The sequence below is a fragment of the Marinirhabdus gelatinilytica genome (assembly GCF_003353425.1).
GTDB classification, from domain to species: domain Bacteria; phylum Bacteroidota; class Bacteroidia; order Flavobacteriales; family Flavobacteriaceae; genus Marinirhabdus; species Marinirhabdus gelatinilytica.
In genome coordinates, this window is sequence record NZ_QRAO01000001.1 from 1,199,984 (window position 1) to 1,256,108 (window position 56,125).

The 56,125-nt window shown below is 41.3% G+C and carries 67 protein-coding genes and 1 riboswitch (1 of these 68 only partly in view); of the genes, 58 read left to right on the top strand and 9 right to left on the bottom strand.

Features of this window, described 5'->3' with window-relative positions:
• From C8D94_RS15270 to C8D94_RS05540, 3 genes are all read left to right on the top strand, one after another.
• Positions 1-613: sensor histidine kinase (locus tag C8D94_RS15270; RefSeq protein ID WP_170134724.1), on the top strand; the 613-nt coding region annotated here is incomplete at its 5' end.
• 412 nt (positions 614-1,025) lie between these two features.
• Entirely contained in the window at positions 1,026-1,676 is a 651-nt protein-coding gene (locus C8D94_RS05535) for a response regulator (protein WP_115122867.1), read from the top strand.
• A 106-nt stretch (positions 1,677-1,782) separates the two neighbouring features.
• On the top strand, positions 1,783-2,694 hold the full coding sequence (locus C8D94_RS05540) for a DUF302 domain-containing protein (protein WP_245946187.1): 912 nt from the start codon (positions 1,783-1,785) through the stop codon (positions 2,692-2,694).
• Positions 2,695-2,755: 61 nt separating this feature from the next.
• On the opposite strand, the gene metK is transcribed toward C8D94_RS05540, so the two are convergent.
• Positions 2,756-4,012: a methionine adenosyltransferase gene (gene metK / locus C8D94_RS05545; RefSeq protein ID WP_115122869.1), complete on the bottom strand. Its 1,257-nt coding sequence runs from the start codon at positions 4,010-4,012 to the stop codon at positions 2,756-2,758.
• A 205-nt stretch (positions 4,013-4,217) separates the two neighbouring features.
• Positions 4,218-4,754: a hypothetical protein gene (locus tag C8D94_RS05550; protein ID WP_147278499.1), complete on the bottom strand. Its 537-nt coding sequence runs from the start codon at positions 4,752-4,754 to the stop codon at positions 4,218-4,220.
• 58 nt (positions 4,755-4,812) lie between these two features.
• Between C8D94_RS05550 and C8D94_RS05555 the strand changes: the two genes are divergently transcribed.
• The 10 genes from C8D94_RS05555 to C8D94_RS05600 all read left to right on the top strand — a co-directional run bounded on the left by C8D94_RS05555 (position 4,813) and on the right by C8D94_RS05600 (position 15,637).
• On the top strand, positions 4,813-5,220 hold the full coding sequence (locus C8D94_RS05555) for an OsmC family protein (RefSeq protein ID WP_115122871.1): 408 nt from the start codon (positions 4,813-4,815) through the stop codon (positions 5,218-5,220).
• Between the two features lie 6 nt (positions 5,221-5,226).
• Positions 5,227-5,652, top strand: a complete 426-nt coding sequence (locus C8D94_RS05560) for an RrF2 family transcriptional regulator (protein WP_115122872.1) — start codon at positions 5,227-5,229, stop codon at positions 5,650-5,652.
• Between the two features lie 63 nt (positions 5,653-5,715).
• Positions 5,716-5,822: riboswitch (SAM riboswitch) on the top strand.
• Between the two features lie 190 nt (positions 5,823-6,012).
• Entirely contained in the window at positions 6,013-7,026 is a 1,014-nt protein-coding gene (locus C8D94_RS05565) for a homocysteine S-methyltransferase family protein (protein WP_115122873.1), read from the top strand.
• Positions 7,023-7,964, top strand: coding sequence for a threonine ammonia-lyase (locus tag C8D94_RS05570; protein WP_115122874.1), 942 nt, complete (start codon positions 7,023-7,025; stop codon positions 7,962-7,964). Before C8D94_RS05565 ends, C8D94_RS05570 begins: the two co-directional genes overlap by 4 nt.
• 29 nt (positions 7,965-7,993) lie before the next feature.
• Positions 7,994-10,684: a methionine synthase gene (gene metH / locus C8D94_RS05575; protein WP_115122875.1), complete on the top strand. Its 2,691-nt coding sequence runs from the start codon at positions 7,994-7,996 to the stop codon at positions 10,682-10,684.
• A 225-nt stretch (positions 10,685-10,909) separates the two neighbouring features.
• Positions 10,910-11,866, top strand: a complete 957-nt coding sequence (gene metF, locus C8D94_RS05580) for a methylenetetrahydrofolate reductase [NAD(P)H] (RefSeq protein WP_115122876.1) — start codon at positions 10,910-10,912, stop codon at positions 11,864-11,866.
• Complete coding sequence (locus tag C8D94_RS05585; protein WP_115122877.1) at positions 11,867-12,982, top strand: acyloxyacyl hydrolase; 1,116 nt, start codon at positions 11,867-11,869, stop codon at positions 12,980-12,982. It abuts the gene before it with no gap.
• A 1-nt stretch (position 12,983) separates the two neighbouring features.
• Positions 12,984-13,745 carry a head GIN domain-containing protein gene (locus tag C8D94_RS05590; RefSeq protein ID WP_245946188.1) on the top strand — a complete coding sequence of 254 codons (762 nt, stop codon included), beginning with the start codon at positions 12,984-12,986 and terminating at the stop codon, positions 13,743-13,745.
• 29 nt (positions 13,746-13,774) lie between these two features.
• Positions 13,775-14,881: an acyloxyacyl hydrolase gene (locus C8D94_RS05595; RefSeq protein ID WP_115123050.1), complete on the top strand. Its 1,107-nt coding sequence runs from the start codon at positions 13,775-13,777 to the stop codon at positions 14,879-14,881.
• Positions 14,882-14,884: 3 nt separating this feature from the next.
• The gene (locus C8D94_RS05600; protein ID WP_115122878.1) at positions 14,885-15,637 is read left to right on the top strand and encodes a head GIN domain-containing protein; all 753 of its coding nucleotides are present in this window, start codon (positions 14,885-14,887) and stop codon (positions 15,635-15,637) included.
• Positions 15,638-15,650: 13 nt separating this feature from the next.
• Here C8D94_RS05600 and C8D94_RS05605 read toward each other — a convergent pair whose 3' ends face one another.
• A complete protein-coding gene (locus C8D94_RS05605) occupies positions 15,651-16,094 on the bottom strand; it encodes a DUF1569 domain-containing protein (protein ID WP_115122879.1) in 444 nt (147 codons plus the stop codon).
• Between the two features lie 73 nt (positions 16,095-16,167).
• Between C8D94_RS05605 and radC the strand changes: the two genes are divergently transcribed.
• The 6 genes from radC (at position 16,168) to C8D94_RS05635 (ending at position 21,722) form a co-directional block, all read left to right on the top strand.
• Positions 16,168-16,866, top strand: coding sequence for a RadC family protein (radC, locus tag C8D94_RS05610; protein ID WP_115122880.1), 699 nt, complete (start codon positions 16,168-16,170; stop codon positions 16,864-16,866).
• A gap of 61 nt (positions 16,867-16,927) precedes the next feature.
• Positions 16,928-18,220, top strand: coding sequence for a polysaccharide deacetylase family protein (locus C8D94_RS05615; RefSeq protein WP_115122881.1), 1,293 nt, complete (start codon positions 16,928-16,930; stop codon positions 18,218-18,220).
• Entirely contained in the window at positions 18,213-18,896 is a 684-nt protein-coding gene (locus C8D94_RS05620; protein WP_115122882.1) for a YjjG family noncanonical pyrimidine nucleotidase, read from the top strand. The genes C8D94_RS05615 and C8D94_RS05620 overlap by 8 nt, the downstream gene beginning before the upstream one ends.
• A 50-nt stretch (positions 18,897-18,946) precedes the next feature.
• Entirely contained in the window at positions 18,947-19,498 is a 552-nt protein-coding gene (locus C8D94_RS05625; RefSeq protein WP_115122883.1) for a hypothetical protein, read from the top strand.
• A gap of 12 nt (positions 19,499-19,510) precedes the next feature.
• Entirely contained in the window at positions 19,511-20,920 is a 1,410-nt protein-coding gene (locus C8D94_RS05630) for a DUF5723 family protein (RefSeq protein WP_147278500.1), read from the top strand.
• Positions 20,913-21,722, top strand: coding sequence for a hypothetical protein (locus C8D94_RS05635; RefSeq protein WP_115122885.1), 810 nt, complete (start codon positions 20,913-20,915; stop codon positions 21,720-21,722). The genes C8D94_RS05630 and C8D94_RS05635 overlap by 8 nt, the downstream gene beginning before the upstream one ends.
• Here the strand turns inward: C8D94_RS05635 and C8D94_RS05640 are convergent.
• On the bottom strand, positions 21,719-22,996 hold the full coding sequence (locus C8D94_RS05640; RefSeq protein WP_115122886.1) for a replication-associated recombination protein A: 1,278 nt from the start codon (positions 22,994-22,996) through the stop codon (positions 21,719-21,721). The genes C8D94_RS05635 and C8D94_RS05640 overlap by 4 nt on opposite strands.
• A gap of 85 nt (positions 22,997-23,081) precedes the next feature.
• On the opposite strand from C8D94_RS05640, the gene C8D94_RS05645 reads away from it, so the two are divergent.
• Entirely contained in the window at positions 23,082-23,858 is a 777-nt protein-coding gene (locus C8D94_RS05645; protein ID WP_115122887.1) for a rhomboid family intramembrane serine protease, read from the top strand.
• A gap of 18 nt (positions 23,859-23,876) precedes the next feature.
• Here the strand turns inward: C8D94_RS05645 and rlmB are convergent, their stop codons facing one another.
• The 5 genes from rlmB to C8D94_RS05670 form a co-directional block, all read right to left on the bottom strand.
• Positions 23,877-24,614: a 23S rRNA (guanosine(2251)-2'-O)-methyltransferase RlmB gene (gene rlmB, locus C8D94_RS05650; RefSeq protein WP_115122888.1), complete on the bottom strand. Its 738-nt coding sequence runs from the start codon at positions 24,612-24,614 to the stop codon at positions 23,877-23,879.
• Between the two features lie 65 nt (positions 24,615-24,679).
• Positions 24,680-25,282 (bottom strand): hypothetical protein, encoded by a 603-nt coding sequence (locus C8D94_RS05655; protein WP_115122889.1) that lies wholly within the window; start codon positions 25,280-25,282, stop codon positions 24,680-24,682.
• A 25-nt stretch (positions 25,283-25,307) separates the two neighbouring features.
• Complete coding sequence (locus C8D94_RS05660; protein WP_115122890.1) at positions 25,308-26,930, bottom strand: SusD/RagB family nutrient-binding outer membrane lipoprotein; 1,623 nt, start codon at positions 26,928-26,930, stop codon at positions 25,308-25,310.
• 78 nt (positions 26,931-27,008) lie between these two features.
• The gene (locus C8D94_RS05665; protein WP_115122891.1) at positions 27,009-30,335 is read right to left on the bottom strand and encodes a SusC/RagA family TonB-linked outer membrane protein; all 3,327 of its coding nucleotides are present in this window, start codon (positions 30,333-30,335) and stop codon (positions 27,009-27,011) included.
• A 120-nt stretch (positions 30,336-30,455) separates the two neighbouring features.
• On the bottom strand, positions 30,456-32,150 hold the full coding sequence (locus tag C8D94_RS05670) for a BamA/TamA family outer membrane protein (protein ID WP_115122892.1): 1,695 nt from the start codon (positions 32,148-32,150) through the stop codon (positions 30,456-30,458).
• A 183-nt stretch (positions 32,151-32,333) separates the two neighbouring features.
• Here C8D94_RS05670 and rpsL point away from each other — a divergent pair, with 183 nt between their 5' ends.
• From rpsL to ctlX, 38 genes are all read left to right on the top strand, one after another.
• The gene (gene rpsL / locus C8D94_RS05675; RefSeq protein ID WP_010181934.1) at positions 32,334-32,708 is read left to right on the top strand and encodes a 30S ribosomal protein S12; all 375 of its coding nucleotides are present in this window, start codon (positions 32,334-32,336) and stop codon (positions 32,706-32,708) included.
• 25 nt (positions 32,709-32,733) lie between these two features.
• Positions 32,734-33,210, top strand: a complete 477-nt coding sequence (gene rpsG, locus C8D94_RS05680; protein ID WP_115122893.1) for a 30S ribosomal protein S7 — start codon at positions 32,734-32,736, stop codon at positions 33,208-33,210.
• Positions 33,211-33,213: 3 nt separating this feature from the next.
• The gene (gene fusA / locus C8D94_RS05685) at positions 33,214-35,346 is read left to right on the top strand and encodes an elongation factor G (RefSeq protein WP_115122894.1); all 2,133 of its coding nucleotides are present in this window, start codon (positions 33,214-33,216) and stop codon (positions 35,344-35,346) included.
• A 10-nt stretch (positions 35,347-35,356) separates the two neighbouring features.
• Positions 35,357-35,662, top strand: coding sequence for a 30S ribosomal protein S10 (rpsJ, locus tag C8D94_RS05690; RefSeq protein WP_115122895.1), 306 nt, complete (start codon positions 35,357-35,359; stop codon positions 35,660-35,662).
• Between the two features lie 209 nt (positions 35,663-35,871).
• Positions 35,872-36,483: a 50S ribosomal protein L3 gene (gene rplC, locus C8D94_RS05695; RefSeq protein ID WP_115122896.1), complete on the top strand. Its 612-nt coding sequence runs from the start codon at positions 35,872-35,874 to the stop codon at positions 36,481-36,483.
• Positions 36,483-37,112, top strand: coding sequence for a 50S ribosomal protein L4 (gene rplD / locus C8D94_RS05700; protein ID WP_115122897.1), 630 nt, complete (start codon positions 36,483-36,485; stop codon positions 37,110-37,112). Before rplC ends, rplD begins: the two co-directional genes overlap by 1 nt.
• Positions 37,113-37,119: 7 nt before the next feature.
• Positions 37,120-37,410, top strand: coding sequence for a 50S ribosomal protein L23 (gene rplW, locus C8D94_RS05705; protein WP_115122898.1), 291 nt, complete (start codon positions 37,120-37,122; stop codon positions 37,408-37,410).
• A 28-nt stretch (positions 37,411-37,438) separates the two neighbouring features.
• Positions 37,439-38,263, top strand: a complete 825-nt coding sequence (gene rplB, locus C8D94_RS05710; protein ID WP_115122899.1) for a 50S ribosomal protein L2 — start codon at positions 37,439-37,441, stop codon at positions 38,261-38,263.
• 3 nt (positions 38,264-38,266) lie between these two features.
• The gene (rpsS, locus tag C8D94_RS05715; protein WP_115122900.1) at positions 38,267-38,545 is read left to right on the top strand and encodes a 30S ribosomal protein S19; all 279 of its coding nucleotides are present in this window, start codon (positions 38,267-38,269) and stop codon (positions 38,543-38,545) included.
• A gap of 6 nt (positions 38,546-38,551) precedes the next feature.
• Positions 38,552-38,959, top strand: coding sequence for a 50S ribosomal protein L22 (gene rplV, locus C8D94_RS05720; RefSeq protein WP_115122901.1), 408 nt, complete (start codon positions 38,552-38,554; stop codon positions 38,957-38,959).
• A 6-nt stretch (positions 38,960-38,965) separates the two neighbouring features.
• Positions 38,966-39,682: a 30S ribosomal protein S3 gene (gene rpsC / locus C8D94_RS05725; RefSeq protein WP_115122902.1), complete on the top strand. Its 717-nt coding sequence runs from the start codon at positions 38,966-38,968 to the stop codon at positions 39,680-39,682.
• Between the two features lie 20 nt (positions 39,683-39,702).
• On the top strand, positions 39,703-40,122 hold the full coding sequence (gene rplP / locus C8D94_RS05730) for a 50S ribosomal protein L16 (protein WP_115122903.1): 420 nt from the start codon (positions 39,703-39,705) through the stop codon (positions 40,120-40,122).
• Positions 40,123-40,132: 10 nt separating this feature from the next.
• The gene (gene rpmC / locus C8D94_RS05735) at positions 40,133-40,324 is read left to right on the top strand and encodes a 50S ribosomal protein L29 (RefSeq protein ID WP_115122904.1); all 192 of its coding nucleotides are present in this window, start codon (positions 40,133-40,135) and stop codon (positions 40,322-40,324) included.
• A gap of 14 nt (positions 40,325-40,338) precedes the next feature.
• Positions 40,339-40,599, top strand: a complete 261-nt coding sequence (rpsQ, locus tag C8D94_RS05740) for a 30S ribosomal protein S17 (protein WP_115122905.1) — start codon at positions 40,339-40,341, stop codon at positions 40,597-40,599.
• A gap of 2 nt (positions 40,600-40,601) precedes the next feature.
• Positions 40,602-40,970, top strand: coding sequence for a 50S ribosomal protein L14 (gene rplN, locus C8D94_RS05745; RefSeq protein ID WP_115122906.1), 369 nt, complete (start codon positions 40,602-40,604; stop codon positions 40,968-40,970).
• Positions 40,971-40,982: 12 nt separating this feature from the next.
• Positions 40,983-41,297 (top strand): 50S ribosomal protein L24, encoded by a 315-nt coding sequence (rplX, locus tag C8D94_RS05750; protein ID WP_115122907.1) that lies wholly within the window; start codon positions 40,983-40,985, stop codon positions 41,295-41,297.
• Positions 41,298-41,299: 2 nt separating this feature from the next.
• Positions 41,300-41,851 carry a 50S ribosomal protein L5 gene (gene rplE, locus C8D94_RS05755; RefSeq protein ID WP_115122908.1) on the top strand — a complete coding sequence of 184 codons (552 nt, stop codon included), beginning with the start codon at positions 41,300-41,302 and terminating at the stop codon, positions 41,849-41,851.
• A 3-nt stretch (positions 41,852-41,854) separates the two neighbouring features.
• Positions 41,855-42,124 (top strand): 30S ribosomal protein S14, encoded by a 270-nt coding sequence (gene rpsN, locus C8D94_RS05760; protein ID WP_115122909.1) that lies wholly within the window; start codon positions 41,855-41,857, stop codon positions 42,122-42,124.
• 73 nt (positions 42,125-42,197) lie between these two features.
• A complete protein-coding gene (gene rpsH, locus C8D94_RS05765; RefSeq protein WP_115122910.1) occupies positions 42,198-42,599 on the top strand; it encodes a 30S ribosomal protein S8 in 402 nt (133 codons plus the stop codon).
• Between the two features lie 22 nt (positions 42,600-42,621).
• Entirely contained in the window at positions 42,622-43,164 is a 543-nt protein-coding gene (gene rplF, locus C8D94_RS05770; protein ID WP_115122911.1) for a 50S ribosomal protein L6, read from the top strand.
• Between the two features lie 11 nt (positions 43,165-43,175).
• A complete protein-coding gene (rplR, locus tag C8D94_RS05775) occupies positions 43,176-43,532 on the top strand; it encodes a 50S ribosomal protein L18 (protein ID WP_115122912.1) in 357 nt (118 codons plus the stop codon).
• Positions 43,533-43,537: 5 nt separating this feature from the next.
• A complete protein-coding gene (gene rpsE, locus C8D94_RS05780; RefSeq protein WP_115122913.1) occupies positions 43,538-44,062 on the top strand; it encodes a 30S ribosomal protein S5 in 525 nt (174 codons plus the stop codon).
• An 11-nt stretch (positions 44,063-44,073) separates the two neighbouring features.
• Complete coding sequence (rpmD, locus tag C8D94_RS05785) at positions 44,074-44,253, top strand: 50S ribosomal protein L30 (RefSeq protein ID WP_115122914.1); 180 nt, start codon at positions 44,074-44,076, stop codon at positions 44,251-44,253.
• Between the two features lie 10 nt (positions 44,254-44,263).
• Positions 44,264-44,716, top strand: a complete 453-nt coding sequence (gene rplO / locus C8D94_RS05790; protein ID WP_115122915.1) for a 50S ribosomal protein L15 — start codon at positions 44,264-44,266, stop codon at positions 44,714-44,716.
• A 13-nt stretch (positions 44,717-44,729) separates the two neighbouring features.
• Positions 44,730-46,064, top strand: a complete 1,335-nt coding sequence (gene secY, locus C8D94_RS05795; protein ID WP_115122916.1) for a preprotein translocase subunit SecY — start codon at positions 44,730-44,732, stop codon at positions 46,062-46,064.
• Between the two features lie 89 nt (positions 46,065-46,153).
• A complete protein-coding gene (gene infA / locus C8D94_RS05800) occupies positions 46,154-46,369 on the top strand; it encodes a translation initiation factor IF-1 (protein ID WP_014031991.1) in 216 nt (71 codons plus the stop codon).
• Positions 46,370-46,374: 5 nt separating this feature from the next.
• Positions 46,375-46,491 carry a type B 50S ribosomal protein L36 gene (gene ykgO / locus C8D94_RS05805; protein WP_013305171.1) on the top strand — a complete coding sequence of 39 codons (117 nt, stop codon included), beginning with the start codon at positions 46,375-46,377 and terminating at the stop codon, positions 46,489-46,491.
• Positions 46,492-46,494: 3 nt separating this feature from the next.
• Positions 46,495-46,869: a 30S ribosomal protein S13 gene (gene rpsM / locus C8D94_RS05810; protein WP_115122917.1), complete on the top strand. Its 375-nt coding sequence runs from the start codon at positions 46,495-46,497 to the stop codon at positions 46,867-46,869.
• An 11-nt stretch (positions 46,870-46,880) separates the two neighbouring features.
• A complete protein-coding gene (gene rpsK, locus C8D94_RS05815; RefSeq protein WP_115122918.1) occupies positions 46,881-47,279 on the top strand; it encodes a 30S ribosomal protein S11 in 399 nt (132 codons plus the stop codon).
• A 163-nt stretch (positions 47,280-47,442) separates the two neighbouring features.
• Entirely contained in the window at positions 47,443-48,048 is a 606-nt protein-coding gene (gene rpsD / locus C8D94_RS05820; protein ID WP_115122919.1) for a 30S ribosomal protein S4, read from the top strand.
• Between the two features lie 20 nt (positions 48,049-48,068).
• Positions 48,069-49,061, top strand: coding sequence for a DNA-directed RNA polymerase subunit alpha (locus tag C8D94_RS05825; RefSeq protein ID WP_115122920.1), 993 nt, complete (start codon positions 48,069-48,071; stop codon positions 49,059-49,061).
• Between the two features lie 63 nt (positions 49,062-49,124).
• Complete coding sequence (gene rplQ / locus C8D94_RS05830) at positions 49,125-49,601, top strand: 50S ribosomal protein L17 (protein ID WP_115122921.1); 477 nt, start codon at positions 49,125-49,127, stop codon at positions 49,599-49,601.
• Positions 49,602-49,783: 182 nt separating this feature from the next.
• A complete protein-coding gene (gene carA / locus C8D94_RS05835; RefSeq protein WP_115122922.1) occupies positions 49,784-50,893 on the top strand; it encodes a glutamine-hydrolyzing carbamoyl-phosphate synthase small subunit in 1,110 nt (369 codons plus the stop codon).
• Positions 50,894-51,014: 121 nt separating this feature from the next.
• Complete coding sequence (eno, locus tag C8D94_RS05840; protein ID WP_115122923.1) at positions 51,015-52,301, top strand: phosphopyruvate hydratase; 1,287 nt, start codon at positions 51,015-51,017, stop codon at positions 52,299-52,301.
• Positions 52,302-52,521: 220 nt separating this feature from the next.
• Positions 52,522-53,808, top strand: a complete 1,287-nt coding sequence (locus C8D94_RS05845) for a citrate synthase (RefSeq protein ID WP_115122924.1) — start codon at positions 52,522-52,524, stop codon at positions 53,806-53,808.
• Positions 53,809-53,872: 64 nt separating this feature from the next.
• Entirely contained in the window at positions 53,873-54,787 is a 915-nt protein-coding gene (locus tag C8D94_RS05850; protein WP_115123051.1) for a dimethylarginine dimethylaminohydrolase family protein, read from the top strand.
• A gap of 32 nt (positions 54,788-54,819) precedes the next feature.
• Positions 54,820-55,620 (top strand): hypothetical protein, encoded by an 801-nt coding sequence (locus C8D94_RS05855; protein WP_115122925.1) that lies wholly within the window; start codon positions 54,820-54,822, stop codon positions 55,618-55,620.
• Between the two features lie 87 nt (positions 55,621-55,707).
• On the top strand, positions 55,708-56,125 hold the start of the coding sequence (gene ctlX, locus C8D94_RS05860; protein WP_115122926.1) for a citrulline utilization hydrolase CtlX. It continues 518 nt past the right edge of the window; only the first 418 of its 936 coding nucleotides appear in the window; the start codon lies at positions 55,708-55,710; its stop codon lies off the right edge, out of view.

Sequence of the window (56,125 nt, forward strand, 5' to 3'; positions counted from 1 at the left end):
ACAGAACAAACTGCAGGAACAACGCCTGCGCATCTCCCGCGACCTGCACGACAACATTGGCTCACAGCTTACCTTCGTGACCTCTTCCATAGACAATCTGCAATACGCGCTGGAAATAGGCAACGAGAAGGTTACCCAAAAACTGGGCGACATAAGCGAGTTCACCACACAGACCATCTATGAGCTTAGGGACACCATCTGGGCGATGAACAAGACACAGGTCACAGCAGAAGACCTTCAGGTTCGCATTGCCAATTTTATAGACAAAGCTGGAAAGGCCGCTGAAGGGGTAACCTTCAATTTTGAGGTGGATGAAGGGGTTTCAGAAAAAACGTTCACTTCGGTCGAGGGGATGAATGTGTACCGTATCATTCAGGAAAGTGTCAACAATGCGTTGAAACATGCTCAAGCCAGTAAAATTTCAGTAGTGATGAAACAATCTGAAAAAGGAACCCTTGTTGAAATTACCGATAATGGTGTTGGTTTTAACGAAGCTGAAATTGAAGCAGGGAATGGTCTGGCGAACATTAGGAAAAGAGCAAGGGACATAGGTGGTAAAGCACAGATAGTCTCAGAAAACGGAAACGGAGCCAAAATAACCATACATTTTTAAAACTACGGCAATTGCCCTATATTTTTAAGACGGGTTTCTGCCTAAATTTACGGTAACAAGATGTATGATGAGTGTTTTCCAGATAGCTGTATTAGGGGTTGTTTTTTTCTTGTGTGCTGTGAGTGTCATTATATTCCGAATTCAAAGGAAAAGGTTGCACCACTTGCATTTGGGTAGCGTTCGTTCGCTGGAAGGAGCTATTTCCAAAAACCAAGGGCAAATACGGTTAAGAAGCGATACGTTGAAAAACTACGATTTTTTGAGGCAGAACATTTCAGAAGTACTTATGGTGCAAAAGGAAATAGAGGTTGCTTGCTGAAGTTATATCAAAATGGCCACAACTGAAAACCACCGTCTAACTTCCTAAAGCTATTTTACGTAACTTTAGGCAACTGACCAACCCATAACCATTATGAACACACGAGTAGCCATAGTAGATGATAATACATTTCTTATCCACGCCATAAAGGAGAAACTGTCGTTTTTTGATGATATTTCCATAAAGTACACGGCTACCAACGGCAGTGAACTGCTCACAAAACTGGAAGAAAGCCACAACCTGGACATTATCCTAATGGATATTGAAATGCCCGTCCTCAACGGCATTGAAACTACACAAATAGTAAAACAGAAATTCCCACAGATAAAGATTGTCATGCTCACCGCCTTCGATAATGACGAAAACATCTTTAACGCCATAAAAGCCGGAGCAGACGGTTACTTGCTCAAAGAAATAAACCCAAAAGATCTCTACAAGGGAATTGTGGAAACCCTGAACGGAGGCGCAGCAATGAATCCCTCTATTGCATTAAAGACCTTAAAACTGCTCCGAAACCCAAGTAGCATCCAAAACCCGAAGGACCAAGAGGAGATCTCGCTGTCCAAGCGTGAGGTTGAGGTGCTGGAACAATTGAGCAAGGGATTGAGCTACACTGCCATTGCAGATAACCTATTCCTCTCCCCAAGTACGGTGCGAAAGCATATTGAGAATATTTACAAAAAGCTTCAGGTGCACAGCAAGATAGAAGCTGTGCAAAAGGCCAAGAACCACAATATAATATAGTAGTTTTCCTTATTTTGGAATTAACAGAAATTTTTAAAGTTTCTGTTAATGGTTGCTAAAGTTAGTAGCTTGGAGTTCGTAAGTATTTATTTTTCTGAAAAACATAATGATGAAAAAGATACTTTTATTTTCAGGGATGTTCTTGTTGCTGGCATGTAATGATGGTAGTCAAGTAGAAGCAGAGGTGCAAATTCCTGAGACACCAGGTGCAGCCTTCTCGGTTAGTGACTCAAATTTTAATACAACGTACAATACAATCCTCGATGCGTTGGAGGATAACCCAAATAGTACTGTTGTGGCGCAGGTTAACCACACCAGTAACGCCCAAAACGCAGGACTAACCCTCAGAAACACACGGTTAATTTTATTTGGAAACCCAAATTTGGGAACTCCTGTAATGCAGGACAAACCACTGGCAGGGATAGACCTTCCCCAGAAAATGTTGGTATATGAAGATGTAGATGGGAATATTCTGGTGAGCTACAATGCAACAGACTACCTAGTTGCACGTCACGGGGTGGACGCTGTTGAAACACTCCCACAGATTGACAATGCACTAGAAAACTTAGCCACACTTGGTACGAATGCTGAAGTAACCATAAATGATTCGGCAGATGTTTCACTGTTTCAAGGAATCATATCTACACCCAGTGCCAATACTTTTGAAGAAACCTATACCAACTTAAAAACAGCAATTCAGGACAATCCAAATTTGACCATTATTGCAGAGGTAGACCATAAGGATAACGCGCAGTCCGTTGGATTAGATCTAGCACCTATGCGGGTTATTATTTTTGGAAACCCGAGCCTTGGTACACCCTTGATGCAAAGTGCGCAAACCACAGCATTGGACCTGCCCCAAAAAATGATGGTTTGGGAAGATGCCGATGGATCGGTATTGGTGACATTTAACTTGCCATTCTATCTAAAGGAACGTCACGATATAACAGACAGCGACGCCACACTGACCCAGATTCAAACTGCCTTAGAAAATTTGGCCACGGGCGCTGCACAATAATTGCAAGACTCCAAAAAAAACCTCCCGTTTTAAACGGGAGGTTTTTTTAATCAATCAACTCTTATAGATTAAAAGCTTTTTTTACCTTATCCACATAGTCCAATTTCTCCCAAGTGAACAATTCCACGTCCATTGTTTTGCTTTCCGCATTCGGAATGTCAAAAGTCTTGGAAACTACTTCATTTTTACGGCCCATATGCCCATAGGCAGCAGTTTCAGAATACATAGGTTGGCGTAGTTTCAGTCTTTCTTCAATAGCAGCTGGTCGCATATCGAAGATTTCCGAAACCTTTTCGGCTATTTCGCCATCGGTTAAGTTAACGTTTCTGGTTCCGTAGGTTTCAACGAAAATTGCCATAGGCTCTACCACACCAATTGCGTAACTCACTTGTACCAATAGCTCATTGGCCACACCAGCTGCTACCATATTTTTGGCGATGTGCCTGGTAGCATACGCAGCAGAGCGGTCCACCTTGCTAGGGTCTTTCCCGCTAAAGGCACCACCACCGTGTGCTCCTTTTCCACCGTAGGTGTCCACAATTATTTTTCTTCCCGTGAGCCCTGTATCACCGTGGGGTCCTCCAATCACAAATTTCCCGGTTGGATTGATGTGGTAGGTGATATCGTTGGTAAACAACGCAGCAATCTCAGGTTTTAGCTGGGTCTTTAACCGTGGGATTAAAACTTCAATAATATCTTTTTTGATCTTGGCGAGCATAATGTCGTCGTCACTGTCAAACTCGTCATGCTGTGTGGAGACCACAATTGTATCTATACGTACGGGAGTGTTATCGTCATTATATTCTATGGTCACCTGACTTTTTGAATCTGGACGCAAATAGGTGATTTCTTTACTTTCTCTACGTAGGGTCGCAAGTTCTTTTAAGATACGGTGTGATAGGTCCAATGCCAGCGGCATATAATCTTCGGTCTCTCTTGTAGCGTAACCGAACATCATCCCTTGGTCCCCGGCACCTTGTTCTTCCTTTGTGTCACGGTCTACACCACGGTTAATGTCGTCACTCTGTTCGTGGATTGCAGAAAGCACCCCACAAGAGTTTCCATCAAATTGGTACTCGCCCTTTGTGTAGCCTATCTTGTTAATGGTGTCACGGGCAATTTTCTGTACATCCAGATATACATTGCTCTTTACCTCACCGGCCAGCACTACCTGTCCCGTGGTCACGAGGGTCTCACAAGCCACTTTACTTTGTGGATCGAACGCGAGGAAATTATCTATAAGGGCATCGCTTATCTGGTCTGCTACTTTGTCTGGGTGTCCTTCAGAAACACTTTCTGAAGTAAATAAATACGCCATTGCTAACTTTTTAGGTTTAAAAATAAAGTAGAGGCGATTTGACGAATACGTCGAAGGAAGTTTACACTGCCTTTAGCATTTTTTAATCCTACATTTGCTGCGGGATCTCATCCTCGGTAATCCGATTTTGAAGAGGTTGCAATCAGTCAAATCTTTCCTCTTAATGGGTGCAAAGGTACAACAAGAATTACAATTAGAAAACTTTCTACTGTTTCTTTAACACGGCTCGCTGTACAGTGGTGATGGGGTAGGAAATAACCTCTGTATTGGCTTCATCATTGCCATGGGTCACATTTTTTTTTGAGGTTGGCGCAAAGACTATCTCAAATATCAAATGGTCTTTTTCGAAAGTAATAAAAGTTGTGAGGAGATTTCCGCTTACTTCAAAAAGCGTGTAAAGTTTATTGCTAAGAATTTTTGTGTCCAGTAGTATTCCATTGTTTTCATCTACTTGAAACAATCCTTTTTCGGCATCAATTTCAACCAGAGAATAATCGCGAACCTGTTTCGAAGTTCCCTCGCCATAGACTAAGGTATATGTATAGGCTCCTATCGTATCTGTAGCGAAAAGATGAAGCTCCATGGGCACTTCCTGTTTTCCTTTTTCAGAAGAAATATGGAGCGTCCCTTTATAAATTCCAAAGAAATCTTCAGGGAAATATACCATACTATTATCTTGAGCGATTGAAGAAGTTGCAAACAGCAATAAAACAAACAGAAAAGCAATAAAATAAGTTTTCAATATATTTATACTTTTACGACCGAGCAGGTATTGTGTGCTGTATAAATGTACAAAATATATGAAAGTAATCCTCCAGAGAAAAAACAACGCCTATCATTTTCAGGGAACAGGAAAAAACCCAGTACCGATACACATAGACAATGGCGAGAACGGTGCCAGTCCCATGGAACTGCTCCTCATGAGCGTGGGGGGCTGCAGTGCCGTAGATATTGTTTCCATCTTGAAAAAACAGCGACAGGAAATCACTACTTATACAATTGAAGTAGAAGGAGAAAGACATGAGGTGGCCCAAGCAAAACCATTCAAGGCAGTACATGTGGCCATATTTCTGGAGGGTAGCATAGTACCCGCAAAAGCAAAAAAAGCGGCACAGCTTAGTTTTCAAAAATATTGTTCAGTATCTTTAACCTTGGAACCACAAGTCCCCGTTACCTATACCGTGTACGTGAACGGCGAAAAAATTTGATTGAAAATGCTCTCCAGAAAAACAAAATATGGTCTAAAGGCACTCTCCTATCTCGCTCGCGAAAACAGCGACGATCCCGTACAGATTGTTATAATTTCCGAAGCAGAGAACATTTCCCAAAAATTCTTGGAAAGTATCCTGCTCATCTTAAAAAAAGCCGAGATATTGCAATCCAAAAAAGGAAAGGGTGGTGGTTACTTTTTGGCAAAACCAGCCAGCGAGATCACCATAGCAAGCGTGCTGCGAGTCTTAGAAGGCCCCATAGCCCTGGTCCCCTATGTGAGCCTCAACTTTTACCAAACATGTGACGATTGCCCGGACGAGGAGGCCTGCAGCGTACACAAGCTCATGGTAAAGGTGCGCGACACCAACCTCAATATTTTCGAGAACACCACTCTGGCCGATCTGGTGGACAGGAAACCAAAAGATTAACGCACAAACCATTGGCATTTTAAAAATTATCCCGTTACTTTGCGGTAGTTCATTACGTACTGAGAGTTATCAAGAAAGGCGGAGGGAATAGACCCTGCGAAGCCTTAGCAACCCTCCCATCCCTGGGTGAAGGTGCTACATTCTATCGGTCACGGCCGTATAGATAACAACAATCCAAGGACCTTTTTTCCTTTTCCACATTTTCTTGATTTAATTTTTTTAGGGCGAGCCCCTTTACAAATGCTTTGAGGGCATTTGCAAAGCGTCGGGCTATCCGCTATATCTCCCTTTGGCTCTTGTTGCCAAAGCGAGGATGCCGCTTCTATCCCTCTCGCAACATGACCACAATAAAATCTGAAAATGAAAAAAAACATTCATCAAGCATTGCAAGACCGCATCCTCATCTTGGATGGGGCCATGGGTACCATGTTGCAACGCTACAATTTTTCCGAAGAAGACTTTAGGGGTGAAAAATTTAAAGACTGGGAAGTTTCAGTAAAAGGAAACAACGATTTACTCTCCCTTACCCAACCCAGGGCCATTGCAACCGTACACGCCAAGTATTTCGAAGCAGGCGCAGATATCGTAGAGACCAATACCTTCTCCAGCACTACAATAGCCATGGCAGACTATGGTATGGAAGAACTGGTTTACGATCTCAATTTCGAGAGTGCTAAGATTGCCAAACAGGTAGCCGAGAAATTCACCAAAAAACAACCCCATAAACCCAGATTTGTAGCAGGAGCCATAGGACCTACCAACAAAACCGCCAGTATGTCGCCAGATGTGAACGATCCTGGTTATAGGGCTATTTCTTTCGAAGAACTACGGAAGGCCTACAAACAACAAGCAGAAGCGTTGGTGGATGGGGGAGCAGACCTGCTACTGGTAGAAACTGTTTTTGATACCCTTAATGCAAAAGCTGCACTATTCGCCATAGAAGAAATAAGGACCGAAAGAAATATGGAGATACCTATTATGGTAAGCGGCACCATTACCGATGCCTCTGGCAGAACGCTCTCTGGCCAAACCGCCGAAGCATTCTTAATCTCCATTTCGCACATTCCATTGTTGAGTGTGGGGTTCAATTGTGCTTTGGGAGCCAAACAGCTTACCCCGCATTTAGAGATCATAGCAAACCGTACCAACCTTGCCGTGTCTGCCTATCCCAATGCTGGCCTGCCCAATGCCTTTGGCGAATATGACGAGACCCCAGAACACATGGCCGCACAGATTACCGAATATTTGGACAAACAGCTCGTAAATATTATTGGCGGTTGTTGTGGTACCACGCCAGAGCATATTGCGGCCATTGCCAAAATAGCGTCAAACTACAAACCGAGACCTTTGGTTTCAGAAAAAGTAACCCTATGATTCCCTCAAAAAACGACTTGGAAAATGCTGTAAATACGGTTTCGGGAGTGGTCCACAGAACTCCTGTCCTCACTTCTTCAACTTTAAATGAGATGGCAGGGGCGCAATTGTATTTTAAATGTGAGAACTTTCAGAAAATGGGCGCTTTTAAAATGCGGGGAGCAGTGAACGCTATTCAAAATTTGAGCGATGCCCAAAAGAAGGCCGGTGTCGTAACCCATTCATCCGGGAATTTTGGGCAGGCAGTTGCTTTGGCAGCTAAAAACCTTGGGGTTACTGCCTATGTGGTGATGCCACAAAATGCACCTTCGGTAAAAAAAGAAGCCGTTAAGGGATACGGGGCACAAGTATTAGAGTGTGAAAGCACCTTAGGGGCACGAGAGGAAAACTCAGCAACAATACAGCAACAAACAGGAGCTACTTTTTTGCACCCTTCCAACAATCTGGATGTAATCTTGGGAAATGCGACCGCTAACGTGGAACTACTCCAAAAACATCCCGACCTTGACCTTATCTTGACTCCTGTGGGTGGTGGCGGGCTGATTGCCGGTACTGCCTTGGCAGCAAAATACTTTGGTGAAAACTGTAAAGTGATAGGAGGGGAACCCTTTGCGGTAGACGATGCATATCGCTCTTTACGATCCGGGAAGATTGAAACAAATACATCCGCTAAAACCGTGGCCGATGGTTTACGAACCCATCTTGGAGATATCAATTTTCCAATCATACAAGAATTGGTTTCATCAATCATTCGGGTGGAAGAAGATGAGATCATCCATGCCATGAGACATATATGGCAGCGTATGAAGATAATTGTAGAGCCAAGTTCTGCAGTAGCTTTTGCGGCAGTTTTAAGGGAAAAGGAAAAATTTCAGAACAAAAAAATAGGGATCATCCTTTCAGGCGGGAATGTAGACTTGGAAAACCTTCCGTTTTAAGTATAAGAAAAAAAGTCGATGGGATTTTTATGAAAACACAAAAAAACAGATACTTGAAGCTGTCGGGATTGGAGCCGTTGATCATTACACCAGAAAGCAATTTCATAAATGTGGGTGAGCGTACCAATGTAGCGGGTTCCCGTAAGTTTTTACGACTGATAAACGAAGGGAAGTACGATGAGGCGCTGGATATTGCAAGGCATCAAGTAGAAGGTGGCGCACAGATTATCGACATCAACATGGACGATGGCTTGATAGACGGTAAGGCCGCTATGGTAAAATTCCTGAACCTCGTTATGGCAGAGCCAGATATTGCCCGTGTTCCTATCATGATAGACAGTTCTAAATGGGAGATCATCGAAGCCGGGTTACAGGTAGTCCAGGGAAAATGTGTGGTTAATTCCATAAGCCTTAAGGAAGGTGAGGCTGCATTTATCCACCAAGCTACCTTGGTTAAACGCTATGGTGCGGCTGTGATCATCATGGCATTCGATGAGGTGGGGCAGGCAGATACTTATGAGCGCAGGATCGAGATTGCAAAACGGTCCTACGATATTTTGGTGCAACAAGTAAATTTTGCTCCAGAGGACATTATTTTCGATCTTAATATTTTCCCCGTTGCCACTGGAATGGAGGAGCACCGTAAGAACGCTGTGCATTTTATTGAGGCTACACGATGGGTGCGTGCTAATCTCCCAAATTGTAGTGTAAGTGGGGGGGTGAGTAATGTTTCCTTCAGTTTTAGGGGGAACAATACGGTTCGGGAAGCGATGCACTCTGTCTTTTTATACTATGCCATCCAGGCTGGGATGAATATGGGTATCGTGAATCCAACGATGCTGGAAGTGTATGATGATATCCCAAAAGATCTGCTCGAACACGTTGAGAACGTAATGCTGGATAGGAGGGACGATGCCACCGAGCGCCTATTGGAGTTTGCAGAAACAGTAAAAGGAACCAAAAAAGAAAAAATAGCAGACCTTTCTTGGCGCGAGGAGCCTTTGCAGGATAGGATAACCAGAGCTCTCGTAAAGGGCATTGACCAATTTATAATTGACGATATAGAGGAAGCCCGCCAAAGCGTCACAAAGCCCATTGAAGTGATCGAGGGTCACTTGATGATAGGAATGAACGTGGTGGGCGATCTGTTTGGTAGTGGCAAAATGTTTTTACCGCAAGTGGTAAAGAGTGCGCGGGTCATGAAAAAAGCGGTGGCATATCTGCTTCCTTTTATTGAAGAGGAAAAAGATGAAGTCACTAAAAAAAATGGTGTGATACTCATGGCTACGGTTAAGGGAGACGTTCACGACATAGGTAAAAACATTGTTTCCGTTGTCCTGGCCTGCAACAATTATGAGATTGTGGACTTGGGCGTAATGGTAGCACCAGAAAAAATAATCGCCGAGGCCAAGGCCCGTAACGTAGATGTAATAGGCTTGAGCGGTCTCATAACCCCATCGTTGGACGAAATGGTTTTTTTGGCAAAGGAAATGCAACGTCAGGATTTTGAAGTACCACTATTAATTGGAGGTGCCACTACCAGCAAGGCACATACGGCCGTGAAGATAGACCCGCAGTACAAAAGCGCCGTGGTACACGTAAATGATGCATCGAGGGCTGTGACCGTGGTGGGTGATCTGCTTCAGAAAGATAAAAAGGAAGGGTATATAAAAAATATAAAAGAAGAATATGCCAAGTTCCGCGAGGGGTTCTTGAACAGGCAAGAAGCAAAAACCTATATTGCAATAGATGATGCACGCGCCAATAAATTCAAAATAGATTGGAACAGTGCTGAAATTGTAAAACCTAAGGAGCTTGGGATTCAAGCCCTCCAAGATTTCAACCTTTCAAAACTGAAGGATTTTATAGACTGGACACCCTTTTTTAGAAGTTGGGACCTGCATGGGCGCTATCCCAATATTTTAACCGATGAAATTGTTGGAGAACAAGCCGTCGAGCTTTTTGAAGATGCCAAGAAAATGCTTGAAAAAATAATTTCAGAAAAACTACTGAAAGCAAAAGCTATCTTCGGTTTGTTTGAGGCAACTACCATTAAACATGATGATATTGAAGTTAAATTTTCCTCTTTACCTATGGGGGAGACCGAGAGGGCGATGTTCCGCACCCTCCGCCAACAATCAAAAAAAGCAAAAGGCCGTCCCAATATTGCTTTAGCCGATTTTATCGCGCCCCAAGAAACAGGCAAGCGGGATTATATTGGCTGTTTTTGTGTGACCACAGGTTTCGGTACCGAAACTTTGGCAAAACAATACGAAGCCCAGCATGACGATTACAATAGTATTATGGTAAAAGCACTGGCAGATCGTCTTGCGGAAGCCTTTGCCGAATACCTGCATAAGGAAGTCCGTACCAAGCATTGGGGCTACGCCAAAAACGAAAATCTGGACAATGAAGAACTTATAAAAGAAAGCTACAAGGGCATTCGTCCCGCCCCGGGCTATCCTGCCTGTCCGGACCACTTGGAAAAAAAGACCATCTGGGAATTGCTTCAGGTGGAAGAAGCCATTGGTGTTACCCTAACCGATAGTTTGGCCATGTGGCCAGCAGCTTCGGTATCTGGGTACTATTTTGGCAATGAACAAGCAAGGTATTTCGGTTTAGGAAAAATAAAACAAGACCAAGTAGAGGATTATGCCAAACGCAAGAATATTTCAGTAGAAAAAGCAATAAAATGGTTGCAGCCCAATATTGCAGAATAACTATGTGCTTCGATACATTTTTAATATTGCTATCGCAAATTAAAAACACCTGCCTGCAGGCTCAGCAACCGAAGAAAACATAGAATATGAATTAAAATTGAAATTGAGTTTTGTTGAAAATTATGTCAATTAGAAAAGATTCCCGCCTACGGGTTTTCTAAAATAAAAACACAAAACGCGCATATTGAGCCCTTTGACAAGCTCAGGATAAACCAAGCCCAATATATGAAAGTAACAGAACACATAGAAAAAGCGAACGGAAAGACGATGTTCTCCTTTGAGATCCTGCCACCATTGAAGGGACAGAACATCAATTCTATTTTCGAGAATATAGATCCGTTAATGGAGTTTAACCCGCCATTTATCGATGTTACCTATCACCGTGAGGAATATGTGTACAAAGAATTGGGAAATGGCCTGCTTGAAAAAAAAGTAGTGCGCAAACGGCCGGGAACGGTTGGTATTTGTGCAGCTATCCAAAACCGATACAATGTAGATGCTATCCCCCATATCCTGTGTGGTGGTTTCAGCAAAGAGGATACTGAGAATTTCTTGATAGATCTTGGTTTCTTGGGGATTGATAATGTTATGGCACTTCGGGGCGATGCCGTGAAAAGTGAAACCTATTTCACCCCAGAAAAAGAGGGGCATGCGTATGCAAGTAAATTGGTCGAACAAATTTCTGCATTGAATAAGGGCATCTATCTAGACGAAGAGCTACAGAACAAGACCCCCACAGATTTCTGCATAGGCGTAGCGGGCTATCCTGAAAAACATATGGAGGCGCCTAGTCTGGACAGCGATATACACTTTGTAAAGAAGAAAATTGAAAAGGGGGCTTCATATATAGTGACCCAAATGTTTTTCGATAACTCAAAATATTTCAAATTTGTGGATAAGTGCCGTACTGCAGGTATTAACGTACCCATTATTCCGGGTCTCAAACCTATAGCGACCAAAAAACAACTTAATTTGATTCCGCATAGGTTCAGCTTGGAACTTCCCGATGCACTCATTATGGAAATAGTAAGGTGCAAGGACAATAAACAAGTACGACAGGTGGGTGTCGATTGGTGTGTGGCACAAAGCAAGGAATTGATTGCCGCAGGGGTTCCTTTTGTTCATTATTATTCCATGGGAAAGAGCGATAACATTAGGGCCATTGCCTCCCAAATATTTTAAATGGTTACATTTGCCCCCGTGGAAAAAAAAATTATTTTTCTTGGTGTAATGTTGCTGTCTTTCCTTTTTCTGAAAGGACAGGAAAAAGGTGGCTCATCCTATTTTTTGGAAGCTAGCTACCACTATGGATCTTTGTTGGTAACCAACAAGAACATAGCACATTTGCAGCGTAACCAGCCGGAGGGGGTGTTGCTTTCCTTTAGCAAAAAGACGAATGGGGGAAAATATTGGCAAACGGTGTACGGCTATCCAGATTGGGGGGTGTCCTTAGGGATCCAGGATTATAAAAGTGAAGTGCTGGACAAGAGCATTATAGCCTACGGGCATGTAAATTTTTATTTTTTCAACAGAAATCTTCAGTTTAAAGTGGCGCAAGGTATTGGGGTTACCACGGCACCTTTCAGTTATGAGGAAAACTTTAAGAACAATGCCTACGGAAGCAGGGTGATTGCCTCCACTTTTCTAGGTTTGTATTACCAAAAAAAGAATTTGTACAAAGGTTTTGGACTGCAAGCGGGCGTATCTGTCATCCACCATAGCAACGGAGCTTTAAAGGCTCCAAACTCTGGCACAAATGTACTGGCAGCATCTCTGGGACTAAACTATAATTTTGATACTGAAGAACCAGAGTACAAAACCCTCCCGCCACCAAGAACGTTTATCGAACCCATAAAATTGAATCTCTTTTTTAGGACGGGTATCAATGAGGGCGAGACCGTGGGCCTGGGACAGGAACCGTTTTTGGTTCTTGGAGCCTTTGCTGATAAGAGATTGTCCTTTACCTCCAGTGTGCAATTGGGTACGGAGATTTTCTTTTCAAAATTTTTAAAGAATGAAATTGAATACCAAGCAGTATCTTTTTTCGATCCAGAGGTTGCCGGAACCGATTATAAACGTGTGGCTGTGTTTGGGGGGTATGAGCTTCACATTTCGAAATTTTCGATACCTGTACAAATAGGCTATTATGTGTATAGACCCTTTGAGTACGAACTACCTTTTTATGAAAGGATTGGACTGAAATATTATGTAAAAAATAACCTGTACGCCACATTTGCCATAAAGGCGCACGCTGTAAATGCAGAAGCAATAGAATTTGGTGCAGGAATACGATTGTAATATGAACTATTTTCTGAAATATAGATTGGGAGCGCTCTTGTTTTTGGGGTTGTTTTCCTGTAATAGTGAGGATGCCAATGATTGTCTTCAAACCCAGGGCGACTTGGTACAAAAGGTTTATGATGTTCCAAATTTCAGTAAAATACGTACAGAACATAATATGTCCTTGGTGGTAAAAGTAGGGAACACACAAGAAGTAATTGTAGAAACAGGAGAAAACCTTTTTAACGATGTGCTGGTATACGTAGATGGAGATGTATTGGTGCTTAGGGACAACAATGGTTGTAACTTGGTAAGGGATTTTGGGATCACGAAGGCCATCGTAACAAGCCCCAATATTACAGAGATAAGAAATGGCAGCTCTTATGATGTAGTGGGAGAGGGCGTGCTCAATTATCCAGATCTAAGGCTTATAAGCAATACTACCGGAGGCTTCGAAGATATTAGGAAAAGTGGCGATTTTACAATGACGGTTGCAGCACAAAATCTCTTGGTCGAGGCCAATGGGTTTAGTGGTTTTTATATAGACGGCACCGCAGAAAATGCCACAGTTTCATTCGAGGATGAAGTTCCTCGGTTTGAAGGTGCAAATCTAAAAGTGAACCATTTACGTATCTTTCAGAGAAGTGCAAATGTGATGGTCGTGAATCCCCAGATGAGTATACGTGGAAGAATCGTAGGAGTTGGTGATGTAATCGCAGTTAACCGTCCCGAAATTATTGAGGTTGAAGAATTGTATTCTGGCCGCCTTTTGTTTCAATAAACATGTATATTTGGCGTTTGTTTTTTGGTATGAAATTGTTCACGTTTATTGTTCTAGTAGGTGTTTGTCTCCAAGGCGCTATAGCACAGCAAAATGAACTTAAATTCCATGAGGTAAAAGCAGAATATTTCTATGGAACCATCATAGAGCACAATCCGGATATTGCCCACCTTATTACCGGACACCCCACGGGACTTATCTTAAGTTATAACCGAAAACCTTATGGCTATAACGAGTGGGAAGGCCGGTATAACTATCCAGATTGGGGTTTTACTTACATTTATCAGGACCTTGACAACCAATTCTTGGGAGAGAACCATTCCCTGTACGGGCATTTCAATTTTTATTTCTGGAAAAGACGTCTTTCCATTGGTGTAGGGCAGGGTATTGCGTATGCATCAAACCCTTACGACAAGGAGACCAATTTCGAAAATAACGCCTATGGAAGTAGATTTTTAAGCTCTACACTTCTCAAGTTCAATTTTGTTCAGGAGAATATCGTAGATGGTTTGGGGGTCAATCTCGGGATGGGCGTAATACATTACTCCAATGCAAACTTTAAAGCTCCCAATAACAGTACCAATACCTTCTATTTAAGTGCGGGGGTAAGTTATCTCTTCAACCACATAAACTATCCCGAAGCATTGGTGCCTGTAGCTTGGGGTAGTGAATACTACGCAGAACGGTTCCATTTAAATTTTGTAGTTCGCTCTGGGGTGAACGAAGCAGATGTAAATGGTCTTGGGCAATATCCTTTTGTAACGCTTTCTGCTTTTGTGGACAAGCGTATCAACTACAAGAGTACTTTTCAGCTAGGGGCAGATCTGTTCATTTCGAGAATGATTGAAGAGCTCATAAAGTATAGAAGAGTTGCCTTTCCTGGCGATAATCTAAAAGAAGGTCTCGACGCAAGAAGGATCGGGGTTTTTATAGGGCACGAGTTAAGGTTCAACAAAGTTGCTTTTGTCTCGCAAGTAGGATATTATACCTACTGGCCTTACGAATTTGAGAACCGAATCTATAACAGGCTGGGACTAAAACGATATATTACCGAAAACTTATTCGCATCGGTTACTGTAAAGGCCCACTATGCTAAGGCCGAAGCAGTGGAATTTAGTCTCGGGCTTAGATTATAAATTATGGAAAAACTACTTTACATAGCATTTTTACTACTGTTGCTTAGTTGCAATACAGATAACCTTGGAGATTGTTTCCAGAACGACAATGGAGATGTAGTGAGGCTGGAATATGATGTAGATGAATTTAAGAGAATTATTGTTTTTGACCGTGTGAAATTATACATTTCCCAGGGCCCACAAAAAGTAGTTGTTGAATCTCCCGAAAACTTATTGAACGAAGTAAAAGTTGTAGTAGAAGATAGTATTCTGAAACTGAAGGACAACAACAGTTGTAATCTCTTCAGGGATTTTGAAACCACTAAGGTGTATGTCACTGCTCCAGAAATTGATGCAATACGAAACAGTTCTGGAAGTACCGTAGAGGATATAGGCACCATTGGTTTTGAGAGGCTAGAGCTAGTGTCCGAGGATAGGCTCTTGGAGGATGAGTTTCATATCGACGGTGATTTCGATCTGGACGAGCTGGATACCGAAGGAATTGTTATTAATGCCAATGGAGTTTCTACATTTAGGTTAAAAGGTAGAACCCGAGGGTTCCAAATAGGACTTTTCGATGGTGATGCCCGTGTCGAGGCAGCAGAGCTTGAAGCAAGAAACATAAATATATTCCACAGGAGTACCAATAAGATAATATGTTTCCCCACCGATACTATTAGAGGGTCCATTGTAGGAATAGGAGATGTAATTGCAAAAAACCGTCCCCCTTTTGTAGAGGTTGAAGAATTATTTAGGGGAAAGCTTATTTTTGAATAACTTTCTACAATACTTAAGCATTGAACTGTCGTAAGTGATGATCCAGATGCTTATACTGCATCTTTCCCCACTGTTCCTTCGTGAATTTTCCGAAAGACGGATGGTCTGGCCAAGAATCTTGGTTTCGTTTTTTGTCAAATTCATTTAATAGGGACTGCAGTTTCTCTTTTTCCCCATTAAAATCACGTGGCTCCTTTTCCTTGAACTGGGGCATAGTGGGCAGGTTTTTTTTCCAAGGTTTGTCGCTGTACATCGCTTTTTTAAAAAACACCTTCGCAAACCAATTTGGCTTCAGGTTATAATCCCTTTTCTCCATGAGTACATTTAAAGGCAATTGGCAGTGGTGCAACATTTGGGCGTGGGACATTTTGCCCCATTGTTTTTCGTTATCCTGAGTTAGAGCGTTGAGCCTGCTTTTTATCTCTTCAAAAGCATTGTTTTCAAAAAGTGATTTCATGAGTTTGATATTGAAGATTTTAAATTTTGCCGAAGTTTAAATATACATCATTATATTTATCGAAACTATTATTCTGTTGAAACAAAAAACGTCTTTTTCAATAAAAAACTGGAACGAGGACGACCGCCCAAGGGAAAAATTGCTCTCCAAGGGCAGGGCGGCGCTATCAGACTCGGAGCTTATAGCAATATTGATTGGTAGCGGTAGCAGGGAAGAGAGTGCAGTGGCTCTTAGCAAACGTATGCTAGGCTCTGTAGGTAATAAACTGGATAAACTTGGCAAACTGTCAATTAAGGAACTCATGGCGTTTAAGGGAATTGGCGAAGCAAAGGCCGTGAGTATCGCTGCTGCTATGGAACTAGGAAAAAGGCGTGGTGCAGAAGAAGGGGTAAAGCTCAATAAAATCACTTCCAGCAAATCTGTGTTCAAGTTATTACAACCGCTCTTGGGCGAATTGACCCACGAGGAATTCTGGATTTTGTACCTTAATAATTCCAATAAAATACTTCAGAAACTACAACTTAGCAAGGGAGGTATCACAGGTACTTTGGTAGATGTTCGTATCGTTTACAAAACGGCTTTGCAATTGGGGGCAGTGGGAATTATCTTGGTGCACAACCATCCCAGTGGAACATTAGTACCCAGTGGTTCCGATAAAAACGTAACAAGAAAACTTAAGGTAGCAGGCGAGAGTCTGGACATAAAAGTACTTGACCATGTTATCATTACAGAAAAAGCTTATTTCAGTTTTGCAGATGCGGGTATTTTATAACTACCATTTTCCATACTTTGACAACCAATAGGTTTGTTATTTTATTAGCTTTACACAACCTATGCTGTTAGTACACACTCAAAAAATTACCACAAGGCTCACCTATTCCTTTAAACATATATTGTTCAGGGTGTTAGGGTGTGATGTATCCTTCACCACTTCATTGGAAGAATTTGTGAGTTATAGTGGGGCAAAGATGTCCTATGGCAAACAGCCTTTGTCCACCGAGCTCTTTGTCCAGGAATTTGGATTATTGTCCCAAAACGGTATAGAGGCCATAGACATACTAGTAAAACCTTGGGAGGAGGTTCCTGCTTTTTTTTCCACTAGTGAAAAAAGTTGTATCCCTTTCGATATTTTTTCGGCAGCATTTTATCTTTTAAGTCGGTATGAAGAATACCTACCGCATGTTAAAGATGAAAAGGGGAGATACCCAGCACACGAAAGCTTGGCGGCAGAACATAATTTTTTAGAATTACCCGTCATAGATATCTGGGCATATAAATTCAAGGCGGTACTGGCAACCACATATCCTAAGCTACATTTTTCTCCCAAGCAAATGAAGGTTCATACCCTACTCAGTGTACAACAGCCCTTTCAATATAACCAAAAAGGCTTGTTTAGGTCGGCTTTAGGCTACTTGCAAGACCTAACATCGGGCAACTTTAAAGAAATGGGACAAAGAACCCAAGTACTACTGGGTATGCGTAAAGATAGTTTCGACACCTTTACTTGGATCGTGAACATAAGCAAACGTAGCAGTGCGAAACTGACAGCTTTTTTCCTTCTCGGCGAACACGAGACCTATGAGGCAAGCCTTAATACACATCGTAAGGCCTTTAAGGAACTCGTGAAATATGTTGGCGATTATACTGAGATTGGACTCCTGTATTCAGGTTCTTCCCTAGAGAGATATGAAACTTTACAAGCCGAAAAAAAACGGATAGAAGCAATTACGAACCGAAGCCTAATCTCTGCAAAACAAGCGAACTTCCACGTAAACCTCCCTGAAAATTATAGAAACCTAATTGAACTGGAAATTGTAAAGGACTATACCATGGCATACCATGATGCCCCTGGTTTTAGGGCAGGGACGTGTACCCCATTTTTATTCTACGATCTGGATTTTGAGATAAAGACACCACTTATGTTGCATCCGGTATCGGTAACTTCAACTGGGTTGGGACACTTACAAAAGCAAGAAATTGAGGAAACGGTAACACAGCTCATGCAGCGCGTAAAAGAAGTGAATGGCGTATTCAGCATGGTTTTCAACAATAGAGATTTTACAAGCGCACCAGAACATACCTTATGGCGCAAACTTTTTTCTGAAACACTACAGAACAATGGATAATATAACCGATGTCTTTTTCGATCTGGACCATACCCTCTGGGATTTCGACAAAAATTCCAGCTTAGCTTTTAAGCGTGTTTTTGCCAACCATAGATTAGATATTGCCCTTGAAGAATTCTTACGGTTTTACGAACCCATAAATTTAGAGTACTGGAAAGCATATCGGGAAGAGCGGGTTTCTAAACAAGAGCTGCGAAGAGGAAGATTGGTAGATACTTTCAGAAAACTGAAAAGAGAATACGATATAGAGGTAATAGATACCTTGGCTGAAGCATATATAACTGAACTGCCCGGAGACAACTACTTATTAAAGGGTGCCCATGAAATTTTGGACTATTTGTTCCCAAAATATAACCTGCATATTATCACCAATGGCTTTACCCAGGTACAGCATGTAAAAATGAAGAACAGCGGTATTGGAAAATATTTTAAGACCATAACAACCTCCGAGGCCGTTGGAGTAAAAAAACCAAATCCTCTTGTCTTTAAAACAGCACTGGATTCAGCAGACGCAATACCAGAAAATAGCATTATGATAGGCGATTCTTTTGAAGCGGATATCCTTGGAGCAAAAGCGGTGAAGATGCATACCATTTTCTATAATTACCGAAATGAAAAACCACCCGGTACTTTCAGCGTGGCAAACAGCTTGCTGGATATCAAAAAATTTCTTTAGATACTAAGAGACTCCATTTGGGCGTTATCATAGCACATATCCCCAAATGTATGCTGAAGAATCCTCAAATTCCCCTATTTATATTAATTGGTGCTTTCCTGTGTTTGTCGTGTGTAAAAGACACCAACTTTGACGATGCGGACAACATAGTGCTCACGCCGGTAGTAGAGCTGGATTTAATCTATTTTAATCTCAACGCCAGTGACTTTTTCGACACTATTTCCAATACTCCCCGTCTACAGATAATTGATACTACCGAAATAAAATTCCTTGACGATGCTTTTGTGCAGGAAGACCTTGAGCGGGCAGAATTCTTGTTCAATTTCACCAACAGCATCCCACGTAGTTTTCAGGTAGGTTTTCAATTTTTGAACGAACAGAACGACACTACCTACACCACACAAACCAATGTACTTGCTGGCACTGCACTAGATACCGAAACTACCATTTTTACTGAAGCGGTTGCCAATGAAGAGATTATGGACCTTACCCGAGCCAATAAGGTAGTAGTCGCTGTGACCATCCCATCTGCAGATGCAGCCCTAGAGGGTATGCTCAACCTGAAATCCAAGACAACATACTTTTTAGAGATAGAGGATTGATATACTAATACTATGAAAAATTGTTGTTATGTCCTCTTTGCCCTCATGGCAGTGGTTTGCAATGCGCAAAACAAACAGGTTTTGTATGGCTTAAAGGAAACCCCACAAAGTGTATTGCTGAACCCTGGCATAGAAGTACCACAAAAAGTACATTTTGGGATTCCGTTTTTATCACAAATCCACGTAAATGCAGGTTCTTCAGGAGTGACTGTGTTCGATATTTTTGGTGCTAGCGACCTTGACATCAACCAACGTATCAGAAGTAAGATTTTCGAACTTTCTGATAAGGATTTCTTTACCGCAACCCAACAGTTAGAGCTTTTCAATATAGGCTGGCGCAGTAAAGGAGATATTTATTTTTCTGGAGGAATCTACCAAGAGTTGGATTTTATAAGCTATTTTCCAAGGGATCTGGCCATTTTGGCTTGGGAAGGCAATAGGGATTATCTAGATTATCCGTTCGATTTGGGACAGTTATCGGTCACTGCAGACCTTACTACGGTATATCATTTTGGGGTAAACAAACAACTCGCCAATAGGCTCACGGTAGGGGTGAGGGGGAAAGTATATTCCAATATGCTCAATATAAGTAGCACCAACAATACAGGAACTTTTACCACAAGCTTAGATACAGATGGTGTAAATATTTACGACCATACCGTGACCGATGCCAACGTTACGGTACAAACCTCTGGCGTTGCCTCCCTTGAGGAAAAGAACGGGGCTGGAGAAGTAGCAGGTTCAGTTTTGGGGCGTGCTTTTTTTGGAGGAAATCTTGGCGTGGGGATAGACATAGGTGCAACCTATCACGTTTCAGATAGAATTACGGCCACTGCAAGTGTTTTGGACATAGGTGCGGTGTTTCATACCAAAGATGTGGAAACGTACAATGCTGAAGGCTCCTACACCTTAAATGGTATTGAACTTATCTTTCCACCACTCAATCAAGGCGAAGCGACTATCCCTTATTTCGGTAACCTCGAAGATGAAATTGAAGAAGAAATTCCTATAGATACTTTAACTTCTGGCTATACAAGGTGGAGACCCTTGAAAGTAAACGCAAGTGCAGAGTATGGCTTTGGGAATATTTTTGGAGGTGGGGAGTGTGATTGTAGAAACCCTGGAGCATCCCAAACTTGGCAACAAGCGGTAGGGGTACAGTACTATGCAATTGCCCGGCCCAAAGGACCGCAAATGGCAGGGACCATTTATTACAGGCGTACATTTACAGAGGGACTTTCTGCAAAGGCTACGTATACCGTGGACAGCTTTAGTGCCTCCAATGTGGGGCTGGGAGTGGTTGCAAATGTAGGGAAGCTAAATATGTTCCTAGCAGCAGATAACCTCTTAACCTACGGCAATATTGCAAAGGCAAAAAGTGTATCTTTACAGCTGGGTTTTAATATTATCATAGATGAATAAGAAAAAATTTGTATTGTGTTTTGTCCTGCTGTTTAGTGTGATAACAGCCGTTCCGCAGCAGTCCATGAGTGAATATAGTTTTATTGAAGTACCGGAAAATTTCGACTTTTTAGATGAAAAGGATAAGTACCAGCTAAACTCACTCACAAAGTTTCTCTTTAACAAGCATGGTTTTAATGCCTATTTTCCCAACGAACTACCTAACGTAAAACGTTGTGACGGTCTCTATGCTTCTGTGGAGAGCAAGCTGGGGTTTATTTATACTAGGACCGTTGTAATTGTGAAAGACTGTAACGGGTTTGAGCTGTTTAGGAGCGAAGAAGGAAAAAGCAAACTGAAAGAATATCGAAAAACCTACCAAGAGTCCCTGCGTAATGCCTTTTTGAGTTTTGAAGGCTTGGGCGTTTCACAGAAAGACCCTGGGACAAAAGCAGAAACATCAGAAAATAATAATAATGCTTTAAACAATGGAAATGTTGAAGCAGCGGCCAAGAATAAAACTGAGACTATCGCTGTAGTTGAAACGTCGGTCCATAATTTCCCAACAGCAAGATTTTCAACCTATAAGGTCGAAAAAGAATCCTATTTGTTGCGCAAAACAAAGGAAGGCTATACACTTTTTAAAGAAAACATGGCCTCCGAAGGTGATTTGGAGGAAATGGGAACGCTAATGCTTATTGGCGATACCCTACAGTTTAAAACAACCGAAGGTGTGCAGCATAATGCTTCTTTTGACGCTGAAAAAAATCTAACAATTATACTACCCTCAGGCAAACAGCACTACAAGTTGGTCCAGAATTAAAAATCATATTTGTCTTTCCACAATTTTTTTAGATAGGTACTAATGGATTGCTCTTTTGGATTATTTCCCGGTCTATAAAATGTAGTTCCTGAAATTTCTTCGGGTAAAAACTCATGTGGTACAAAATTACCGTCATAATTATGTGCGTATTGATAGTTTTTACCGTACCCCAACTCCTTCATCAGCTTTGTGGGCGCATTTCTAATAGATAATGGTACTGATAGGTCACCTGTTTGCCTAACCGCTTGTTGCGCTTTGTTTATGGCCTCATAACTTGCATTGCTTTTTTGGGAGGTGGCCAGATATAGTGCGCATTGGCTCAAAATTATCCTCGACTCTGGGTATCCAATGGTATTTACCGCTTGGAATGTGTTGTTTGCCAAGACAAGGGCAGTGGGATTTGCATTGCCTATATCTTCAGCAGCCAGTATAAGCATCCGTCTTGCGATAAATTTAACGTCCTCACCGCCTTCAATCATCCTGGCAAGCCAATATACGGTAGCATTTGGGTCGCTTCCCCTAATAGACTTTATAAATGCCGAAACTATGTCGTAATGCATTTCACCAGTTTTGTCGTACAGCACCGTGTTTTTCTGTACCTTTTGCATTACAAGCTCGTTGGTAATGAGTACGGTTTCCTTGTTTTCAGAAAGCACAACGAGTTCTAGCATGTTCAATAACTTTCTTGCATCACCTCCAGAGAGTCGTATCAGGGCTTCGGTTTCCTTTAGTGCAATCTTCAGTGTAGAGAGTTTTTCATCTTTAGTGATTGCAATCTGTAACAGTTCATTTAAATCTTCTTTGCTGAAAGCCTTTAAAATATAAACTTGGCAACGCGACAATAATGCAGGAATAACTTCAAAACTTGGATTTTCGGTAGTAGCACCAATAAGGGTTACCCAGCCCTTTTCTACGGCGCCCAAAAGTGAATCTTGCTGGGATTTGCTAAAACGATGAATCTCATCTATAAACAGAATAGGGTTTTTTGTGGTAAACAGCCCATCGCTCTTTTTTGCTTTATTTATAACTTCCCTAACTGCAGCAACACCACTATCTACAGCGCTCAAGGTGTAAAATGGTCTTTCAGACTCTTTGGCTATAATGGTCGCTAGCGTTGTTTTTCCTGTGCCCGGTGGCCCCCACAATATTAAAGAGGGCAGTATTCCAGATTGTAATTGCGAGGTAAGTGAGCCTTTTGGCCCTACCAAATGTTCTTGGCTTAAGTATCCTTCCAGTGTTTTTGGCCTTATTCTTTCAGCAAGTGGTGTATTCATTTAGTAAATTTACGATAATCGAATTTTTATAGACTGACAATTTTGCACAAAACTATATTGGGCTTATTTTTTGACCTCTAAAATTATGGGAAGCAAACAACCATTACAATTTACGATAGATGTTATCATCTACCCGCTGCTGTTTGTTTTTACTGCTTGGTTGGTATTTTGGGTAGAAACGCGTTTTAATCTCAATTTAAACTATCTAGGCATTTTGCCCCAAGATTTCAAGGGGCTAAGAGGAGTGTTGTTCTCGCCATTCATACACAGCAGTCTTAAACATCTCTTTAATAATTCTATCCCAATTATAGTATTGGGAACTGCGCTGTTCTATTTTTATCGAAATATAAAGTGGAAAGTATTTGCAATCGGTTTTTTACTAACAGGATTGCTCACTTGGTCCATTGGCCGGCAAGCCTACCATATTGGAGCCAGTGGCATTGTATATTTGCTAGCTTCATTCCTTTTTTTTAAGGGGATTTTTTCAAAACAATATCAACTTACTGCTTTGGCACTCGTGGTGGTTTTCCTCTACGGAAGTTTATTGTGGTACGTGTTTCCCATAGATCCAAAGATTTCTTGGGAAGGTCATTTATCAGGCTTTCTCGTAGGGTTTGTACTGGCTTTGGTCTTCAGAAAGAACCCAATAGAAAACAAAAAATTTGACTGGGAAAAGGAGAGCTATGTAGAAGAAGAGGACGAGTTCATGAAATGTTTTGATGAACATGGAAACTTTATTGAAACTCCCAAGGACGAAATTGAAATTGATGAAACCGATACCGAAGAAAACAATCTAAACGTCTCCAAACAGAGAAAGATAACGATTACGTATACCCTGAAGAATGAACCTGACGCAGATTGATTCACAATCCAAGCTAAATCAGTGGTTCCTTTGCCTGATCACTTCATAAAGAAAGGTACCACAGGCCACCGAAACATTAAGGGAGTTAATTGTTCCAAGTAGGGGGATGGAAGCACTCTTGTCCACGATAGAAAGGACCGATTTTGAGATTCCCCTCCCTTCTGATCCCATTATTAAAGCCAATGGCTTCTTAAGGTCTAGGTCGTATAGATATGAACCACTCTTTTCGGTAGCTGCAACTGTGGTAATGCCAGAACCTTGAAGGTAAAAGATTGCATCTTTGATATGGTCAACTTTACATATAGGTATATTAAATATAGCCCCTGCAGAAGTTTTTACAGTATCCCCGCTCACTGGAGCTCCACCTTTCTTTTGAATGATTACAGCGTCTACACCTGTGCACTCTGCAGTTCTCAAGATAGCTCCAAAGTTTCTTACGTCACTAATTTGGTCCAACACCACAAATAAGGGAGTCTCCTTTGTGGCTAAAATAGTTTCAACAGTATCTTCAAAAGGTGGGAATGATATTGGTGAAATAATTGCTACTATACCTTGATGGTTACCCTTAGTGAGCCTATTCAACTTTTCAATGGGGACTTCATTGATAGTTATGCTCAAGGTTTCAGCATCGTTAATAATAGATTGTATCTTGGGGTTTTGTATGTCTTTTTGAACGTATAATTTGTCTAAGGTCTTGTTTGCTTTAAGTGCTTCAATAACTGGGTATATACCAAAAACTTTACTTTCTTTTTTCATAGTATAAAAATAAAAAAACCACCACGAAATTCGTGGTGGTTACTTATATAACTTAAATAAGTTTATTAATCTTCAACAGGTGGGTCTGTAAACTCAACTTCATAGTTAAAGGCTTGTAAAAGACCTTCAGCAGTAAGAAGTACATTATCTGTTGTTCCCATATTCCAAGCACCAGGTTCTGCTACGAAATCAGGATCACTAGGATCTAGATCAGGAGTAGGTTGGATAAACGCGGTTGCTTCAGAGTTGTATACAACACCATCTGTAGTAGTAGCAGTTCCGAAGAACTCAAAACTATCACCTTCTTGGAAGGTTTCGATTGGCACATTAAACAATGCTGCCATATCTGCACCTGTAAATCCTACATCAAAAGGGAACGTGGTAGTGCTTCTAAAAGACAAGGTGTCTTCAGGAGCTCCATCAAAATCTCCCACTACTTCCAATTCATAGCTGGCAACTGTTCCATTAGGATCTTCTACCATAGCATCAAAATTAGCACTTGTAGGATCTGCGCCTGCATCAAAAACAGGAGCCTCAACAAATTTTATAAAGCCTCCATTGCCTAGCTCAGGAAATCTTGCTTTGTCTTCATCTTCACAACTTGTGAACGTCCCGGCAGCGAGTACAACTCCCAAGGCTACTGAGAATATTTTATTTATATTTTTCATAATAGTAGTAAATTTTTAAGATTAATTAGTCTATAAATCCAGCAGGGTTGTTGTCCCAAAAAGTTCTATCAGAAGGATTTGTTTGATTGATATTAGGGTTGTTATCAACCTCAGTAATAGGATATCTCCAAGTTCTAGGGAACAATCCAGACTCAACAATAGGCTCTTGAAGATCAGGTGCACCTGTTCTTCTGTAGTTGTTGTAAGGCTCAATACCATTACCCCAAGATGCAAGGAAAAATTCTCTAGCGATGATAGCTACCTTGCCGTCATTGTTGGCTCCATTGAACTCAGTGATTACTCTAGCTACATAATCATTGATTTCAGCATTTGTCATAGCATAGTCTTCACCTGTATCGGGATCTACAGTATCTAAGCCATCTGCATAAGCTCTCACTTTTTCCATACTTAATCTAATTCCTTGCTCTAATAAAGATGCTGGAGATCCACCACCGGTTCCTAAAGTTACACCAGCTTCAGCTAATGCAAAGTGTGTAAAAGAAGACAGGTATATTGGAGTTACACCTTCACCACCACGAGTATTGGTGATATCTCTAGATCTTATGAATGCATTGTTATCGAAAGCACCACCAAATGGGTATAATCCACGTGCAGTTTTTCTTGCCCCATCGTTAGGAAGACCTTCTCCGTCTCCATGATCTCTACCCCAGTAAAAGTTACCTACGTAGCAATAGTCGTATAAGTTATCACCTTCGCAAGGTAGGTTAGAACCACTTGGGTCTTCATCTACTTGTCTGTATAGGTAGTAACGTAATCTTGGGTCTGGAATACCGGTTTCAATAAAGATTCCTTCAGCATCACCTGCGTTCAGGAAATCATAATAATTGTTGCTTCTGTAAGAGTCTACTGTGTTAGAGTAGTCTGAAGCAAAAACTGGGTTAGGTTGATTTGAATTGTATACAAATTCGAAATCTTCGTCAACAGTATCGATGATATTACTTCCCAAAACACCGTTTATACCTGCTGCAGCTCCAGAAGGGTCTACCAATCTTTGGTTCAAGTACGCTCTAATTTTAAGTGTATTTGCTAAAGCAATCCAATTGTCTTCACTAAAAACTCCATCAAAATATAGATCTGAAGGAGATGCGGTAGGGTCTTGATTCAATAAAGCAATAGCTTCGTCAAGTAATTCCAATTGTGCCGCATAAACTACTCCTCCGTCATCTGCCACAGGATTAGGGAATTCCTCAGGTTGTACTGCTTGAGAAAAAGGTACTTCACCAAAGTGGTCTACCAATAGAAAATAAGAATAAGCTTCTAATACTTTTGCAACACCCAAGTGGTGTGGCAAATCTAGCTCATTTGTAGCGATAACAGTTTCTAGAAAATCAATATTGGCAAATAAACGATAGGATGCATTCCACTCACCAGAACCAGTAGTGTTACCTACATTACTGTTATACGTCTGGAACATATTTTGCATTCTTGTGATTACTTGGTTAGTACCGCTATAACCCCTAATAATACCGTTGAAGTCTAGAAGGACTTGGTTTAGTACAAAATCTGGATCTGCAGACTCTACGTTAATCGAGTTAGGGTTTTCTAGCAGCTCTAGTTCTGTAGTCTCACAGCTTACCATAAAGGCACAAGCTGAAAGAAATAAAGATATTTTCAAAAAATTTTTCATTGTATATATTGTTTTAATTAAAAGTCATAGATAGAACAGCTATACTAGCAAATTACTACCTATGACTTACAATTTTTTTTAGAATGTTGCTTTAATTGTAAATGCGTAACGCTTTGTAGTTGGTCCAGTTTGGAAGTCAAGTCCTTGACCATTACCTACACCAGTACTTAAAGCTTCTGGATCTATGTTAAATGCATCTGGAATGTTGAAGGCTTTGAACCATAGATTCTGTCCAGCAAGAGAAAGGCTAACATTTCCAAAAGGAGTACGCTCCAATAATTTCTTATCTAACGAATAGGTCAAAGAAACCTCTCTTAATCTTAAGTGGGAAGCATCGTAAATACCTTGTCCAGTTGGATCAACTAGGTTGATAAAATACACATCGTTAGCTCCTATTTGGATTGTGTTTTCAATAAAATCACCATTCCCATCAGTTAAAGGCTCTCCAGTTCCTGGATTAGCCAAGATACCTGGGATTATAAAACTTCCCTCTCTGTTGTCAACATTTACAGTAGTTACACCTCTACGGTAGTACTGGTTCGCAGTTTGTGAGTAAATATCTCCACCGTGTTGGTACTCTACTTGAGCAGATAGGGTTAATCCTTTGTATGTGAAACTGTTTATTACTGTACTGTTCCAATCTGGGTTAGGATCACCTACTGTTTCAATGTCAAGACCTAAATCGTCACTATTGATAATTTTACCGTCGTTTGGATTAATTAAAAGCCTTCCTTCTACACCAAGACCCAGTGGGTTCTCTTCAGTTGCGTTAGTAGGGTCAATTCTTGTAGCGTAACTACCTTTTATAACACCTAACGCTTCACCTTCTGATGCATAGTTACCTAATCCAGTAAAACCGGCAAAGGCAAATGGCTCAATACCTCCTAAGTCAGTCACTTCATTCTCATAAGCGGTAAAGTTGGTACGTACACTCCAAGTGAAATTCTCATTTTGGATAGGAGAGAAGTTTACACCTAATTCCAATCCTTCAATTTGAGATTCTGCAATGTTATCGTTAATAAAGCTAAAACCTGTAGAAGTTGCTAACGGACGCAATACAATCTGGTCTGTAATAATTCTCTTATATACAGTTGCATCCACAGTTACTCTTCTCTTAAATAATTCTGCCTCAATACCAGCTTCAATTTCTTGTTGCAATTCTGGTTGTAAGTCTCTATTTGGTCTTATAGTAGGCAATGTGTTTGTAACAACAGCATTTCCTTGAGCATCAGTAAATGCCAATGGGTTTGAACTCAACGCCAAGCGTGTTCCATAAACTCCAGGGAAACGTGCAGAAGTACCAAAACTTCCTCTAAACTTTAACAGCCCAATTCCTTCAGAAGAACCAAATCCATCCAATGAAGTTGGAGTGAAAGAGAGTGATACTCCAGGGTAAAATAACGAACGATTTTCTGACTCTACTGTAGAGGCCCAATCATTACGTCCAGAGATTGTCAAGTATAAGAAATTGTCATAATCAAGAATCATTTCTCCAAAAGCACCCAAGATATTTCGCTCAGTTCTAAAGTCTAGGTTTCTACCACCAGTGATAGGGTCAGTATTTTGTGCAAATTCTGGAATACCATCTGGACGAGAGAAGTTGTTATGGTTTGCAAAATTGAAAACCACCTGTCCAATACTTACCAGACCGAATTGCTCATAGGTGTCACGTCTAGCATTAAAACCTATAGAAGAACTAAAGTTCAACTTGTCAGAAATGTCGATATTACTTAAAGAGAAGCTTAAGTTGTGGTCAAAGATAAAGTTGGTTCCTGAAGTTGTTCTTAAGTAACCTTCTCTATAAGCATCTACATATGCACCAAATGCTCCAGCTGGGTTAGTTGCATCATCATTTGCACCTCTTGACACTCTAAACTCTTGATTTTCTGTGTAGGTATCCAGTCCAAATCTATATGATAAGGAAGCTACATCAGATATTTGATAGTTTGTAGAAAACTGACCGTAAAAACGGTTTGTCTTTTGCTCTGTACCTGCATAGTTTAACAACCAGTAAGGGTTTGTTTGGTCACTTCTATAATATACAGAAGAGTTATCCAAAGGATTCTCGAAAGGAAGGTTCCCTAAATCTAAGTTTCTTGGTATGAACAATGTTCTTGTAAATACCGAGATAGAACCGAATGCGTTGTTTGCCGCAATAGGTGGCGTGTTGGTACGCAGGTTACTAAAGTTAGCAGTAGCATTAAAGCTAAACTTGTTAGATAATTGTGTAGAACCACCTAAACTTAAGTTGTAACGAGTTAATCCGTTGTTTCTAATGTAACCATCTTCAGTTGCATAACCAAAGTTAACGTTGAAACGAGAGTTTCCTCCGTCTCCTGGAGAACCAGCAACATTAACCGACATAGATTGTCCTAAACCAGTTCTAAAGAAATCAAATACATTGTCTTCAGCTGCTGTGTAAGGAATTTCCAGTCCATCAAATTGTGGGAATACATCTCCAAATTCATTAGAAAGAGGGTGGGCAATTGTTAAATTGTCGTCAAAACGTCCACCCCAGTTACCCACAAATCCTGGGTTTGGAGTATTGTCAGACCCTTGTCCGTATGTATTTTGGTAGTCTGCAAAGTTTGCGATCTCAACTGCATAAACAGAAGATGCAACAGATACTTCAAATTTCTTGTTAAGGTCCTTCTTGCTACCACTCTTAGTAGTAATCAATACAACCCCGTTTCTACCTTGCTGTCCGTATAGTACCGCAGCACTCAAACCTTTAAGAATTCTTACAGTCTCAATATTGTTTGGGTCAAGATCCAGGAAACGGCTATTGGTAATTGAGTTACCACCATCAAAACCAGTCTGTTGGTTTGTGCTCGCATCAAAAGGAACACCATCTACCACAAATAGGGGTTGGTTGTCACCGTTGATCGAACTCTTTGAACGAATAATGAAATTTGTACCAGAACCTGTGGCACCACCCGTAGCGGTAATCTGTACACCTGCCACCTTACCTGTCAAAGATCTAACAACATCGGCTTCGGGCTTGTTTTCAATTTCTTCAGCGTTTATCGTACTTACAGCATAACCAAGTGCTTTTTTCTCTCGCGCTATACCATAACCAGTTACAACAACCTCTTCCAGCGCTTGTGCATCTTCTTCCATTTGGAAGCTAATGTTACTAGTTGCGGCTGTAACAGGACGCTCGGTTGTTTTAAAACCAACGTAGCTGTATACAAGGGTTTGCCCAACAGAGGCCTGGATGGAGTAATTACCATCAAAATCTGATTGGGTACCATTAGTTGTGCCTTTTACGACAATGTTAACTCCTGGTAGTGGTAGACCCGTGTTATCGGTCACCGTACCGGAGATTGTTTTTTCTTGTGCGAACGTGAGTTGCACTACTAACGCTAGCAATAGCGTTAAAATTCCACTAAACTTTGTTCTCATTTTATAAATTATTTGAATTAGCCAATGCCAAAAATCACAATAAAAAGTTAATTACACAACTTTTTAAACTTAAATTTTGGTTTTTTTTTAAACTCATTGTTAAGCTATTGTTAGGATAACTTAAAATTGGGAAGTAATGTTAAGGTGTATTTTTGTGTTCGAAAATCTAAAGGTTTGATTTTCAGAAGTGCCATTTGCAACACTAAAGCGCATTACCCCAGCTTTGGTCTGTAGTCCAATGCCAAAACCAAAGCTGTAAAGCTTCTGTTTTAGATCGTTTGGTTCGTTTTCAAAGTATCCAAGATCAATAATACTATGTACATATAGTCCAGGGTTCAGGATATAGCGATATTCGGTGTTCAGTACAGAAAACAATGAGGCGTCTATACTGTTCTCGTTGAAACCGCGAATACTTGTAATGCCCCCAAAGCGGTAGAGCTCATTGGTGAAATACGTTTCACTGAACAATACGCTGGTGGTATTCTGTAAAAATATTGAATTGCTCCCCCCTAGGTTGAAAATGTGGTTGGCCAGTGCCGAGAGCCGTACCTGGTCTTCCTCTATGCCCTTGCTTTCGCGTTTTCCAAATTCAGAGTCGATACGCAATAGTGTCTTTCTTGGAAAAAGTTTGGATGCTTGGGGTATGATAACCTGTCCTCCCGCAACAAAAAATGAGGAATTGTAATCTTCTACCGAAACCCCAGCGACTGCCTCGTCCAGGAGATTGCTGCTCTCGTAACCCTTGTAGCCTATAAATGTAGAGGATATAGGGTTAATCTGGTAGGAGAGTTCGGCTTGTTGTTGTGTGGTGACGAAGGTGCTGTCCCGTTTAAAGATGTTAAGCTCCAGGCCAGCTCCAAAAGGAGATTTTAAGAGGTAGGGCATGGCCACCTTGGCCCTGAAGTTTTGTTGCTCATTCCCGTCTGCCTTGTAGTTTATGATGAGTTGCTCGCCAAAATTCAGGTTGTTGTTAAGCTCAAGGTTCAGGTATCCGTTCAGTTGGAGTTTCTGGGTTTCCTCGTCTGTCGCAAACCCCAATATCCCGTCAAAGAGGTTGTTGTTCTGTTTCTCTATATAGAAATAGGCAGTGGTGGTCTCTTTCCTGAACAGTACCTCGGGCGCCTTTAGTGTATTGGCAAATCCTAGGTTGTCTATCACTGTGTTTTGTTTCAGTAATTTTTCCCTGCTAAAAACCTTTCCGGTCCTGACCCCGGCATAGTATTTCAGAAAAGACCTAGGGAATTTCTCGTACCCGCTCACAACTATCGAGTCCAGTGTCCTGTAACTTTTGCCTTTTGTGTTCAATATAGCGGAAAGCTCATCGCCCTTTGTTTCAATTTCGGTCAATTTTAATCTTGCAAAGGTATTGCCACTTTCGGTCTGTAGGTTGTTTAGCTGTTGCAGGGATTGTTCGGCGGTTTCGAAATTTAGGATGAAATAATCGTCTGTCACATCTTGGGAGATTTGCCTCAATTGTTTTTTACTGAAACTTGAATCTGGATAGAATACTTTGATTTGCTTGTATTTTGGCCCTAAAAAATAGGTTGCCGTGTACACTGAGTCATTACTTTTAAAAAGTGATTCCTTCCTAGAATCTATGTGCCCCATTCTCTGTAGCGTGAAGACCAAAGAGTCTGCCTCGTTCTTGAGGCCTAGATAATCCTTGAATATTGGATTGGGCAATAGACTGTCCTTGAGGGTTTCGGAAATAGGTTTTTCAGCCTTTATTTCCAACTGTAATTGTTGTCCAAAAGCTGAGACCATCCCTAGGGTATATATATTAAGGTATAAAATTATGTTGAAAAGCTGCTTCAAAAAGTACTGGATTTGCGCTGTAAAGCTAACGTTTCGTAACCGTTTTTTGTATATGTATGTTAAGTTTTGCAATTCGTTATAAAAATAAAGCAGTTGGTGTTTGATTAATTAAATAATAATTCTACCTTTGCACGCCCTAATAGTGGGGAACCCAAAAATTAATTTTAAGTATAATAGGATTTTATGCCAACTATTTCACAATTAGTACGAAAAGGAAGAGCCAAAATAACCAAGAAGAGTAAATCGGCTGCCTTGGATTCGTGCCCGCAACGCCGCGGTGTGTGTACGCGTGTATATACTACTACTCCTAAGAAGCCAAACTCTGCAATGCGTAAAGTAGCGCGTGTACGTTTGACGAATGGGAAAGAAGTAAACGCATACATCGGAGGTGAGGGACACAACCTACAGGAGCACTCGATAGTATTGGTTAGAGGCGGAAGGGTAAAGGATTTGCCGGGAGTTAGATACCACATCGTTCGTGGAGCCTTGGACACCGCTGGTGTTGCAGGTAGAACACAACGTAGGTCTAAATACGGTGCAAAACGCCCTAAGAAGTAATTTTAAACAGTTTTAAAACGAAGAAATGAGAAAAAGAGCAGCCAAGAAAAGACCGCTTTTACCAGATCCACGGTTTAACGACCAGTTGGTGACCCGTTTTGTGAACAACATGATGTGGGACGGGAAAAAGTCAGTGGCTTTTAAAGTATTTTACGATGCGATAGATATCGTAGAAGAAAAGAAAACAGACGAAGAAAAAACAGGCCTGGAGCTTTGGAAAGATGCACTTTCCAATGTGATGCCTCACGTAGAAGTACGTAGCCGCCGAGTAGGTGGGGCTACCTTCCAAATTCCAATGCAAATTCGTGCAGACCGAAAGATATCTACCGCTATGAAGTGGTTGATCGGGTATGCAAGAAAGCGTAACGAAAAATCAATGGCCCAAAAATTGGCTGCAGAGATTTTAGCTGCTGCCAAGGAAGAGGGTGCTGCCGTTAAGAAACGTGTGGACACTCACAAAATGGCCGAAGCAAATAAAGCATTCTCACATTTCAGATTCTAAAAAATGGCACAAAGAGATTTAAAATTTACAAGAAATATAGGTATTGCCGCGCATATTGATGCTGGTAAAACCACAACTACAGAGCGTATCTTGTACTATACGGGAGTGAGCCATAAGATTGGTGAAGTTCACGATGGTGCAGCTACTATGGACTGGATGGAGCAAGAGCAGGAAAGAGGTATTACCATTACTTCTGCTGCAACTACTTGTACCTGGAAGTTCCCAATGGAGAATGCGCAACCTACGCCCGACACTAAAGATTACCAGTTTAACATCATCGATACCCCAGGTCACGTAGACTTTACGGTGGAGGTAAACCGTTCCTTACGTGTATTGGACGGGTTGGTATTCCTGTTTAGTGCAGTAGATGGTGTAGAGCCACAATCTGAAACAAACTGGAGACTTGCAGATAACTATAAGGTACCACGAATTGGTTTCGTGAACAAGATGGACCGTCAAGGATCTAACTTTATGGCTGTTTGCCAGCAGGTGAAAGATATGTTGAAGTCTAACGCAGTGCCAATTGTATTGAACATTGGTGATGAGGCAGACTTTAAAGGTATAGTAGACCTTGTTAAGAATAGAGCTATTGTATGGCACGACGAAACACAAGGGGCTACTTTTGATGTTATCGATATTCCTGAAGAATTAAAAGAGGAAGCACGTAAGTATAGGGGACTTCTAATTGAGGAAGTTGCTACGTACGATGAAGAGCTTCTGGAAAAATATATGGAAGATGAAAATTCTATTACAGAAGAAGAAGTGCACGCTGCGCTTCGTGCTGCTGTAATGGATATGGCCATCATCCCAATGATTTGTGGGTCTGCATTTAAGAACAAAGGAGTTCAGTTCCTTTTAGATGCAGTTTGCCGTTACCTGCCATCACCTGTAGATCGTGATGCCATTGTAGGTACAAATCCAGATACAGGAGAAGAAGAAAAGCGTAAGCCACACGTAGATGAGCCTTTCGCTGCATTGGCTTTTAAGATTGCTACCGATCCTTTTGTAGGTCGTTTGGCATTCTTCCGCACGTATTCAGGACGTTTGGACGCAGGTTCTTACATCTTGAACAATCGTTCTGGTAAGAAAGAACGAATCTCGCGTATCTACCAGATGCACTCCAACAAGCAAAATGCAATCGATTTTATCGAAGCAGGAGATATTGGAGCAGCAGTTGGATTTAAAGATATCAAGACGGGAGATACCATGTCTGATGAAAAAAACCCAATTGTTTTGGAATCTATGGACTTCCCAGATCCGGTAATCGGTATCGCGGTAGAGCCAAAGACCAAAGCAGACGTAGATAAATTAGGTATGGCACTTGGTAAATTGGCCGAAGAGGATCCAACGTTCCAGGTTCGTACCGATGAGGCTTCTGGACAAACCATCATCTCAGGAATGGGAGAGCTTCACTTAGATATTATTGTAGATCGTTTGAAGCGTGAGTTCAAGGTTGAAGTAAACCAAGGGCAACCACAAGTAGAGTACAAGGAAGCGGTTACCCGTCGTGCAGAGCACAGAGAGGTGTACAAGAAGCAGTCTGGTGGTCGTGGTAAATTCGCGGATATCGTATTTACACTGGAGCCAGCCGAAGAAGGAGCCGAAGGATTGGAATTCGTTTCTGAAATCAAGGGTGGTAACGTTCCTAAGGAATTTATTCCATCTGTTGAAAAAGGATTCAAAATGGCAATGCAGAATGGACCACTTGCAGGTTATGAGGTAGATTCTATGAAGGTGACGTTGACTGACGGTTCTTACCACGATGTGGATTCGGACCAATTGTCTTTTGAGTTGGCTGCAAAACTAGGATTTAAAGCTGCTGCAAAAGCTGCAAAAGCTGTGATCATGGAGCCTATAATGAAACTTGAAGTATTGACCCCAGAAGAGAATATGGGTGATATCGTAGGAGACCTTAACCGTCGCCGTGGACAAGTGAGCGATATGAGCGATAGAGCTGGTGCAAAAGCTGTAAAAGCTACCGTACCGCTTTCTGAAATGTTCGGTTACGTAACCACATTGAGAACATTATCATCAGGTCGTGCAACATCAACAATGGAATTTTCACACTATGCAGAAACTCCTTCTAATATTTCCGAAGAAGTAATCGCTGCAGCAAGAGGAACCGCTAACGCATAATTTTTCAGCAATGAGTCAAAAAATAAGAATTAAATTAAAATCTTACGATCATAATTTAGTGGACAAATCTGCTGAAAAAATCGTAAAGACCGTAAAAAGTACCGGTGCAGCAGTAACAGGACCCATCCCGTTGCCAACGCACAAGAAAATCTTTACCGTACTACGTTCGCCTCACGTGAACAAGAAGAGTAGAGAGCAGTTCCAGTTAAGCTCTTACAAGAGATTGTTGGATATATACAGCTCTTCTTCTAAAACTATTGACGCTCTAATGAAATTAGAGTTGCCAAGTGGGGTTGAAGTAGAGATAAAGGTGTAATTTCTATTCCCACACAGGTGGGAATCTCAACGGGGAGATACCTGCCTTCGCAGGTATGTACATGTCCTGAGCTTGTAGGCAAAGGAAAAACGGAAACAAAATAACATTCGGGGTCGAATTTATTTTGGCCCCGTTTAATTTGAAATAATAAATTTAAAGGAATGCTGCGGGAGCAACATTCAATAGTAATAATCAATAAATAGATAAATATGTCTGGGTTAATTGGAAGAAAGATAGGGATGACCAGCATCTTCGACGAGAACGGAAAGAACATTCCGTGTACCGTTATAGAAGCAGGACCCTGTGTTGTTACCCAAGTCAGAACCAATGAGGTTGACGGGTATGAAGCTCTTCAACTTGGTTTCGATGACAAGAAGACTGCAACAAAAGCTGCCGAAGGTCACTTCAAAAAGGCAGGTACGGTTGCAAAACGCAAAGTCGCCGAGTTCCAAGGATTTGAAGAGGAGTATAAATTAGGTGATACCATCACTGTAGAGCACTTTGCCGAAGGTGAGTTCGTGGATGTTTCCGGAACTAGTAAGGGTAAAGGATTCCAAGGTGTGGTTAAGCGTCACGGTTTTGGCGGTGTGGGACAAGCTACCCACGGGCAGCACAACCGTTTAAGAGCACCAGGTTCCATAGGTGCAGCATCGTATCCTGCGAGAGTATTCAAGGGAATGCGTATGGCTGGCCAGATGGGGAACGAGAAGGTGAAAGTTCAAAATTTAAGAGTTTTAAAAGTAGTTTCAGATAAGAACCTACTTGTGGTGAAAGGCTGTGTGCCAGGCCACAAAAACGCTTATGTAATGATTCAGAAATAATGAAGGTAGCAGTAGTAGATAGCAACGGAAAAGACACAGGTAGAAAGGTAGAGCTTTCTAAGGATGTGTTCGGTATTGAACCAAACAACCACGCAATGTACCTAGACGTAAAGCAGTACTTGGCTAACCAACGCCAGGGAACGCATAAGGCTAAGGAGCGTGCAGAGATCACCGGTTCAACGAGAAAGATCAAGAAGCAAAAAGGAACAGGTACTGCCCGTGCGGGTAGCATCAAGTCCGGGTTGTTCAAAGGCGGTGGGCGTATGTTCGGGCCTAGACCAAGAAACTATTCGTTTAAATTGAACAAGAACTTGAAGCGCTTGGCTCGTAAATCTGCCCTTACAGTAAAGGCAAATGACAAGGCAATCGTTGTGGTAGAGGATCTAAAATTTGATGCTCCAAAAACCAAAGATTTCACTTCAGTTTTGAAAAACCTAGGATTGGAAAACAAAAAATCTTTGTTTGTGTTGGGAGAGCCAAATAATAATGTATATTTGTCGTCTCGCAATTTGAAAGGTACTGAAGTTGTAAACAGCTCAGAATTAAGTACTTACAAAATTATGAATGCAAACAGTGTAGTGTTGTTTGAAGGTTCTTTGGAAGAAATTAATACGAATTTAAGTAAATAGAGACAAGATGAATATCTTAATAAAACCTATAATTACGGAAAAAGCCACTGCCGATGCGGAACTGAATAACCGATATGGTTTTGTGGTAAACCCTAAGGCGAATAAGGTAGAAATCAAGAAAGCGGTCGAGGCTGCTTACGGAGTTTCTGTTGAAAAAGTTCGCACAATGAATGTCCGCCCAGACCGTCGTACTCGTTATACGAAAACGGGGGTCCAAACTGGTAAAACAAATGCCCTTAAAAAGGCAATTGTACAGGTGGCGGAAGGTGATACAATAGATTTTTACAATAATTTGTAGGCCCAGCTTGCAATAAATTAGACAAAAGATGTCAGTAAGAAAATTAAAACCTATCACCCCAGGACAGCGTTTTAGAGTTGTAAATGGTTACGATGCCATAACAACTGATAAGCCGGAGAAAAGTTTGTTAGCTCCGAAAAAACGTTCTGGTGGTAGAAACAATCGAGGAAAAATGACCATGCGCTATATTGGTGGAGGTCATAAGAAACGTTATAGAATTATCGATTTTAAGCGCGATAAGCATGGTATTCCTGCTACCGTAGCTTCAATCGAATACGATCCAAACCGTACGGCTTTCATCGCCTTGGTGAATTACCAGGATGGAGAAAAACGATACGTAATTGCCCAAAATGGACTTCAGGTTGGGCAAAATATAGTTTCCGGAGAGCAAACTGCTCCAGAGATCGGGAACGCAATGACCTTAGCAAACATCCCTTTAGGTACTATTATCTCTTGTATAGAATTACGTCCAGGCCAAGGTGCCGTTATGGCGCGTAGTGCTGGTGCATTTGCACAGCTTATGGCGCGTGAAGGAAAATATGCTACTGTAAAATTGCCTTCAGGTGAAACTAGGATGATATTGACTGCTTGTATGGCTACCATTGGTGCTGTAAGTAATAGCGACCACCAATTGTTGGTGGGCGGTAAAGCAGGTAGATCAAGATGGTTAGGACGTCGTCCAAGAACAAGACCAGTTGTGATGAACCCGGTAGATCACCCAATGGGTGGTGGTGAAGGTAAATCTTCAGGAGGACACCCACGTTCAAGAAACGGAGTACCATCTAAAGGTTACAAGACCCGTTCTAGAACTAAGGCAAGTAATAAGTATATAATCGAACGTAGAAAGAAATAAGCTATGGCAAGATCGTTAAAAAAAGGACCGTACGTTCACTACAAGTTAGATAGAAAAGTACAGCAAAATGTGGAGAGCAATAAGAAGACCGTGATCAAGACTTGGTCTAGGGCTTCCATGATTACTCCAGATTTTGTAGGACAAACCATTGCAGTACACAACGGAAAACAATTTGTACCCGTTTATGTGACTGAGAACATGGTAGGACATAAATTAGGCGAATTTTCACCTACAAGATCATTCCGTGGTCACGCAGGTGCTAAAAACAAAGGAAAAAAATAATAGGCCATGGGAGTTCGTAAAAGAGAAAGAGCAGAAGCAATCAAGGAAGCGAAGAAAACACAGTACTTCGCCAAATTGAACAATTGCCCTACGTCACCAAGAAAAATGCGACTTGTTGCAGACTTGGTACGTGGAGAAAAAATAGATACAGCGCTTAATATTTTAAGATTCAGTAAAAAAGAAGCTTCGGGCCGTTTGGAAAAACTGCTATTGAGTGCCATTGCAAACTGGCAAGCAAAAAACGAAGACGCTTCTTTAGAAGACGCAGATCTTTTTGTTAAGGAAATCCGTGTAGATGGTGGAACTATGTTGAAGAGACTACGTCCAGCACCACAGGGTCGCGCACACAGAATTAGAAAACGTTCCAACCACGTAACACTGGTACTAGGAGCTAACGATAACACACAAAGCTAAATTTAAATGGGACAGAAGACAAATCCAATCGGGAACCGTTTAGGTATCATTAGAGGATGGGAATCCAACTGGTACGGAGGTAACGACTACGGCGACAAACTTGCCGAAGACGACAAGATTAGAAAATATATCCATGCTCGTTTAAGCAAGGCAAGTGTGTCACGAGTAATCATTGAGCGTACGCTTAAGCTTGTAACCGTTACTATTACTACCGCAAGACCTGGTATCATTATCGGGAAAGGTGGTCAGGAAGTAGACAAGCTAAAAGAAGAGCTTAAAAAGATTACCGGGAAAGAAGTACAAATCAACATTCATGAAATCAAGCGACCAGAACTAGATGCATTTTTAGTGGGGAGCAGTATTGCAAGACAGATTGAGAATAGAATCTCTTACCGTCGTGCAATCAAGATGGCAATCGCGGCTGCAATGCGTATGAATGCAGAGGGAATCAAGATCCAGATCTCTGGACGTTTAAACGGTGCCGAAATGGCGCGTAGTGAAGCGTACAAAGATGGTCGTATTCCGTTGAGTACATTTAGAGCCGATATTGATTATGCTTTAGTTGAAGCACACACTACTTATGGTAGGTTGGGTGTTAAAGTATGGATCATGAAAGGCGAAGTATATGGTAAAAGAGAGCTTTCTCCACTTGTAGGTTTAGACAAGAAAGGAAAAGGCGGTTCTGGTCGAGGTGGTAACAAATCACGTCGTAACAGAAAGTAATTTTTTAAAGAAGAGAAAAAATGTTACAACCCAAAAGAACAAAATACCGTAAACAACAAAAGGGCCGCATGAAAGGGAACGCTGGTAGAGGAAACCAGTTAGCCTATGGAACTTTTGGTATTAAATCTTTAGATTCAAATTTCCTGACAGCACGTCAAATAGAAGCTGCGCGTATCGCCGCTACCCGTTATATGAAAAGGGAAGGGTCTATCTGGATCATGATATTTCCAGACAAGCCTATCACCAAGAAACCTCTCGAGGTACGTATGGGTAAAGGTAAAGGTGCCGTAGAATATTGGGCAGCTGTTGTGAAACCAGGTAGAGTATTATTCGAGGTTTCTGGAGTACCGTTGGAAACTGCTAAGGAGGCACTTCGATTAGCCGCTCAAAAATTACCGGTGAAAACTAAGTTTATCATGTCTAGAGATTATCAAGCTTAATTTTACAAAGATGAAACAATCAGAAATAAAAGAAGCATCCACAGCAGATTTGCAAGAAGCATTAGCTGAAAACAGAGAAGCGTTTGCAAATCTTAAAATGGCTCACACCATTTCACCGTTGGACAATCCAATTCAGTTGAGAACTCACCGAAGAGCTATTGCAAGAATTGAGACAGAACTAACTAAAAGAGAAGTACAATAGTACGAAGCTGAAAGATGGAAGTAAAAAGAAACTTAAGAAAAGAGCGTATAGGTGTAGTAACCAGTAACAAAATGGAGAAGTCCATAGTTGTTGCCGAGGTGAAAAAAGTAAAACACCCTATGTATGGTAAATTCGTTTTAAAAACGAAAAAATACGTAGCACACGACGAGAAAAACGACTGCAACGAAGGCGATACCGTAAAGATCATGGAAACACGACCTATGAGTAAGACCAAATGTTGGAGACTAGTAGAAATAATTGAAAGAGCGAAGTAATTATGTTACAACAAGAATCAAGACTTAGAGTGGCGGATAACACAGGTGCCAAAGAGGTGCTTACCATCCGTGTATTGGGCGGGACCAAGAAGCGTTACGCATCAATTGGAGATAAAATTGTTGTTACTGTAAAAGAAGCAACGCCTAACGGAACCGTAAAAAAAGGAACAGTATCTACCGCAGTAGTGGTACGTACCGTGAAGGAAGTTAGAAGACCAGATGGATCGTACATCCGTTTCGACGACAATGCATGTGTATTGTTGAACCCACAAGGAGAGATGAGAGGTACCCGTGTATTTGGACCCGTTGCAAGAGAGCTTCGTGACAAACAATTTATGAAAATAGTATCATTGGCACCTGAGGTGCTTTAATAGATAACCGAAATGGGAAAGCTTAAAATAAAAACAGGAGATACCGTAGTAGTTACCACAGGAGAGCACAAAGGATCTGAAGGTAAAGTAATGCGCGTAGATGCTGTAAAAAACAGAGCAATAGTAGAAGGAGTAAATCTAGTAAAGAAGCATGAGAAGCCAAGTGCGGCAAGCCCTCAAGGCGGAATTACAGAAAAAGAAGCTCCAATTCATATTTCTAACCTAGCGTTGATAGATCCAAAATCTGGTGAAGCAACACGTATAGGATATAGAATGGAAGATGGTAAAAAAGTACGATTTTCTAAAAAATCGAATCAAGTATTATAGTTATGGCATATACACCAAGACTTAAGGAAGAATACAAGAGCAGAGTAATGAATGCTCTTACGGACGAATTTGGTTACAACAATGTAATGCAGGTTCCTAAACTAAAGTACATTGTTTTGTCTCGTGGTATTGGAGCCGCAGTGGCAGACAAGAAGCTTATCGACAATTCGGTAGAAGAACTGTCGACTATCGCTGGCCAACGTGCAATTGCAACTATCTCCAAAAAGGATGTTGCAACTTTTAAGCTACGTAAGGGTATGCCAATTGGTGCCAAAGTAACCCTGCGCGGAGAGCGTATGTACGAGTTTATGGATAGACTCATAACAAGTGCATTGCCAAACGTGAGAGACTTTAACGGTATCAGTGCAACTGGTTTTGACGGTAGAGGAAACTACAGCTTGGGAATTACCGAGCAGATTATCTTCCCAGAGATCAACATCGACAAGATAAAGAAGATCGAAGGAATGAACGTTACCTTCGTGACCTCTGCTGAGACCGATAAAGAAGCAAAAGCATTATTAACCGAACTAGGATTACCTTTTAAAAAGAACTAAGAGATGGCTAAAGAATCAATGAAAGCGCGTGAGCGCAAAAGAGCGAAGATGGTAGCGAAGTATGCTGAAAAGCGTAAGGCTTTGAAAGAAGCTGGTGACTACGAAGGATTACAAAAGTTGCCAAAAAATGCTTCTCCAGTTCGTCAACACAACCGTTGTAAGTTAACGGGACGTCCAAAAGGATATATGAGAGTTTTCGGTATTTCACGTGTAATGTTCCGTGAAATGGCAAACCAAGGATTAATCCCAGGAGTGCGTAAGGCCTCTTGGTAATTTTATAAACTGGTTGAAGGTTTTATGCTGAAATGATTTCAGCATAAAAAACCACTTCCGCAACAAACAACTAATGACAACAGATCCAATCGCAGATTATCTAACGAGAGTTAGAAATGCAGTGAAAGCAGGACACCGCGTAGTAGAGGTGCCAGCTTCAAATCTCAAGAAAGAGATCACAAAAATTTTGTTTGACCAAGGTTTTGTGTTGAGCTACAAATTTGAAGACGACAATGGCCCACAGGGTACCATAAAAATCGCCTTGAAATATGACAAGCTTACCAAAGACCCTGTCATTAAAAGATTACAAAGAATAAGTACACCCGGTTTACGTAAGTATGCAGGTGCTTCAGAAATGCCACGTATCCTCAATGGATTGGGTATTGCTATCGTGTCAACTTCAGCAGGAGTGATGACAGGAAAGCAAGCTGCCAACCAGAATGTAGGTGGTGAAGTATTGTGTTACGTTTACTAATAATTGAAAAGACAAGAAAGAAATGTCAAGAATAGGTAAAAACCCGGTAGCGATTCCAGAAGGCGTAACAGTAGATGTTAAGGACACCACTGTTACCGTAAAAGGGAAATTAGGCGAGTTAACTCAGGAAATAGCTGATGTTAGCGTAAAAATTGAAGATGGAAATGTAGTTTTGGAGCGTCCTAGCGATGCGAAGGATCACAGAGCAAAGCACGGTCTGTACCGCGCACTAATTAACAACATGATCGAAGGTGTGTCTAACGGATGGACCAAGAAACTAGAGTTGGTTGGGGTAGGTTACAGAGCAAGCAACCAAGGCCAGAAATTAGATTTGGCAATTGGTTTTTCTCACAACATTGTTATGGACATCGCTCCAGAAGTAAAAGTTGAGACCGTAAGCGAAAAAGGGAAAAACCCAATCGTAATATTAACATCATACGACAAACAACTGGTAGGACAAGTAGCGGCAAAAATACGTGCTTTCCGTAAGCCAGAACCTTATAAAGGAAAAGGTATCAAGTTTGTTGGAGAAATCATTAGAAGAAAAGCAGGTAAATCTGCATAAGAAATAACGTTATGGCATTATCAAAACAAGATAGAAGACAACGTTTGCGTTTCAGAATACGTAAAACGGTTTCCGGAACAGCACAGCGTCCACGTTTGGCTGTTTTCAGAAGTAATAAAGAGATCTATGCACAACTTATTGACGATGTAAATGGAAAAACCATTGCTGCTGCATCTTCAAGAGATAAAGACATAGATGCTTCAAAAGTAAACAAAGTTGAAGCTGCAAAATTAGTGGGTAAGGCAATTGCTGAAAAGGCAACCAAAGCCGGTGTTGAAACAATAAGTTTTGACAGAGGCGGATACCTTTACCACGGAAGAGTAAAATCATTAGCCGAAGGAGCACGCGAAGGCGGCCTTAAATTTTAAGAAATATGTATCAAGATTATAAAAACGTAGAAACAGTAAAACCAGGAGGTCTTGAATTAAAAGACCGTTTGGTGGGTGTACAACGTGTTACTAAGGTAACCAAAGGTGGTCGTGCTTTCGGATTTTCAGCTATTGTAGTTGTAGGGGACGAGAACGGTGTAGTAGGCCAAGGGCTAGGAAAATCTAAAGATGTTGCTAGTGCTATTGCCAAGGCTATTGAGGACGCTAAGAAAAACTTGGTTCGTATTCCTTTGAACAAAGCTTCTTTGCCCCATGAGCAAAAAGGTAAGTACGGTGGAGCGAGAGTGAACCTTTTACCGGCAGCGCCAGGTACCGGTCTTATCGCCGGTGGTGCGGTACGTGCGGTATTGGAGTCTGTAGGTGTTCATGATGTATTGTCCAAGTCTCAAGGGTCTTCAAACCCACACAACGTAGTAAAGGCAACTTTCGATGCTTTGTTACAATTGCGCAGTGCAGAGACAGTGGCAAAACAGCGTGGTATCACTTTGGAAAAATTATATAAAGGATAAATACTAGAGCAATGGCAAAAATTAAAGTAACTAAGGTGAAGAGTGCGATAAACCGTACGCAAAACCAAAAGAGAACGCTTGAAGCATTGGGCCTTAAAAAAATAGGACAGACCATCGAGCATGAGAATACGCCAAACATTCTTGGTATGATAAATAAAGTTAAACACTTGGTTTCAATAGAAACTGTTTAAGATATATAACATGGATTTAAGTAACTTAAAACCTGCAAAAGGTTCTACCCAAAGAGAGGGAAAGCGATTAGGGCGAGGTCAAGGTTCTGGTAAAGCAGGAACATCTGGCCGTGGGCACAAAGGTGCGAAGTCACGTTCGGGATACTCTAAAAAAGTTGGTTTTGAAGGTGGTCAAATGCCTTTGCAACGCCGTGTACCTAAGTTTGGGTTCACCAACATCAACCGAAAGGAATACCAAGGTATCAATATAGATACCCTTCAGAAATTGGTTGATGACAAGAAAATTAAGGATACTATAGACTTTGATACTATGGTGAGTCTCCGTTTGGCCGGTAAGAAAGAAATGGTGAAGATTTTAGGAAGGGGAGAACTGAAAGCTGGATTGAAAGTATCTGCACACAAGTTTACTGCCTCAGCAAAGCAAGCTATCGAAGCTGCTGGAGGTGAAGCAATAACATTGTAATACACAGATACGGATGAAATTTATCGAGAACTTAAAAAATGTCTGGAAAATAGAGGAGCTGCGTAACCGTATCATGGTTACACTTGGGCTATTGTTAGTATACCGATTTGGTGCACAGGTAGTTTTACCCGGGATAGACGCTTCAAAACTGGGCGGATTTGCTGGTAACTTTGATGCTGGTGGAATAGGTGGATTACTAAATGCTTTTACAGGAGGTGCTTTTGCAAATGCTTCTGTTTTCGCGTTGGGTATTATGCCCTATATTTCTGCTTCCATTGTGGTTCAGTTAATGCAAATTGCAGTTCCGTATCTTCAGAAATTACAGAAAGAAGGAGAAAGTGGTAGAAAAAAGATTACACAGATTACCCGTTGGTTAACCATAGGTATCTGTTTGGTGCAAGCCCCTAGTTATCTGTTCGGTCTAGAAGCTCTTGGAGTTCCTGCCGATGCTTTTATATTGGGGAAAACACCTATGTTCTTTGTTTCTTCAACCATTATCCTGGTAACAGGCTGTATCTTTGCGATGTGGCTGGGTGAAAAGATTACAGACAAGGGTATTGGTAACGGTATCTCTATCTTGATTATGGTAGGTATTATTGCCACATTGCCACAATCTTTTGCACAGGAAGTTGCCTCGAGCAGCATTATGTTTGTGTTGATAGAATTGGTAATCTGGTTCGTGATCATACTGGCTTGTGTTATGCTGGTCATGGCGGTTCGAAAGATACCCGTCCAATATGCAAGACGTACCGCAAGTGGTGGATACGAGAAGAACATTTTTGGTGCACGACAGTTCATCCCGCTCAAGCTGAATGCCTCTGGAGTTATGCCAATTATCTTTGCGCAAGCATTAATGTTTGTGCCAACCGCATTGGCAAACTTGGGGTCTATAAAAGATACCGAGTGGGGACAGAGTATGTTGGCCACGTTCAGTGATATATTTGGATTATGGTACAACGTTGTCTTTGCAGCCTTGATCATCATCTTTACATATTTCTATACGGCCATTACAGTACCAACCAATAAAATGGCAGACGACTTGAAGAGAAGTGGTGGCTTTATTCCAGGGATCAAGCCGGGAACCGACACTGCTGAATTCTTAGATAGGATTATGTCGCAAATCACACTGCCAGGATCTATATTCTTGGCATTGGTAGCAGTGTTTCCAGCATTTGTAGTAAAACTGATGGGAGTACAACAAGGATGGGCGTTGTTCTTTGGAGGTACCTCACTATTGATTATGGTGGGTGTAGCAATAGACACAATGCAACAAATCAATTCCTACTTATTGAACCGCCATTATGACGGTTTGATGAAGAGTGGAAAGAACAGAAAAGCAGTAGCGTAACTAAAAAAAGTTGTTGTTTAATTATTGGTATGACTATTGAATGTCCAGAGGGCAAACACATAAAAATAATTAAAGAGAAATATTAAAACATGGCAAAACAACCCGCAATAGAACAAGACGGAACTATTATCGAAGCACTATCCAACGCAATGTTTAGGGTGGAATTGGAAAATGGTCACGTTGTTACTGCACACATTTCAGGTAAGATGCGTATGCACTACATTAAATTGTTGCCTGGAGATAAAGTAAAATTAGAAATGAGCCCGTACGATTTAACAAAGGCTCGTATAACATACAGATACTAATAGCTATGAAAGTAAGAGCTTCAGTAAAAAAGAGAAGTGCCGACTGCAAGATTGTTCGCAGAAAAGGCAGATTATATGTAATTAACAAAAAGAACCCAAGGTTCAAACAAAGACAAGGATAAGTTATGGCAAGAATCGCAGGTGTAGATATCCCTAAACAAAAAAGGGGTGTAATCGCGTTAACGTATATCTTCGGAATTGGCAATAGCCGTGCGAAGGATATATTGGAAAAAGCCGGAGTTAGCGAAGACAAAAAAGTAAACGAATGGGACGATGATGAAATCGGGAAAATTCGTGAAGCTGTTGGGTCTTTCACAATCGAAGGTGAGTTACGTAGTGAAGTACAATTAAGCATAAAGCGCTTAATGGACATTGGTTGTTACAGAGGTATTCGCCACAGAGCGGGTCTTCCGTTACGTGGACAACGTACCAAGAACAACTCAAGAACCAGAAAAGGAAAACGTAAAACAGTTGCTAACAAGAAAAAGGCAACTAAATAATCACTAGAGATATGGCAAAGTCAAATCCAAAAGCTAAAAGCACAAAAAAACGTAAAGTTAATGTGGAGTCTGTAGGTGAAGCACACATCACTGCATCCTTCAATAACATTATAATCTCGTTGACAAATAAGAACGGAGACGTGATCTCTTGGTCTTCTGCCGGTAAAATGGGCTTTAGAGGATCTAAGAAAAACACTCCTTACGCTGCACAATTAGCTGCTGAAGATGCAGCAGCCGTTGCAACCGATGCTGGTATGCGCAAGTGTAAGGTATACGTGAAAGGACCGGGTAATGGTAGAGAGTCTGCTATCCGTTCTATCCACAATGCAGGAATAGAAGTTACCGAAATTATCGACGTAACACCTATGCCTCATAACGGATGTCGCCCTCCAAAGCGTCGTCGCGTTTAAGCAAAACTTTTGAAGATACGATATACAGGGTATAATTTAGTTTATATCGTAGTATATCGTATCTTTGCAAACTTAAAATTCAACAAATATCAACCGAAGGGTCTAGGAACTAGAGGATTAACGTAAGACCTTAATTTAGTTCCTCCTTCAAAAACTACTAGAAATGGCAAGATATACTGGTCCAAAATCTAAAATAGCCCGAAAATTTGGCGAGGCTATCTTCGGAGACGATAAAGCCTTCGAAAAAAGAAACTATCCTCCAGGGCAGCACGGGAACAACCGTCGTCGTGGAAAAAAATCTGAATACGCAATCCAGCTGGCCGAAAAGCAAAAAGCAAAGTATACCTATGGTATCTTGGAGCGTCAATTTAGAAACATGTTTAAAAGAGCAACTGCAGCCCCAGGAATTACGGGTGAGGTATTGTTGCAATTGGCTGAGTCTCGCTTGGACAATGTTGTATATCGTATGGGTGTTGCCCCAACGCGTAGTGCAGCACGACAGTTGGTGAGCCACAGGCACATTACAGTAAACGGTGAGAAAGTAAACATACCTTCTTACCAACTTAAAGCTGGTGATGTAGTAGGGGTTAGAGAAAAATCTAAGTCGCTACAAGCTATCACATCTTCGTTAGACAATGCACGCCACGTATACGAGTGGATTACTTGGAACGGTGAGAAAATGGAAGGAACCTACGTTTCTGTTCCACAATTGATCCAGATTCCTGAGAATATCAACGTTCAGTCTATCGTCGAATTATACTCTAAATAATAAAAAACACTAAAGTCACTATGGCAGTATTTAGTTTTCAGAAGCCCGATAAAGTTATCATGATCAACTCTACAGATTTCGAGGGGAAGTTCGAATTTCGTCCCTTGGAACCTGGCTACGGTTTAACGGTTGGTAATGCGCTTAGAAGGGTTTTATTATCTTCTCTTGAAGGTTTTGCAATCACTTCGGTACGTATCGAAGGAGTAGACCACGAGTTTTCTACCATTGCAGGCGTAGTAGAAGATGTAACCGAAATAATCCTGAACTTGAAGCAGGTTCGCTTCAAGCGTCAAATTGATGAAATAGATAACGAGACCGTAACCATTTCAGTGAATGGGAACGATCAGTTAACTGCGGGCGATTTCCAAAAATTTATCTCTGGTTTCCAAGTATTGAACCCAGAATTGGTAATCTGCAATATGGAGAAGAAAGTGAACATGAACTTCGAGATCACTATCGAGAAAGGTCGTGGTTACGTTCCTGCTGAAGAGAACAAGAAAGCAAATGCTCCTCTTGGGACCATCTTCACAGATTCTATTTACACTCCAATAAAAAACGTGAAGTACAGTATTGAAAACTTCCGTGTAGAGCAAAAGACCGATTATGAAAAATTGGTTTTTGAAATACAGACAGACGGATCAATCCATCCAAAAGATGCGTTGACCGAAGCGGCAAAAACCCTCATCCACCACTTTATGTTGTTCAGTGATGAGCGTATTACACTTGAGGCTGACGAGATTGCACAAACTGAAACGTATGATGAGGAATCATTGCATATGCGCCAGTTGTTGAAGACCAAATTGGTAGATATGGATCTTTCGGTTCGTGCCCTTAACTGCTTAAAGGCTGCAGAAGTTGATACCCTGGGAGACTTGGTATCTTACAACAAGAATGACTTGATGAAATTCAGAAATTTCGGTAAAAAATCATTGACCGAGCTTGAAGAGCTTGTAAATGTAAAAGGACTGAACTTCGGGATGGATCTTTCAAAATACAAATTAGATAAAGATTAACTAATCATATTTTGCTCCCACGCTCTTCGCGTGGTCTGGTAGCAAGATGATAAACAAAACGTCATGAGACACGGAAAAAAATTCAACCACTTAGGTAGAAAAACAGCGCATAGAAAATCAATGTTGGCCAATATGGCTTGCTCATTGATAGAGCACAAAAGGATTAACACTACAGTTGCAAAGGCAAAAGCGCTTAAGCAGTTTGTAGAGCCTATCATCACAAAGTCTAAAGAAGATACTACGCACAACCGTCGTATCGCAATGGCAAGATTGCGCCAAAAAGAAGCAGTAGTAGAGCTGTTTAGAGATGTAGCTGTTAAGGTAGCAGACCGCCCTGGAGGATACACACGTATCATCAAGTTGGGAAGTCGTGCAGGAGATGCCGCAGATATGGCAATGATTGAGCTGGTTGATTACAATGAGTTGTACAACGCAGGAAAAGCAACCAAAAAGAAATCTACACGCCGTAGCCGTCGTGGAGGTGGAAGCAAGGCAGCTGCTCCAGCCAAAACAACCGAAGCTAAAAAAGAAGAAGAGTAAATGAAAGTTCTTCAATAGATATCGAAAAGGGATAAACATTCAATTGTTTGTCCCTTTTTTTTGAACATACGTTTTCTTCGCTGCGCCCTCTTAATTCGCTCCAAGGAAATGTTCAAAACTTATAAAAACTGAATTTTAATAACAATTGCAATTAGAGTATTTTTGCTAAACACTTTGATACAATGAAATACCAAACAAGAAAACCCGCCCTTATCTTACTAGCAGATGGAACCATCTTTCACGGCAAGGCCGTGGGAGGAAAGGAAGGCTCAGCCTTTGGAGAAGTTTGTTTTAACACAGGAATGACGGGCTATCAAGAAATTTTTACGGATCCCTCATATTATGGCCAGCTTATGGTAACCACCAATGCCCACATAGGGAATTACGGTGTAGCAAGCGACGAGGTGGAAAGTGACAGTATAAAGATAGCAGGACTTATTTGCCGAAACTTTAGCTATAATTACTCAAGGCCTGGCGCCGACGGTTCCTTAGAAGAGTTCTTGGATAAAAATAATTTGCTTGCCATTAGCGATGTAGACACAAGGGCTTTGGTAAGTTATATTCGTGACAACGGTGCGATGAATGCCGTAATCTCTACTGAAGTTGAGAATATTGAAGGTTTAAAAAAACAACTGGCCGATGTTCCAAACATGGAAGGGCTTGAGTTGGCAAGCAAGGTCTCTACCAAGCAACCTTATTTCTTCGGAAATAAAGATGCAACCTATAAGATTTCAGCATTGGATATCGGAATCAAAAAAAATATACTTCGCAATTTAGCCGAAAGGGATTGCTACATAAAGGTATTTCCCTACAATGCTTCGTTCGAAGACCTACAAGAGTTTAACCCAGATGGGTATTTTCTCAGCAATGGTCCTGGAGACCCAGAACCACTCACCGAGGCCATAGAAACCACTAGAAGGATTACTGAAACGGGCAAGCCTTTCTTCGGAATATGTTTGGGTCACCAAGTACTGGCACTTGCCAATGGTATCTCAACCTATAAGATGCACCACGGACACCGAGGAATCAACCACCCGATCCTCAACTTAGTAACCGGAAAAGGTGAGATTACCTCACAAAACCACGGTTTCGCTATTAATAGAGAGGAAGCAGAGGCAAACAACGATATAGAGATTACCCATTTGCACCTTAACGATGAGACTGCAGCTGGGATAAAAATGAAGAATAAGCCGGTATTTTCTGTACAATATCACCCAGAAGCCAGCCCAGGGCCCCATGACGCAAGCTATCTTTTTGATGATTTTGTGGCGAATATTAAAAACACCAAATAAATTACGAGTAGACCTTTCGGGTTTCAAAGCCTGAAAGGTTTCTTTTAATGAGGTTTCGGCTATCTGCCCGTTCCGCAGGCGGACTCCCAACCAGACAATATAAATATTAAATCATTCAGAAATGAGTATCATTATAGACATACACGCTAGACAAATCTTCGATTCTCGAGGAAATCCAACCGTAGAGGTAGATGTAATTACCGAACATGGCTACTTGGGCCGCGCAGCAGTGCCATCGGGAGCCTCCACAGGTGAGCACGAAGCAGTGGAACTACGTGACGGCGGCACCAATTATATGGGAAAAGGCGTCCTAGAAGCTGTTGAAAATGTAAACGGTAAGATTGCTGGAACGTTGTTGGGTGTCTCAGTATTTGAGCAGGCACAGATAGATAGAATAATGTTAGAACTGGACGGTACGCCAAATAAATCGAAACTAGGTGCAAATGCAATTTTAGGAGTTTCGCTTGCCTGTGCCAAAGCTGCGGCTGCAGAGTTGGGACAACCACTGTACCGTTATGTGGGCGGTGTGAGCGCCAAAACGCTGCCCGTACCAATGATGAACATCATCAACGGAGGCTCCCATAGCGATGCACCCATTGCCTTTCAGGAATTTATGGTGATGCCCGTAAAGGCTAAAAGCTTTACGCAAGCGATGCAAATGGGTTCTGAAATTTTCCACAACCTTAAAAAAGTACTACACGACAGGAATTTGAGTACGGCAGTAGGAGACGAAGGTGGTTTTGCCCCTACTTTGGACGGAACAGAAGATGCCTTGGATACCATAGCCAAAGCTGTTGAGAATGCAGGGTATTCGTTTGGGAACGAAATTATGATCGCTCTGGATTGTGCTTCAGCAGAATTTTATGTAGATGGAAAGTACGACTATTCAAAATTTGAAGGTGATAGCGGAAAGGTTAGAACCAGTGAAGAACAAGCCAGCTATCTCGCTGAATTGTGCGATGCATACCCAATTATATCTATAGAAGATGGTATGGATGAAAATGATTGGGACGGCTGGAAATCCTTGACCGAAAAGGTAGGGGATAAGGTACAATTGGTTGGGGACGATCTGTTCGTGACCAATGTAGAACGACTTTCAAGAGGGATTTCAGAAAATATTGCCAATTCAATTTTGATAAAGGTAAACCAAATAGGAACCCTTACCGAAACCATTGCTGCTGTGAATATGGCACACAACGCCGGATACACTTCGGTGATGTCGCACCGTAGCGGAGAGACCGAAGACAACACCATTGCAGATCTTGCCGTAGCACTCAATTGCGGGCAGATTAAAACTGGTTCGGCCTCACGAAGCGACCGTATGGCAAAATACAACCAGTTGCTACGTATCGAGGAAGAATTGGCAGACATTGCCTACTATCCAGGTAGGGACGCATTTAAAGTATAATTTTCAACTTCAGGATACAGCCCCTATGGAATTATTTATAGGGGCATTTTTTTGGTGTGGTTTCAAATTTGTGTTTCACCCATTTTAAGGATATTTTAACCTACAAACCCCCCAGATTCCTAAAAAAATAGTGGGATATTTTGTAAATTAGCAACTTATTTGCCAGCAAGCCAGTTGGTGTTATTATATTCAAAAACCTTATTAATACGAAAAGAGATATATGTCCAAAAAAGCTACACTCCAAATTGATGGTAAATCCTACGACTTCCCATTGATCACTGGAACTGAAAATGAAACTGCAATAGATATCAAAACCTTACGCGGAGCCACTGGAGGTGTCACTACCATAGACCCAGGTTACAAAAACACAGGATCTTGCGAGAGTGCGATTACCTTTTTAAATGGTGAAGAAGGTATTTTGAGATATCGTGGATATGCAATTGAAGATTTGGCCGACAAAGCAGACTTTTTAGAAGTAGCATATTTGCTGATTTTTGGAGAACTTCCTTCAAAAGAGCAACTGGACAAATTCCACAGCGACATAAAAGCACAATCCCACGTAGATGAGGATGTAAAGAAAATTTTGGACGGTTTTCCAAAATCGGCACATCCTATGGGCGTACTGTCTTCGCTAACAAGTGCCTTGGTGGCGTTTAATCCATCATCGGTAAATGTAGATAGCGAGGAAGATATGTACAACGCCATTGTAAGGTTGATGGCAAAATTTCCAGTATTAACCGCTTGGGCTTACCGTAAGCGAGTAGGACTACCTTTAGACTATGGCGATGATAACTTGGGGTATGTAGATAACTTTGTGAAAATGATGTTTAAAAAACCTAGTGGGGAATATACACCAAACAAGGTAATTGTAGATGCACTGGACAAGTTATTGATTTTACATGCAGACCATGAACAAAACTGTTCTACCTCTACGGTACGGATGGTAGGTTCTTCACATGCAGGGTTGTTTGTTTCTATTTCAGCTGGTATTGCAGCTCTTTGGGGCCCTCTTCATGGAGGAGCCAACCAAGCAGTTATCGAAATGCTGGAAGCTATTAAGGAAGATGGTGGCGATACGCACAAGTTTATGCAAAAAGCCAAGGACAAGCAGGATCCTTTCCGTTTAATGGGCTTTGGACATAGGGTGTATAAAAACTTTGATCCTCGAGCCAAAATCATTAAAAAATCTGCTGATGATGTGCTAGACGCACTTGGTGTTGAAGACCCTGTACTCGATATTGCAAAAGGACTGGAAAAAGAAGCTTTGGAAGACAATTATTTTGTGGACAGGAAATTATACCCGAATGTAGATTTTTACTCAGGTATCATTTACAGAGCAATGGGCATCCCTGTTGAAATGTTCACGCCAATGTTCGCATTAGGTCGTTTGCCTGGTTGGATTGCACAATGGAGAGAGATGCGACTTAGAAAAGAACCTATTGGTCGTCCAAGACAGGTATATATTGGTGAAAACCATAGAGAATTTAAATCATTGGACAAGAGATAGAACTTATATGGAAAGTTCAGGAAAGCACTTCAGAAATGGGGTGCTTTTTTTATATTTGAGAACTATGATCAAACTAAACGTCACAGACGAATTTTCACCATTAAAATCAGTTGTTCTTGGTACTGCAAAAAGTAATGGGGCAACACCAGCGCTTAAAGATGCCTACGATCCAAAATCTGCAGAACATATAAAAGCAGGAACCTATCCTCTGGAAAAGGATATGGTGTCAGAAATGGAAGCTGTTGCTACCGTTTTTGAAAAATATGGAGTTACGGTGTATAGACCTACCGTAATTGAGGACTACAACCAAATATTTACAAGAGACATAGCTTTTGTAATCGATGATAAGATTGTAATCTCAAATATGCTGGAGGACCGTGCACAAGAAATAAATGCTATAGCGCATGTACTGGACCAGATACCCCAAGAGAAAATTGTTAGGCTGTCCTCCTATGCCAAGATTGAAGGTGGGGATGTAATGCCTTTTGGCAATTATATATTGGTGGGAACCTGCAGGGTAGATCATTTCAACAATTACGTTACGGCCCGTACCAATGCCGATGGGGTAAGTAATTTACAGGAATTCTTTCCGCACAAGGAAGTAAAATCCTTTGCATTGAAAAAATCGAATTACGATCCTCGGGAAAATGCACTCCATTTAGATTGTTGCTTTCAGCCATTGGGGCAGGGTAAATGTATTATCCATAAGGAAGGTTTTGAGTTTGAAACCGAATATCAATGGCTCGTGGACCAGTTTGGAGAAGAAAACTGTTTCCATATCACTAAAGAGGAAATGTATAAAATGTACAGTAATGTATTTTCAATAGCCGATGGTGTTGTAATTTCTGAACAAAAGTTCGACAGATTGAACGATTGGTTACGAAAAAACAATTTTACCGTAGAAACAGTGCCCTATGCCGAAATTGCCAAACAAGAGGGACTTCTGCGGTGCTCTACAATGCCCTTGCAAAGAGCCTAAAACTAAAGAGGGCTTCATTGCGTACATATTTTATGAGCCCAAAATTCTTTACAATTCTAGTCTGTTCCTTTCCCTTTTTTGCTAACGCACAAGGCAAAATAGATGGTTTTTACCGAGGGGACAACAACGCCTCGGTTGTATTGGGTGTTGGCTTTGAAGATTCAAAAAAATATATGGCAGGTTCAAATACGCTTGACCTGGAACGTAGTGTTTATTACGTTTCTCTCTTTACGGCCTACGGAATCACAGAAAACCTGGACATAAACCTGCAACTGCCCTATATTTCTAGTAACAAGGAAAATAATTTCCAGGATATTTCGGTCTTCCTAAAGTATAGATTTCTTAGTATTAAGTCCGAGGCGGGTATTTTTGAATTGAGCAGTGGGGTGGGCTTTTCAACACCTATTTCAAAATACAACATTGGCGGCCTTAACGATATTGGCCAGCGGGCGACTGTTTTGGAAACTAGGGGAATGGTGCATTATAGCGCTACCAGTGCTTGGTTCGCAACCTTACAGAGTGGTTTTTCCCTTAAGTTGGAAGAAGTTCCCAATAGTATTCCTGCTACCCTAAAAATAGGTAGAGCAACATCAAACTGGTATTACGATCTATTTTACGATTTTCAGCACTCTTTTGGCGGTATAGATTACCGAGGAACACCCTCCCCACAGAACTTTAGGGAGTTTGGCGTTGATTTCCATAAAGCTGGAGGTACTTTCTATAAACCGTTTACCCCAAAATTTGGTGTATACGTTTCATTTTCATATACTTTCAGCGGAAGAAATACCTTTTTAGGAGCAGCGTATGGTCTGGGAGGTAGTTATACTTTTTGAGACTAAATTATTTAGTACCCCACAGGTTTTTTTAACCTACTATTTGTTTAATTTTGCGTTCCCAATTTAACTTCTTGAAATAATTACATGCAACAAATCACCAATACCATATTAATGATACGCCCTGTGGCCTTCCGTATGAACGAAGAGACCGCAGTAAATAATTATTTTCAAGAAGATATCGACGCCAAAAACTTTGATATCAATACAAAAGCACAGGCAGAATTTGATGGTTTTGTAGCTAAGTTGAGAGCAGTAGGGGTCCAGGTAATTGTAGAGCACGATGACCTTAAGATGGACACTCCAGATTCAATTTTTCCAAATAACTGGGTAAGTTTTCATGAGAATGGTACCGTAGGACTTTATCCTATGTTTGCTGAGAATAGACGCCGTGAACGTAGGGAAGAAATTATGACCCGCCTAGAGAGCGAAGGGTTTCATATTGAAAGTTTTATGGACTATACCCCCGCGGAAGAAGAAGGAGTTTTTTTGGAGGGTACAGGCA

Excerpts from the sequence above, each read along its gene's own strand:
- C8D94_RS05535 (WP_115122867.1), top strand. The coding sequence starts at position 1,026 with ATGAACACACGAGTAGCCATAGTAGATGATAATACATTTCTTATCCAC.
- C8D94_RS05540 (WP_245946187.1), top strand. The coding sequence starts at position 1,783 with ATGATGAAAAAGATACTTTTATTTTCAGGGATGTTCTTGTTGCTGGCA.
- metK (WP_115122869.1), bottom strand. The coding sequence starts at position 4,012 with ATGGCGTATTTATTTACTTCAGAAAGTGTTTCTGAAGGACACCCAGAC.
- C8D94_RS05555 (WP_115122871.1), top strand. The coding sequence starts at position 4,813 with ATGAAAGTAATCCTCCAGAGAAAAAACAACGCCTATCATTTTCAGGGA.
- C8D94_RS05560 (WP_115122872.1), top strand. The coding sequence starts at position 5,227 with ATGCTCTCCAGAAAAACAAAATATGGTCTAAAGGCACTCTCCTATCTC.
- C8D94_RS05565 (WP_115122873.1), top strand. The coding sequence starts at position 6,013 with ATGAAAAAAAACATTCATCAAGCATTGCAAGACCGCATCCTCATCTTG.
- C8D94_RS05570 (WP_115122874.1), top strand. The coding sequence starts at position 7,023 with ATGATTCCCTCAAAAAACGACTTGGAAAATGCTGTAAATACGGTTTCG.
- metH (WP_115122875.1), top strand. The coding sequence starts at position 7,994 with ATGAAAACACAAAAAAACAGATACTTGAAGCTGTCGGGATTGGAGCCG.
- metF (WP_115122876.1), top strand. The coding sequence starts at position 10,910 with ATGAAAGTAACAGAACACATAGAAAAAGCGAACGGAAAGACGATGTTC.
- C8D94_RS05585 (WP_115122877.1), top strand. The coding sequence starts at position 11,867 with ATGGTTACATTTGCCCCCGTGGAAAAAAAAATTATTTTTCTTGGTGTA.
- C8D94_RS05590 (WP_245946188.1), top strand. The coding sequence starts at position 12,984 with ATGAACTATTTTCTGAAATATAGATTGGGAGCGCTCTTGTTTTTGGGG.
- C8D94_RS05595 (WP_115123050.1), top strand. The coding sequence starts at position 13,775 with ATGAAATTGTTCACGTTTATTGTTCTAGTAGGTGTTTGTCTCCAAGGC.
- C8D94_RS05600 (WP_115122878.1), top strand. The coding sequence starts at position 14,885 with ATGGAAAAACTACTTTACATAGCATTTTTACTACTGTTGCTTAGTTGC.
- C8D94_RS05605 (WP_115122879.1), bottom strand. The coding sequence starts at position 16,094 with ATGAAATCACTTTTTGAAAACAATGCTTTTGAAGAGATAAAAAGCAGG.
- C8D94_RS05615 (WP_115122881.1), top strand. The coding sequence starts at position 16,928 with ATGCTGTTAGTACACACTCAAAAAATTACCACAAGGCTCACCTATTCC.
- C8D94_RS05620 (WP_115122882.1), top strand. The coding sequence starts at position 18,213 with ATGGATAATATAACCGATGTCTTTTTCGATCTGGACCATACCCTCTGG.
- C8D94_RS05625 (WP_115122883.1), top strand. The coding sequence starts at position 18,947 with ATGCTGAAGAATCCTCAAATTCCCCTATTTATATTAATTGGTGCTTTC.
- C8D94_RS05630 (WP_147278500.1), top strand. The coding sequence starts at position 19,511 with ATGAAAAATTGTTGTTATGTCCTCTTTGCCCTCATGGCAGTGGTTTGC.
- C8D94_RS05635 (WP_115122885.1), top strand. The coding sequence starts at position 20,913 with ATGAATAAGAAAAAATTTGTATTGTGTTTTGTCCTGCTGTTTAGTGTG.
- C8D94_RS05640 (WP_115122886.1), bottom strand. The coding sequence starts at position 22,996 with ATGAATACACCACTTGCTGAAAGAATAAGGCCAAAAACACTGGAAGGA.
- C8D94_RS05645 (WP_115122887.1), top strand. The coding sequence starts at position 23,082 with ATGGGAAGCAAACAACCATTACAATTTACGATAGATGTTATCATCTAC.
- rlmB (WP_115122888.1), bottom strand. The coding sequence starts at position 24,614 with ATGAAAAAAGAAAGTAAAGTTTTTGGTATATACCCAGTTATTGAAGCA.
- C8D94_RS05655 (WP_115122889.1), bottom strand. The coding sequence starts at position 25,282 with ATGAAAAATATAAATAAAATATTCTCAGTAGCCTTGGGAGTTGTACTC.
- C8D94_RS05660 (WP_115122890.1), bottom strand. The coding sequence starts at position 26,930 with ATGAAAAATTTTTTGAAAATATCTTTATTTCTTTCAGCTTGTGCCTTT.
- C8D94_RS05665 (WP_115122891.1), bottom strand. The coding sequence starts at position 30,335 with ATGAGAACAAAGTTTAGTGGAATTTTAACGCTATTGCTAGCGTTAGTA.
- rpsL (WP_010181934.1), top strand. The coding sequence starts at position 32,334 with ATGCCAACTATTTCACAATTAGTACGAAAAGGAAGAGCCAAAATAACC.
- rpsG (WP_115122893.1), top strand. The coding sequence starts at position 32,734 with ATGAGAAAAAGAGCAGCCAAGAAAAGACCGCTTTTACCAGATCCACGG.
- fusA (WP_115122894.1), top strand. The coding sequence starts at position 33,214 with ATGGCACAAAGAGATTTAAAATTTACAAGAAATATAGGTATTGCCGCG.
- rpsJ (WP_115122895.1), top strand. The coding sequence starts at position 35,357 with ATGAGTCAAAAAATAAGAATTAAATTAAAATCTTACGATCATAATTTA.
- rplC (WP_115122896.1), top strand. The coding sequence starts at position 35,872 with ATGTCTGGGTTAATTGGAAGAAAGATAGGGATGACCAGCATCTTCGAC.
- rplD (WP_115122897.1), top strand. The coding sequence starts at position 36,483 with ATGAAGGTAGCAGTAGTAGATAGCAACGGAAAAGACACAGGTAGAAAG.
- rplW (WP_115122898.1), top strand. The coding sequence starts at position 37,120 with ATGAATATCTTAATAAAACCTATAATTACGGAAAAAGCCACTGCCGAT.
- rplB (WP_115122899.1), top strand. The coding sequence starts at position 37,439 with ATGTCAGTAAGAAAATTAAAACCTATCACCCCAGGACAGCGTTTTAGA.
- rpsS (WP_115122900.1), top strand. The coding sequence starts at position 38,267 with ATGGCAAGATCGTTAAAAAAAGGACCGTACGTTCACTACAAGTTAGAT.
- rplV (WP_115122901.1), top strand. The coding sequence starts at position 38,552 with ATGGGAGTTCGTAAAAGAGAAAGAGCAGAAGCAATCAAGGAAGCGAAG.
- rpsC (WP_115122902.1), top strand. The coding sequence starts at position 38,966 with ATGGGACAGAAGACAAATCCAATCGGGAACCGTTTAGGTATCATTAGA.
- rplP (WP_115122903.1), top strand. The coding sequence starts at position 39,703 with ATGTTACAACCCAAAAGAACAAAATACCGTAAACAACAAAAGGGCCGC.
- rpmC (WP_115122904.1), top strand. The coding sequence starts at position 40,133 with ATGAAACAATCAGAAATAAAAGAAGCATCCACAGCAGATTTGCAAGAA.
- rpsQ (WP_115122905.1), top strand. The coding sequence starts at position 40,339 with ATGGAAGTAAAAAGAAACTTAAGAAAAGAGCGTATAGGTGTAGTAACC.
- rplN (WP_115122906.1), top strand. The coding sequence starts at position 40,602 with ATGTTACAACAAGAATCAAGACTTAGAGTGGCGGATAACACAGGTGCC.
- rplX (WP_115122907.1), top strand. The coding sequence starts at position 40,983 with ATGGGAAAGCTTAAAATAAAAACAGGAGATACCGTAGTAGTTACCACA.
- rplE (WP_115122908.1), top strand. The coding sequence starts at position 41,300 with ATGGCATATACACCAAGACTTAAGGAAGAATACAAGAGCAGAGTAATG.
- rpsN (WP_115122909.1), top strand. The coding sequence starts at position 41,855 with ATGGCTAAAGAATCAATGAAAGCGCGTGAGCGCAAAAGAGCGAAGATG.
- rpsH (WP_115122910.1), top strand. The coding sequence starts at position 42,198 with ATGACAACAGATCCAATCGCAGATTATCTAACGAGAGTTAGAAATGCA.
- rplF (WP_115122911.1), top strand. The coding sequence starts at position 42,622 with ATGTCAAGAATAGGTAAAAACCCGGTAGCGATTCCAGAAGGCGTAACA.
- rplR (WP_115122912.1), top strand. The coding sequence starts at position 43,176 with ATGGCATTATCAAAACAAGATAGAAGACAACGTTTGCGTTTCAGAATA.
- rpsE (WP_115122913.1), top strand. The coding sequence starts at position 43,538 with ATGTATCAAGATTATAAAAACGTAGAAACAGTAAAACCAGGAGGTCTT.
- rpmD (WP_115122914.1), top strand. The coding sequence starts at position 44,074 with ATGGCAAAAATTAAAGTAACTAAGGTGAAGAGTGCGATAAACCGTACG.
- rplO (WP_115122915.1), top strand. The coding sequence starts at position 44,264 with ATGGATTTAAGTAACTTAAAACCTGCAAAAGGTTCTACCCAAAGAGAG.
- secY (WP_115122916.1), top strand. The coding sequence starts at position 44,730 with ATGAAATTTATCGAGAACTTAAAAAATGTCTGGAAAATAGAGGAGCTG.
- infA (WP_014031991.1), top strand. The coding sequence starts at position 46,154 with ATGGCAAAACAACCCGCAATAGAACAAGACGGAACTATTATCGAAGCA.
- ykgO (WP_013305171.1), top strand. The coding sequence starts at position 46,375 with ATGAAAGTAAGAGCTTCAGTAAAAAAGAGAAGTGCCGACTGCAAGATT.
- rpsM (WP_115122917.1), top strand. The coding sequence starts at position 46,495 with ATGGCAAGAATCGCAGGTGTAGATATCCCTAAACAAAAAAGGGGTGTA.
- rpsK (WP_115122918.1), top strand. The coding sequence starts at position 46,881 with ATGGCAAAGTCAAATCCAAAAGCTAAAAGCACAAAAAAACGTAAAGTT.
- rpsD (WP_115122919.1), top strand. The coding sequence starts at position 47,443 with ATGGCAAGATATACTGGTCCAAAATCTAAAATAGCCCGAAAATTTGGC.
- C8D94_RS05825 (WP_115122920.1), top strand. The coding sequence starts at position 48,069 with ATGGCAGTATTTAGTTTTCAGAAGCCCGATAAAGTTATCATGATCAAC.
- rplQ (WP_115122921.1), top strand. The coding sequence starts at position 49,125 with ATGAGACACGGAAAAAAATTCAACCACTTAGGTAGAAAAACAGCGCAT.
- carA (WP_115122922.1), top strand. The coding sequence starts at position 49,784 with ATGAAATACCAAACAAGAAAACCCGCCCTTATCTTACTAGCAGATGGA.
- eno (WP_115122923.1), top strand. The coding sequence starts at position 51,015 with ATGAGTATCATTATAGACATACACGCTAGACAAATCTTCGATTCTCGA.
- C8D94_RS05845 (WP_115122924.1), top strand. The coding sequence starts at position 52,522 with ATGTCCAAAAAAGCTACACTCCAAATTGATGGTAAATCCTACGACTTC.
- C8D94_RS05850 (WP_115123051.1), top strand. The coding sequence starts at position 53,873 with ATGATCAAACTAAACGTCACAGACGAATTTTCACCATTAAAATCAGTT.
- C8D94_RS05855 (WP_115122925.1), top strand. The coding sequence starts at position 54,820 with ATGAGCCCAAAATTCTTTACAATTCTAGTCTGTTCCTTTCCCTTTTTT.